Source organism: Methylobacterium sp. CM6246 (genome assembly GCF_054818005.1).
This window is the reverse complement of record NZ_JBTXKY010000001.1, coordinates 6,073,331-6,129,164: the sequence shown is the minus strand read 5'-3', so window position 1 is coordinate 6,129,164 and position 55,834 is coordinate 6,073,331. Positions and strand designations below refer to the sequence as shown.

Annotated in this window: 56 protein-coding genes, 2 tRNA genes and 1 pseudogene (2 of these 59 cut by a window edge); 18 read left to right on the top strand and 41 right to left on the bottom strand. The window is 66.7% G+C overall.

Translation table 11 applies throughout. The features are described 5' to 3' along the window. Positions 1 to 1,081: the 5' portion of a type I glutamate--ammonia ligase gene (gene glnA / locus ACYQPG_RS29605; protein ID WP_419830838.1), read on the bottom strand. 329 nt of this gene lie to the left of the window's left edge; 1,081 of the gene's 1,410 nt are visible here — the first part of the coding sequence; the start codon lies at positions 1,079 to 1,081; the stop codon falls past the left edge of the window. Between the two features lie 341 nt (positions 1,082 to 1,422). On the opposite strand from glnA, the gene ACYQPG_RS29600 reads away from it, so the two are divergent. Next, positions 1,423 to 2,457, top strand: coding sequence for a glutamine synthetase beta-grasp domain-containing protein (locus tag ACYQPG_RS29600; protein ID WP_147910537.1), 1,035 nt, complete (start codon positions 1,423 to 1,425; stop codon positions 2,455 to 2,457). A gap of 75 nt (positions 2,458 to 2,532) precedes the next feature. Here ACYQPG_RS29600 and ACYQPG_RS29595 read toward each other — a convergent pair whose 3' ends face one another. Together ACYQPG_RS29595 and ACYQPG_RS29590 are read right to left on the bottom strand one after the other, a co-directional pair. Then, positions 2,533 to 2,709, bottom strand: a complete 177-nt coding sequence (locus ACYQPG_RS29595; RefSeq protein ID WP_147941474.1) for a DUF2735 domain-containing protein — start codon at positions 2,707 to 2,709, stop codon at positions 2,533 to 2,535. A gap of 237 nt (positions 2,710 to 2,946) precedes the next feature. Then, entirely contained in the window at positions 2,947 to 3,285 is a 339-nt protein-coding gene (locus tag ACYQPG_RS29590; RefSeq protein WP_003600526.1) for a P-II family nitrogen regulator, read from the bottom strand. A gap of 194 nt (positions 3,286 to 3,479) precedes the next feature. On the opposite strand from ACYQPG_RS29590, the gene ACYQPG_RS29585 reads away from it, so the two are divergent. Next, complete coding sequence (locus tag ACYQPG_RS29585; protein WP_461232527.1) at positions 3,480 to 4,982, top strand: NAD(P)H-hydrate dehydratase; 1,503 nt, start codon at positions 3,480 to 3,482, stop codon at positions 4,980 to 4,982. A gap of 15 nt (positions 4,983 to 4,997) precedes the next feature. On the opposite strand, the gene ACYQPG_RS29580 is transcribed toward ACYQPG_RS29585, so the two are convergent. Next, complete coding sequence (locus ACYQPG_RS29580) at positions 4,998 to 6,491, bottom strand: multicopper oxidase family protein (RefSeq protein WP_461232393.1); 1,494 nt, start codon at positions 6,489 to 6,491, stop codon at positions 4,998 to 5,000. A 160-nt stretch (positions 6,492 to 6,651) separates the two neighbouring features. On the opposite strand from ACYQPG_RS29580, the gene ACYQPG_RS29575 reads away from it, so the two are divergent. The 11 genes from ACYQPG_RS29575 (at position 6,652) to ACYQPG_RS29525 (ending at position 15,357) form a co-directional block, all read left to right on the top strand. Beyond that, positions 6,652 to 6,736: transfer RNA gene (locus ACYQPG_RS29575), tRNA-Leu, on the top strand. Between the two features lie 141 nt (positions 6,737 to 6,877). Continuing rightward, positions 6,878 to 8,299, top strand: coding sequence for a trigger factor (gene tig / locus ACYQPG_RS29570; RefSeq protein ID WP_461232392.1), 1,422 nt, complete (start codon positions 6,878 to 6,880; stop codon positions 8,297 to 8,299). A 125-nt stretch (positions 8,300 to 8,424) separates the two neighbouring features. Beyond that, entirely contained in the window at positions 8,425 to 9,051 is a 627-nt protein-coding gene (locus ACYQPG_RS29565) for an ATP-dependent Clp protease proteolytic subunit (protein WP_007567155.1), read from the top strand. A gap of 184 nt (positions 9,052 to 9,235) precedes the next feature. Continuing rightward, entirely contained in the window at positions 9,236 to 10,507 is a 1,272-nt protein-coding gene (gene clpX, locus ACYQPG_RS29560; protein ID WP_007567156.1) for an ATP-dependent Clp protease ATP-binding subunit ClpX, read from the top strand. A gap of 248 nt (positions 10,508 to 10,755) precedes the next feature. Then, positions 10,756 to 13,182, top strand: coding sequence for an endopeptidase La (lon, locus tag ACYQPG_RS29555; protein WP_147908828.1), 2,427 nt, complete (start codon positions 10,756 to 10,758; stop codon positions 13,180 to 13,182). 72 nt (positions 13,183 to 13,254) lie between these two features. Continuing rightward, complete coding sequence (locus tag ACYQPG_RS29550) at positions 13,255 to 13,977, top strand: aspartate/glutamate racemase family protein (RefSeq protein ID WP_461232391.1); 723 nt, start codon at positions 13,255 to 13,257, stop codon at positions 13,975 to 13,977. Between the two features lie 49 nt (positions 13,978 to 14,026). Beyond that, a tRNA-Val gene (locus tag ACYQPG_RS29545) sits at positions 14,027 to 14,102 on the top strand. A 33-nt stretch (positions 14,103 to 14,135) separates the two neighbouring features. After that, positions 14,136 to 14,456 (top strand): hypothetical protein, encoded by a 321-nt coding sequence (locus tag ACYQPG_RS29540; protein WP_461232390.1) that lies wholly within the window; start codon positions 14,136 to 14,138, stop codon positions 14,454 to 14,456. Beyond that, positions 14,453 to 14,755: a hypothetical protein gene (locus ACYQPG_RS29535; RefSeq protein WP_461232389.1), complete on the top strand. Its 303-nt coding sequence runs from the start codon at positions 14,453 to 14,455 to the stop codon at positions 14,753 to 14,755. The genes ACYQPG_RS29540 and ACYQPG_RS29535 overlap by 4 nt, the downstream gene beginning before the upstream one ends. After that, positions 14,752 to 14,955 (top strand): hypothetical protein, encoded by a 204-nt coding sequence (locus ACYQPG_RS29530; protein WP_461232388.1) that lies wholly within the window; start codon positions 14,752 to 14,754, stop codon positions 14,953 to 14,955. The genes ACYQPG_RS29535 and ACYQPG_RS29530 overlap by 4 nt, the downstream gene beginning before the upstream one ends. Positions 14,956 to 15,156: 201 nt before the next feature. Beyond that, positions 15,157 to 15,357 carry a hypothetical protein gene (locus ACYQPG_RS29525; RefSeq protein ID WP_461232387.1) on the top strand — a complete coding sequence of 67 codons (201 nt, stop codon included), beginning with the start codon at positions 15,157 to 15,159 and terminating at the stop codon, positions 15,355 to 15,357. A gap of 702 nt (positions 15,358 to 16,059) precedes the next feature. Here ACYQPG_RS29525 and ACYQPG_RS29520 read toward each other — a convergent pair. Beyond that, positions 16,060 to 16,446, bottom strand: coding sequence for a hypothetical protein (locus ACYQPG_RS29520; protein ID WP_461232386.1), 387 nt, complete (start codon positions 16,444 to 16,446; stop codon positions 16,060 to 16,062). 169 nt (positions 16,447 to 16,615) lie between these two features. On the opposite strand from ACYQPG_RS29520, the gene ACYQPG_RS29515 reads away from it, so the two are divergent. Further along, positions 16,616 to 17,128 carry a hypothetical protein gene (locus ACYQPG_RS29515; RefSeq protein WP_461232385.1) on the top strand — a complete coding sequence of 171 codons (513 nt, stop codon included), beginning with the start codon at positions 16,616 to 16,618 and terminating at the stop codon, positions 17,126 to 17,128. Positions 17,129 to 17,215: 87 nt separating this feature from the next. Here ACYQPG_RS29515 and ACYQPG_RS29510 read toward each other — a convergent pair whose 3' ends face one another. The 28 genes from ACYQPG_RS29510 to ACYQPG_RS29375 all read right to left on the bottom strand — a co-directional run bounded on the left by ACYQPG_RS29510 (position 17,216) and on the right by ACYQPG_RS29375 (position 44,871). Continuing rightward, positions 17,216 to 17,458: a hypothetical protein gene (locus tag ACYQPG_RS29510; protein ID WP_461232384.1), complete on the bottom strand. Its 243-nt coding sequence runs from the start codon at positions 17,456 to 17,458 to the stop codon at positions 17,216 to 17,218. Positions 17,459 to 17,685: 227 nt separating this feature from the next. Next, complete coding sequence (locus ACYQPG_RS29505) at positions 17,686 to 18,060, bottom strand: hypothetical protein (protein WP_461232526.1); 375 nt, start codon at positions 18,058 to 18,060, stop codon at positions 17,686 to 17,688. An 11-nt stretch (positions 18,061 to 18,071) separates the two neighbouring features. After that, complete coding sequence (locus ACYQPG_RS29500; RefSeq protein WP_461232383.1) at positions 18,072 to 18,503, bottom strand: hypothetical protein; 432 nt, start codon at positions 18,501 to 18,503, stop codon at positions 18,072 to 18,074. Positions 18,504 to 18,589: 86 nt separating this feature from the next. Next, a complete protein-coding gene (locus ACYQPG_RS29495) occupies positions 18,590 to 18,826 on the bottom strand; it encodes a hypothetical protein (RefSeq protein ID WP_461232382.1) in 237 nt (78 codons plus the stop codon). After that, a complete protein-coding gene (locus ACYQPG_RS29490; RefSeq protein WP_050734137.1) occupies positions 18,814 to 19,086 on the bottom strand; it encodes a hypothetical protein in 273 nt (90 codons plus the stop codon). The genes ACYQPG_RS29495 and ACYQPG_RS29490 overlap by 13 nt, the downstream gene beginning before the upstream one ends. After that, positions 19,086 to 19,967 carry a glycoside hydrolase family 108 protein gene (locus ACYQPG_RS29485; protein ID WP_461232381.1) on the bottom strand — a complete coding sequence of 294 codons (882 nt, stop codon included), beginning with the start codon at positions 19,965 to 19,967 and terminating at the stop codon, positions 19,086 to 19,088. The genes ACYQPG_RS29490 and ACYQPG_RS29485 overlap by 1 nt, the downstream gene beginning before the upstream one ends. Before the next feature lie 271 nt (positions 19,968 to 20,238). Beyond that, positions 20,239 to 20,907 (bottom strand): hypothetical protein, encoded by a 669-nt coding sequence (locus ACYQPG_RS29480; protein WP_461232380.1) that lies wholly within the window; start codon positions 20,905 to 20,907, stop codon positions 20,239 to 20,241. Positions 20,908 to 20,925: 18 nt separating this feature from the next. After that, the gene (locus ACYQPG_RS29475; RefSeq protein ID WP_461232379.1) at positions 20,926 to 22,593 is read right to left on the bottom strand and encodes a hypothetical protein; all 1,668 of its coding nucleotides are present in this window, start codon (positions 22,591 to 22,593) and stop codon (positions 20,926 to 20,928) included. Next, complete coding sequence (locus ACYQPG_RS29470; protein ID WP_461232378.1) at positions 22,593 to 23,477, bottom strand: hypothetical protein; 885 nt, start codon at positions 23,475 to 23,477, stop codon at positions 22,593 to 22,595. Before ACYQPG_RS29470 ends, ACYQPG_RS29475 begins: the two co-directional genes overlap by 1 nt. A gap of 3 nt (positions 23,478 to 23,480) precedes the next feature. Then, positions 23,481 to 25,061, bottom strand: coding sequence for a hypothetical protein (locus tag ACYQPG_RS29465; RefSeq protein ID WP_461232377.1), 1,581 nt, complete (start codon positions 25,059 to 25,061; stop codon positions 23,481 to 23,483). Beyond that, positions 25,061 to 30,661: a hypothetical protein gene (locus tag ACYQPG_RS29460; protein ID WP_461232376.1), complete on the bottom strand. Its 5,601-nt coding sequence runs from the start codon at positions 30,659 to 30,661 to the stop codon at positions 25,061 to 25,063. Before ACYQPG_RS29460 ends, ACYQPG_RS29465 begins: the two co-directional genes overlap by 1 nt. 151 nt (positions 30,662 to 30,812) lie before the next feature. Beyond that, the gene (locus ACYQPG_RS29455; protein WP_461232525.1) at positions 30,813 to 31,181 is read right to left on the bottom strand and encodes a phage tail assembly chaperone; all 369 of its coding nucleotides are present in this window, start codon (positions 31,179 to 31,181) and stop codon (positions 30,813 to 30,815) included. Between the two features lie 8 nt (positions 31,182 to 31,189). Then, positions 31,190 to 31,678, bottom strand: coding sequence for a hypothetical protein (locus tag ACYQPG_RS29450; protein ID WP_461232374.1), 489 nt, complete (start codon positions 31,676 to 31,678; stop codon positions 31,190 to 31,192). A 41-nt stretch (positions 31,679 to 31,719) separates the two neighbouring features. Beyond that, positions 31,720 to 32,202, bottom strand: a complete 483-nt coding sequence (locus ACYQPG_RS29445) for a phage tail protein (RefSeq protein WP_461232373.1) — start codon at positions 32,200 to 32,202, stop codon at positions 31,720 to 31,722. Positions 32,203 to 32,300: 98 nt separating this feature from the next. Further along, positions 32,301 to 32,717, bottom strand: coding sequence for a hypothetical protein (locus tag ACYQPG_RS29440; RefSeq protein WP_461232372.1), 417 nt, complete (start codon positions 32,715 to 32,717; stop codon positions 32,301 to 32,303). A 6-nt stretch (positions 32,718 to 32,723) separates the two neighbouring features. Continuing rightward, the gene (locus tag ACYQPG_RS29435) at positions 32,724 to 33,380 is read right to left on the bottom strand and encodes a hypothetical protein (protein ID WP_461232371.1); all 657 of its coding nucleotides are present in this window, start codon (positions 33,378 to 33,380) and stop codon (positions 32,724 to 32,726) included. After that, a complete protein-coding gene (locus ACYQPG_RS29430) occupies positions 33,380 to 34,033 on the bottom strand; it encodes a head-tail adaptor protein (RefSeq protein WP_461232370.1) in 654 nt (217 codons plus the stop codon). Before ACYQPG_RS29430 ends, ACYQPG_RS29435 begins: the two co-directional genes overlap by 1 nt. Positions 34,034 to 34,049: 16 nt before the next feature. Next, positions 34,050 to 34,394 carry a hypothetical protein gene (locus tag ACYQPG_RS29425; protein ID WP_461232369.1) on the bottom strand — a complete coding sequence of 115 codons (345 nt, stop codon included), beginning with the start codon at positions 34,392 to 34,394 and terminating at the stop codon, positions 34,050 to 34,052. A 10-nt stretch (positions 34,395 to 34,404) separates the two neighbouring features. Then, positions 34,405 to 34,752 (bottom strand): phage tail fiber protein, encoded by a 348-nt coding sequence (locus tag ACYQPG_RS29420; protein ID WP_461232368.1) that lies wholly within the window; start codon positions 34,750 to 34,752, stop codon positions 34,405 to 34,407. A 24-nt stretch (positions 34,753 to 34,776) separates the two neighbouring features. After that, positions 34,777 to 37,350, bottom strand: a complete 2,574-nt coding sequence (locus ACYQPG_RS29415) for a beta strand repeat-containing protein (protein ID WP_461232367.1) — start codon at positions 37,348 to 37,350, stop codon at positions 34,777 to 34,779. A 4-nt stretch (positions 37,351 to 37,354) separates the two neighbouring features. Then, positions 37,355 to 37,810, bottom strand: coding sequence for a hypothetical protein (locus tag ACYQPG_RS29410; RefSeq protein ID WP_461232366.1), 456 nt, complete (start codon positions 37,808 to 37,810; stop codon positions 37,355 to 37,357). Positions 37,811 to 37,883: 73 nt separating this feature from the next. Continuing rightward, positions 37,884 to 38,468 (bottom strand): head-tail connector protein, encoded by a 585-nt coding sequence (locus tag ACYQPG_RS29405; protein WP_461232365.1) that lies wholly within the window; start codon positions 38,466 to 38,468, stop codon positions 37,884 to 37,886. 36 nt (positions 38,469 to 38,504) lie between these two features. After that, positions 38,505 to 38,672, bottom strand: coding sequence for a hypothetical protein (locus ACYQPG_RS29400; protein ID WP_461232364.1), 168 nt, complete (start codon positions 38,670 to 38,672; stop codon positions 38,505 to 38,507). Next, positions 38,672 to 39,121, bottom strand: coding sequence for a hypothetical protein (locus tag ACYQPG_RS29395; protein ID WP_461232363.1), 450 nt, complete (start codon positions 39,119 to 39,121; stop codon positions 38,672 to 38,674). Before ACYQPG_RS29395 ends, ACYQPG_RS29400 begins: the two co-directional genes overlap by 1 nt. Positions 39,122 to 39,217: 96 nt before the next feature. Next, positions 39,218 to 40,627, bottom strand: a complete 1,410-nt coding sequence (locus tag ACYQPG_RS29390; RefSeq protein ID WP_461232362.1) for a phage major capsid protein — start codon at positions 40,625 to 40,627, stop codon at positions 39,218 to 39,220. 90 nt (positions 40,628 to 40,717) lie between these two features. After that, positions 40,718 to 42,004: an HVA1 family protein gene (locus ACYQPG_RS29385; protein WP_461232361.1), complete on the bottom strand. Its 1,287-nt coding sequence runs from the start codon at positions 42,002 to 42,004 to the stop codon at positions 40,718 to 40,720. Then, positions 42,004 to 43,428 (bottom strand): phage portal protein, encoded by a 1,425-nt coding sequence (locus ACYQPG_RS29380; protein ID WP_461232360.1) that lies wholly within the window; start codon positions 43,426 to 43,428, stop codon positions 42,004 to 42,006. The genes ACYQPG_RS29385 and ACYQPG_RS29380 overlap by 1 nt, the downstream gene beginning before the upstream one ends. Before the next feature lie 198 nt (positions 43,429 to 43,626). Then, positions 43,627 to 44,871, bottom strand: a complete 1,245-nt coding sequence (locus tag ACYQPG_RS29375) for a tyrosine-type recombinase/integrase (RefSeq protein ID WP_461232359.1) — start codon at positions 44,869 to 44,871, stop codon at positions 43,627 to 43,629. A 666-nt stretch (positions 44,872 to 45,537) separates the two neighbouring features. Here ACYQPG_RS29375 and ACYQPG_RS29370 point away from each other — a divergent pair. Together ACYQPG_RS29370 and ACYQPG_RS29365 are read left to right on the top strand one after the other, a co-directional pair. Continuing rightward, complete coding sequence (locus ACYQPG_RS29370; protein ID WP_280137113.1) at positions 45,538 to 45,666, top strand: hypothetical protein; 129 nt, start codon at positions 45,538 to 45,540, stop codon at positions 45,664 to 45,666. A gap of 341 nt (positions 45,667 to 46,007) precedes the next feature. Next, a complete protein-coding gene (locus tag ACYQPG_RS29365) occupies positions 46,008 to 46,703 on the top strand; it encodes a hypothetical protein (RefSeq protein ID WP_461232358.1) in 696 nt (231 codons plus the stop codon). 444 nt (positions 46,704 to 47,147) lie between these two features. On the opposite strand, the gene ACYQPG_RS29360 is transcribed toward ACYQPG_RS29365, so the two are convergent. The 5 genes and pseudogenes from ACYQPG_RS29360 to ACYQPG_RS29340 form a co-directional block, all read right to left on the bottom strand. Continuing rightward, a complete protein-coding gene (locus tag ACYQPG_RS29360; protein ID WP_461232357.1) occupies positions 47,148 to 47,372 on the bottom strand; it encodes a hypothetical protein in 225 nt (74 codons plus the stop codon). 495 nt (positions 47,373 to 47,867) lie between these two features. Further along, positions 47,868 to 48,973, bottom strand: a pseudogene (locus ACYQPG_RS29355) (alkene reductase). 559 nt (positions 48,974 to 49,532) lie between these two features. Next, positions 49,533 to 50,054: a baeRF11 domain-containing protein gene (locus ACYQPG_RS29350; protein ID WP_461232524.1), complete on the bottom strand. Its 522-nt coding sequence runs from the start codon at positions 50,052 to 50,054 to the stop codon at positions 49,533 to 49,535. Then, the gene (locus ACYQPG_RS29345) at positions 50,017 to 50,547 is read right to left on the bottom strand and encodes an IS5 family transposase (protein ID WP_461232356.1); all 531 of its coding nucleotides are present in this window, start codon (positions 50,545 to 50,547) and stop codon (positions 50,017 to 50,019) included. Before ACYQPG_RS29345 ends, ACYQPG_RS29350 begins: the two co-directional genes overlap by 38 nt. Positions 50,548 to 50,580: 33 nt before the next feature. Beyond that, entirely contained in the window at positions 50,581 to 51,315 is a 735-nt protein-coding gene (locus ACYQPG_RS29340; protein WP_461232355.1) for a baeRF11 domain-containing protein, read from the bottom strand. A gap of 290 nt (positions 51,316 to 51,605) precedes the next feature. Between ACYQPG_RS29340 and ACYQPG_RS29335 the strand changes: the two genes are divergently transcribed. Beyond that, entirely contained in the window at positions 51,606 to 52,049 is a 444-nt protein-coding gene (locus tag ACYQPG_RS29335; RefSeq protein ID WP_461232354.1) for an SRPBCC family protein, read from the top strand. A 153-nt stretch (positions 52,050 to 52,202) separates the two neighbouring features. After that, a protein-coding gene (locus ACYQPG_RS29330) for an IS630 family transposase (protein ID WP_461229959.1) occupies positions 52,203 to 53,158 on the top strand; the annotation gives its coding sequence in 2 pieces (ribosomal slippage) (positions 52,203 to 52,554 and positions 52,554 to 53,158; 957 coding nt in all). A gap of 513 nt (positions 53,159 to 53,671) precedes the next feature. On the opposite strand, the gene ACYQPG_RS29325 is transcribed toward ACYQPG_RS29330, so the two are convergent. The 3 genes from ACYQPG_RS29325 to ACYQPG_RS29315 all read right to left on the bottom strand — a co-directional run. Beyond that, entirely contained in the window at positions 53,672 to 54,133 is a 462-nt protein-coding gene (locus tag ACYQPG_RS29325) for a DUF1931 family protein (protein ID WP_461232353.1), read from the bottom strand. A 115-nt stretch (positions 54,134 to 54,248) separates the two neighbouring features. After that, positions 54,249 to 54,692, bottom strand: coding sequence for a thioredoxin TrxC (gene trxC / locus ACYQPG_RS29320; protein ID WP_461232352.1), 444 nt, complete (start codon positions 54,690 to 54,692; stop codon positions 54,249 to 54,251). A gap of 707 nt (positions 54,693 to 55,399) precedes the next feature. Continuing rightward, positions 55,400 to 55,834: the 3' portion of an HdeD family acid-resistance protein gene (locus ACYQPG_RS29315; RefSeq protein WP_461232351.1), read on the bottom strand. The gene runs 144 nt beyond the window's last position; 435 of the gene's 579 nt are visible here — the last part of the coding sequence; its start codon lies beyond the right edge, outside the window; it ends in the stop codon at positions 55,400 to 55,402.

Genomic DNA, 55,834 nt, shown 5'->3' with positions numbered 1-55,834 from the left:
AGCGGACCTCGACGCGCTTGGCGTTCGGGCTCTTGGTCCACGGAATCCGGCAGGAGGCCGAGCGGTTGCGCGCCGAGTAGGCGAGCAGCACCGGCGCCTCGTAGCCTGGCACCAGCCGCTTGTAGGAGTTGGTCGACGGGTTTGTGAAGGCGTTGAGCGCCTTGGCGTGCCGGATGATGCCGCCGATGTACCACAGGCATTCCTGGGAAAGTCCGGCATACTTGTCGCCGGCGAAGACCGGCTTGCCGTCCTTCCAGATCGACTGGTGAACGTGCATCCCCGAACCGTTGTCGCCGTAGACTGGCTTGGGCATGAAGGTCGCCGACTTGCCGTAGCTCTGTGCGACGTTATGGATGCAGTACTTGTAGATCTGCATGTGGTCGGCGAGCTTGGTCAGCACGTCGAACTTCATGCCGAGCTCGTGCTGGGCGCTGGCCACCTCGTGGTGGTGCTTCTCGACCTTCACGCCCATGGACTGCATCGCGGCCAGCATCTCGCCGCGCATGTCCTGGGCCGAATCCTGCGGCGGGACCGGGAAGTAGCCGCCCTTGGTCTGGACCCGGTGTCCGAGGTTGCCGCCCTCGTAATCGGTGAAGCCGTTGGTCGGCAGTTCGGTCGAGTCGAGCTCGAAGCCGGTGCGGTAGGGGTCGGCGGCGAACTTCACGTCGTCGAACACGAAGAACTCGGCCTCGGGGCCGACATTGATCGTGTCGCCGATCCCGGTCTGCTGCAGGTAGGCCTCGGCGCGCTTGGCGGTGCCGCGGGGATCGCGGGAATAGGGCTCGCCTGTGGCGGGCTCGAGCACGTCGCAGATGATCGACAGGGTCGAGGCCGAGAAGAACGGGTCGAGGCAGGCGGTGGACGGGTCCGGCATCAGCAGCATGTCGGACTCGTTGATCGCCTTCCAGCCCGCGATCGACGAGCCGTCGAACATCGTGCCTTCGGCGAAGATCTCATCGTCGATCAAGGAGACGTCGAACGTGACGTGCTGCCACTTGCCGCGCGGGTCGGTGAACCGGAAGTCCACGTAGCGTACGTCGTTGTCCCGGATGGTCTTCAGAACCTCGGCCGCAGTCGTCATCGTGGGCATCCTCCAGGAAAGGCGTCGGGGATTCTCGCTCGGGGCGGCCGTCGTCGGGTCGGGCCGCACCGGCCGAGCCGCTTGATATCCGTCGCGCGCGCGCGTTGCCACCCGCGGACGGGCGAAATCGCCCATGGAACGAGACGTTTGGCTCTTTCTCGGAGCGAGCCTCTCGATTCTGTGATTGCCTATCCGCGCAATCACCACTCATCGAAGGCGGTCGAAGACAGTCCTGGCATGCTCCATGCAAAGGCGGCAGCGGCCGTCGAGATGGCGGCATGCCGTTCGCGTCGCCTGGGGGTTGACCGGGTCGCGCATCGACAACGGACGAGAGAACCGGAATGACGAAATATAAGCTCGAGTATATATGGCTCGACGGGTATACGCCGGTCCCGAACCTGCGCGGTAAGACGCAGATCAAGGAATTCGACAGCTTCCCGACCCTCGATCAACTTCCGATGTGGGGCTTCGACGGCTCGTCCACGAAGCAGGCCGAGGGCGGCAGCTCCGACTGCATGCTCAAGCCCGTGCGCCACTTCCCCGACCCGGCCCGCAAGAACGGTGTCCTGGTCCTGTGCGAAGTGATGATGCCGGACGGCAAGACCCCGCACGAGTCGAACAAGCGCGCGACCATCCTGGACGATGCCGGCGCCTGGTTCGGCTTCGAGCAGGAGTACTTCCTGTACAAGGACGGCCGCCCGCTCGGCTTCCCGGCCAGCGGCTTCCCGGCCCCGCAGGGCCCCTACTACACCGGTGTCGGCTATTCGAACGTCGGCGACGTCGCCCGCAAGATCGTCGAGGAGCACCTCGACCTCTGCCTCGACGCGGGCATCAACCACGAGGGCATCAACGCCGAGGTGGCCAAGGGCCAGTGGGAATTCCAGATCTTCGGCAAGGGCTCCAAGAAGGCCGCCGATGAGATGTGGATGGCCCGCTACCTGCTGCAGCGGCTCTGCGAGTCCTACGGCATCGACGTCGAGTACCATTGCAAGCCGCTCGGCGACACCGACTGGAACGGGTCGGGCATGCACTGCAACTTCTCGACCGCGTTCATGCGCGAGCACGGTGGCAAGGCCTATTTCGAAGCGCTCATGGAGGCGTTCAAGACCAACCGCGAGGATCACATCGCCGTCTATGGCCCGGACAACCACATGCGGCTGACCGGCAAGCACGAGACCGCCTCGATCCACGAGTTCTCGTACGGCGTGGCCGACCGCGGCGCCTCGATCCGCGTGCCCCACTCCTTCGTGAACAGCAGCTACAAGGGCTACTTGGAGGATCGCCGCCCGAACTCGCAGGGCGACCCCTACCAGATCGCCTCGCAGGTGCTGAAGACGATCTCTTCGGTGCCGACCGAGGCCGCCGTCGCAGCCTGAGGCGGACCGAAAGCCAAGAGCTTTCGACGTCGAGCAATCCCCGGAGCCGGGCCCTCGCGCCCGGCTTCGCCGTTTTCAGGTCCGGCGCGGGCGCTCGTCGTCGCGGATCGCGGCCTCGTGGTACCAGGCGCCGCCGAAGCTCGGCATCGGCGCAGGTTTGGCCTTCTCGGCCGCCCGCGGCGCCGGTCGGGCGCGCCGGAACGCCGACAATTCGTAGATCTTGGCGGTCTCGCGCCCGTCGGTTCCGGCCATCACATGGTCCTCCTGAGTGGGATCGAAGCGGCCGATCCGGCCGTGCGATCCCGAGGATGTGGGGTTGCCGGCCCAACACTCCATGCCCCGGCACGTCGATGCCGGACATTCGTGCAGCGTGAATTCTTAGGCAGGATGGTGGCGGGACAGGAAGCACAAGTTCGCGGCGCGGGAATGCTGATCGTTCCTGTGATCAAGGCGTAAGATCCGCGGGCTGGACGCCGCGCGGATCAGCCTTCAGATCGCGTCGGTGCCAGTCTCGCCGGTGCGGATGCGGATCGCTTCTTCGATCGTTGAGACGAAGATCTTGCCGTCGCCGATGCGCCCGGTCTGGGCCGACTTGCGGATCGCTTCCACGGCGCCCTCGACGAGGGCGTCCGACAGCACGATCTCCAGCTTCACCTTGGGCAGGAAGTCGACCACGTATTCGGCGCCGCGGTACAGCTCCGTATGGCCCTTCTGACGGCCAAAACCCTTTGCCTCGATGACGGTGATGCCCTGGAGGCCGACCTCCTGGAGCGCCTCCTTCACCTCGTCGAGCTTGAAAGGCTTGATGATCGCTTCGATCTTCTTCATGCCGCTCGGGCCTGCGCTGCGCTGCCGGATATTTCTAACATCGTCGGGAAGCCTCCGCCACGCCGATTTCGCGACGGGCATCACGTTAATGCCCATTCGGAGCGCAAGCTACGCACATCCTTCGGGCTTTCGATGATTTTCTGGCGCATTTTTAATCAGAGGTGTTCGGTGCACGGGCAGACGTGGGGATGAGCATGCGAGTGCTGACGGTGGCGGCGATGCGCCGGGTCGATGCGGCGGCCATCGACTGCGGTATTCCTGGCTTTCGACTGATGGAGGCCGCTGGTGCCGTGGTGGCCGCCCGCGCCGCGGCCCGGTTGCCCGATGGCGGACGGGCCGTCGTGCTGTGCGGGCCCGGCAACAATGGCGGCGACGGGTTCGTCGCCGCGCGGCTGCTGGCGGAACGCGGCTACCGGATCGAACTGTGCGTCCTCGGCGATCGCTCCGCCCTGACAGGTGATGCAGCCCTCGCGGCCGAGGCCTGGACCGGCCCCGTGCATCCAGCCACGGCCGACGCACTGCCCTCCGGCGACCTCGTGATCGACGCGCTGTTCGGAGCCGGCCTGTCGCGCGACCTCGACGGTGCCGCCCGTGCCCTGGTCGAGGCCGTGAATGCCGGTGGCTGCCCGGTGCTGGCCGTGGACGTCCCGAGCGGCGTGGACGGCGACACCGGCGCCGTACGCGGCGTCGCGATCCGCGCCGTGGAGACCGTGACCTTCGTCGCGTTCAAGCCGGGGCATCTGCTTCAGCCCGGGCGGGGCCTGTGCGGGCACCGGCACCTGGCCGATATCGGGGCGGGTGAAGCAGCCTTGGCGATCGGCCTCGCAGCGGCCGAGCCGGCGCTCTACCGGAACGGGCCGGATCTGTGGGTACGGGTGTTCCCACGCCTAACCGGCGAGAGCCATAAATACACCCGCGGGCACGCGTTGGTTCTGTCCGGGCCCGCCACCAAGACCGGTGCGGCCCGGCTCGCCGCCAGGGGCGCCCTGCGGGTCGGGGCCGGCCTGGTCACGCTCGCCTCCCCCACGGCTGCGCTGGCGGAGAACGCCGCCCAGCTCACCGCCATCATGCTGCGTCCCTGCGAGACCGCCGACGACCTCGACGACCTGCTCACCGATGAGCGCCTCAACGTCGTGCTGGCCGGTCCGGGCCTTGGGATCGGCGAGCCGACCCGCGAGCGGGTTGCGGTGGCGGCGGCCGCCATGCGCAGCCTGGTCCTGGATGCCGACGCGTTGACCAGCTTCTCGGGGCAGGCCCCTTTGATGGCCGCCCATATCGCGGACGGGGAATCGCACGCCGTGCTCACCCCCCATGAGGGCGAGTTCGCGCGGCTGTTCGGCGGCACGGACGCCACCACCGAGGGCGCCGACAAGGTCGCCCGCACCCGCGCCGCCGCCGCACTCACCGGTGCCGTCGTCGTGCTGAAAGGATCCGACACCGTGATCGCGAGCCCGGACGGCCGGGCGACGATCAACGATCACGGCACCCCGTATCTCGGCACGGCCGGATCGGGTGATGTGCTCGGCGGCCTGATCGCCGGGTTGTTGGCGCAGGGCATGCCGCCCTTCGAGGCCGCCGCGGCCGCCGTCTGGCTCCACGGCGATGCCGGCCTGCGCCACGGCCCGGGCCTGATCGCCGAGGACATTCCCGAACTGATGCCCGCTGTCCTCAGTGGTCTCCTCGACGCTGCCCCGTAGGGAACGGGCTGCCGTTCAGGTGACCTCGAACAGGGTCCACAGGCCGGTGTCGAACCGCTCCAGCACCGTGGCGCTGATCAGCCAGCGCCCCGGATTGTCGGCCAGGAAGCCGATGCGGGCGGTCCGGCCTTCCAGAAGCTGGAACGTGTCGAGCCAGTAGGGCTCCCAGCCGTCGTCGAGGGGATGGAGAAGCCGGAAGCAATGGCCGTGCAGGTGCAGGGCCTGCGGGAAGCCGGTCTCGTTGCGCAGGGCCAGAACCACGACCTGCCCGCGCTTCACCGTGAAGATCGGCTGGAGGCCCGTTGTGGCGCTGGCCCCGTTCACCGCCCAGATCTTCTGGGGATCGCCGGTATAGACCGGCTCCGGCGCCGGCTTGTCCTTTCCGGCATCCTTGGCGGCCTTCGGGACGATCGCGCCGCCGGTGATCACCACGTCCCGCCGCAGGGCGTTCTGGAGCTTGATCTCCGCGGGCAGGCGCTTGTTCTCGCCGATCGGGCCGATCGGCGGCCGCTTGTCGGCGATCGGGGTCCCCTTCGTGGTGACGGTGGCCAGGGTCAGGCCCTGTCCGACCAGCGCGATGATCGAGCACACGGCGCCTTCGGTCTCGGGCAGGTCGACCATCAGGTCGTAGCGGGTGCCCGGAGGGAACGGCAGGGTCGCCCGCAGGGGCTCGAACGTGTCGGTCGGCTGCCCGTCCACCGCCGCCACGTAGACCTTCACGCCCTCGAACCGGAGCCGGGTTCCGCGAGCGTTGCAGGCATTGCCGAGCCGCAGGCGGACGCGCGCGCCCGGACGCGCCTCGAACGTGTCCGGAACGGGCTTGCCGTTGACGGTCACGAGATTGCCGAGCCGTCCGTTCGCCGCTGCGAACTGAACCTGACCGAACGGCATCACGCTGGCGTCGTCTTCCAGCCGCCAATCTTGCATCACCAGGCCGACGTCGGCATCGACCAGCGGCGGGGTCGCCTCCTCGACCACCAGCATGCCGGCGAGACCCCGGCCGGATGGCTCGCTCGCCCCGCCGACCACGAGGGGGCGGATCAGGAAGGTGCCGGCGTCGGGAGGCGTGAACTGGTAAAGAAAGCTGCCGCCGGGCGGGATCGGCGCCTGGGTCACGCCGCCGACGCCGTCCATCGCGTTGACGTTGCGCACCCCGTGCCAATGGAGCGAGAGCGGCTTGTCGGTGCGGTTCTCGATCTTGAGCCGGACCGGCTGACCGATCTTGACCCGGACCAGCGGGGGCAGGGCCTTGCCGTCGAAACACCAGACCGGTGTCTCGGCCGCGGGCTCGGGCCGCAGACGGGTCTTGCCCGGGGCGGCCGGCAGGGCGGGGGGCTGGGCCGCGGCATCCGCCGGGGGCGGAACGGGTGTCGCCGAGCCTGTCCCGGGCGCCTGGGCCCGCCCCGTCTCCGGCATCAGCCCGAACGCGGCCGCCGTGGCAAGCAGGGTCCGGCGCGACGGCTGACCGGTGCGCGGATCGGTCGGCGGCACGGGGCGGGATGAGGTCATGGGATCTCGACGGCGGCTCGCGATGGCCCCGGCTAGATAGCGGCGTGCCCGCCCGCGCGCCACCGCCGCCACGGGAGGTCAAGTTTTTTGCTGCGAGCCGTGCGGCCTATGCTATAGGGCGCGCTTCCGGCGGCCGGCGACGCGCCGGGTGTCGGCGCGCGCGGGCGTGGCGGAACTGGTAGACGCGCTGGATTTAGGTTCCAGTGTCGCAAGACGTGGGGGTTCGAGCCCCTCCGCCCGCACCAGGACGCTTTCAGATGGCGCGGTCCCGTTCGGGGCCGCCTCATCCCCGTATCCGACACCGTCGTATCCCGGACCGCGCGACCAAGCCACACGACGCCGGCCCGGCCGGCGGCCACAAGGTCTTTTGAAGAGCGACGACGACGATGCAGGTGACCGAGATCAACGCCCAGGGTCTGAAGCGCGAGTTTCAGGTGCTGCTGGCCGCCCAGGAACTCGAGGAGCGCCTGAATACCGAGCTCTCCGGCATGAAGGACAAGGTCCAGCTGAAGGGCTTCCGCCCCGGCAAGGTCCCGGTGGCGCATTTGCGCAAGGTCTATGGCCGGTCCGTCATGGCCGAGGTGGTGCAGAACGCGGTCAACGAGGCGAACCGCAAGATCGTGGCCGACAACGATCTCAAGCTCGCTCTGGAGCCGCAGGTCGAGTTCCCGACCGACCAGGCCGAGATCGAGAAGGCGCTCGACGCCAAGGCCGACCTGGCCTTCAAAGTCGCCCTCGAGGTGATGCCGAACTTCGAGCTGGCCGACCTGTCCGATGTCAGCCTTAAGAAGCTCGTCGCCAAGCCGGAAGAGTCCGAGGTCGATGAGGCCCTGCAGCGCATGGCCGGCCAGAGCCGCCCGTTCAGCGAGCGGGAAGAGGGCGCCGAGGCTCAGGACGGCGACCGCGTGACGATCGATTTCGTCGGCCGCATCGACGGCGAGGAGTTCCAGGGCGGCAAGGGCGAGGGCATCGACTTGGAGCTCGGCTCCGGTTCGTTCATCCCCGGCTTCGAGGAGCAGCTGGTCGGCGCCGAGGTCGGCGACAAGCGGGTCGTGAAGGCGACCTTCCCGGAGGCCTACGGGGCCGAGCAGCTCGCCGGCAAGGATGCCGAGTTCGACGTGACCGTCACGAAGATTCAGGCGGCCGGCGAAGCCAAGATCGACGACGAGTTCGCCAAGTCGCTCGGCATGGAATCGCTCGAGAAGCTGCGTGAGGCGATCGCCAAGGCGATCGGCGGCGACTTCGAGGCGGCCTCGCGGCGCAAGCTGAAGAAGGAACTCCTGGACGCCCTGGACGGCAAGTACGCCTTCGAGCTGCCGCCCTCCCTGGTCGCGCAGGAATTCGCCAGCGTCTGGGCCCAGGTCGAGCAGGACCTGAAAGCTCGCGGCAAGAGCTTCGAGGACGAGGACACCACCGAGGAGAAGGCCCAGGCCGACTACCGGAAGATCGCCGAGCGTCGCGTCCGGCTCGGACTCGTGCTTGCGCAGGTCGGCGAGAGCGCCGATATCAAGGTTTCCGACGAAGAGGTGAACCAGGCCCTCATCGCTCGGGTCCGGCAGTTCCCGGGCCAGGAGCAGCAGGTGTGGGACTTCTACCGCAAGAACCCGCAGGCGCTCGCCGAGCTTCGGGCGCCGTTGTTCGAGGAGAAGGTGGTTGACCACGTCCTCGGTCAGGTCAAACTCGTCGAGGAGCCGGTCTCGAAAGAGACGCTTTTCGCCGATGAGGATGACGACGACACGACCGGCGAGAAGCCGGCAGATAACGCCGAGGCCAAGGACGAGTCCAACGCCGAGGCAAAGGCCGACTGAGCCCCGCACTGTCCCAGGACGGCGGGCATAGGGTTAGGCGATGGTTAAGCATCGCCAGTGTTCGCTGACATGCCCGGGCTGCCCTGATTCGCGGCAGCCCCGGGCCTCATTCTGGGCAGGACGAGATGAGAGATCCGATCGACGTCTACAACAACGCACTCGTGCCGATGGTCGTCGAGCAGTCGAGTCGCGGTGAGCGCGCCTTCGACATCTACTCCCGTCTCCTGCGCGAGCGCATCATCTTCCTCACCGGTCCCGTGGAGGATTACGGTGCGTCACTCATCGTGGCGCAGCTTCTGTTTCTCGAGGCTGAGAACCCCAAGAAGGAAATTTCCTTCTATATCAATTCCCCAGGCGGCGTCGTGACCTCGGGATTGTCGATCTACGACACGATGCAGTTCATCCGCTGCCCGGTGACGACGCTCTGCGTCGGCCAGGCCGCCTCGATGGGCTCCCTCCTGCTCACCGCCGGCGAGCCGGGTCACCGCTTCGCCCTGCCGAACGCCCGGATCATGGTCCACCAGCCCTCCGGCGGCTTCCAGGGGCAGGCCACCGACATCCTGATCCATGCCCGCGAGATCGAGGCGCTGAAGCGGCGCTTGAACGAAATCTACGTGAAGCATACCGGCCGTGACTATGCGGCCATTGAGAACGCGCTGGAGCGCGACAATTTCATGACCGCGGATGCGGCCAAGGAGTTCGGCCTCATCGACGAGGTCATCCAGAAGCGTCCCGAGCCCGCCGCCGCCTGACGGTTGCGTCGCCTGACCGCCGCGGCGTGGCCTTGATCCCGCCGCGGCAGCGTGTTTGCATCCGATGACAGGGCCCATCGGTCAAAGACGCGCAGCATACTGTTTCTTTAAGCGGGCCCCCTTACGTTGAAGCGATGCGCGTGCGCCCTTAGCCGGCTGCGTACGCGACGAATCGGAGACCGATATGAGCAAGACTGGCGGCAACGACTCCAAGAGCACGCTGTATTGCTCGTTCTGCGGCAAGAGCCAGCACGAGGTCCGCAAGCTGATCGCCGGCCCGACCGTGTTCATCTGCGACGAATGCGTCGAGCTGTGCATGGACATCATCCGCGAGGAGTCGAAATCCTCGTTGGTGAAGAGCCGCGACGGGGTGCCCACCCCGAAGGAGATCCGGCGCGTCCTCGACGATTACGTCATCGGCCAGGACTTCGCCAAGAAGGTCCTCTCGGTCGCGGTGCACAACCACTACAAGCGGCTCGCGCACGCGACGAAGCACAACGACGTCGAGTTGGCCAAGTCCAACATCATGCTGATCGGGCCGACCGGCTCGGGCAAGACGCTGCTCGCTCAGACGCTCGCCCGCATCCTGGACGTGCCGTTCACCATGGCGGACGCCACGACGCTGACAGAGGCGGGCTATGTCGGCGAGGATGTGGAAAACATCATCCTCAAGCTGCTCCAGGCCTCGGACTACAACGTCGAGCGGGCCCAGCGCGGCATCGTCTACATCGACGAGATCGACAAAATCTCGCGCAAGTCGGACAACCCGTCGATCACCCGGGACGTGTCGGGCGAGGGCGTGCAGCAGGCGCTGCTGAAGATCATGGAAGGCACGGTCGCGTCCGTGCCGCCGCAGGGCGGCCGCAAGCACCCGCAGCAGGAGTTCCTGCAGGTCGACACCACCAACATCCTGTTCATCTGCGGCGGCGCCTTCGCGGGGCTGGAGCGGATCATCTCCCAACGCGGCAAGGGCACCTCGATCGGCTTCGGCGCGAGCGTGCAGGCCCCCGACGACCGTCGCACCGGCGAGATCTTCCGTTCGGTGGAGCCTGAGGATCTGTTGAAGTTCGGCCTCATCCCCGAGTTCGTCGGCCGTCTGCCGGTTCTGGCGACCCTCGAGGATCTCGACGAGGCGGCGCTGAAGAAGATCCTTCAGGAGCCGAAGAACGCTCTAGTGAAGCAGTACCAGCGGCTGTTTGAGATGGAGAACGTCGACCTGACGTTCCAGGACGACGCGCTGTCCCTGGTCGCGCGCAAGGCGATCGAGCGCAAGACAGGCGCTCGCGGCCTGCGGTCGATCCTGGAGACCATCCTGCTGGACACGATGTACGACCTGCCCGGTCTCGAATCGGTGGAGCAGGTGGTGATCGGTCCGGAGGTCGTGGAAGGCAAGTCGCGCCCGCTCTACATCCACGGCGACCGCAACAAGGAAGCGCCCGCCAGCGTCAGCGCGTAAGCGCTTGGCGGGGTTGCGTTAAGCACCCGGCTTCGGCCGGGTGCGCCGCGGGGAACATCTTGAAAACGGTGGACCCCGCAGCCACCTCAGGCTCATCGCGGTGGCCGCTCGCTCCTTCGAGGAACGGTCCGCGTCGCCAGCCGCAAAGTCCACGACAATCCCGACCCTCGCGGCCCGGTCGGCCCCTGGCAATGGTTCGCCTCATCAACGAGGGGATCGAAGCCGGGCGTCCCTGAGAGGAAGTCCCCATGACACAGTCGAAATCGCGCCAGCCGGTTGTCCCGGGCTCGACGGGTTCCTACGCCGTCCTCCCCTTGCGCGACATCGTCGTCTTCCCGCACATGATCGTGCCTCTTTTCGTCGGCCGCGAAAAATCCATCCGCGCCCTCGAAGAGGCCGTGCGCACTGATCGCCATATCCTGCTCGCCACCCAGATCAACGCGGGTGACGACGATCCGGCAACCGACGCGATCTACAAGATCGGCACGCTCGCCTCCGTACTGCAGCTCCTGAAGCTCCCAGATGGGACCGTGAAGGTGCTGGTCGAGGGCATCGGCCGTGCCAAGGTCACGGGCTTCACCCGCTCGGACGAGTATTACGAGGCCACCGCCGAGGCCCTGCACGACGAGCTCGGCGACCGCGTCGAGGCCGAGGCGCTCGCGCGCTCGGTGCTCTCGGAGTTCGAGAACTACGTCAAGCTCAACAAGAAGATCTCTCCGGAGGTCGTCTCGGCCGTGACCCAGATCGACGAGCCCTCCAAGCTCGCCGATACGATCGGCTCGCATCTGCTCGTTAAGATTTCCGACAAGCAGGGCATCCTTGAGACGCCGACTGTGGCGCAGCGCCTCGAGCGCGTGTTGTCGCTGATGGAGAGCGAGATCTCCGTGCTCCAGGTAGAGAAGCGCATCCGGACCCGCGTCAAGCGGCAGATGGAGAAGACCCAGCGCGAGTACTACCTGAACGAGCAGATGAAGGCGATCCAGAAGGAGTTGGGCGACTCTGAGGACGGCCGTGACGAGCTGGCCGAGCTGGAAGAGAAGATCGAGAAGACCAAGTTCACCAAGGAGGCGCGCGACAAGGCGACGGCCGAGCTGAAGAAGCTCCGGCAGATGTCGCCGATGTCGGCCGAGGCCACCGTGGTGCGCAACTATCTCGACTGGATGCTGGGCATCCCGTGGGGCAAGCGCTCGAAGATCAAGAAGGATCTGCTTGGCGCCCAAACCCTGCTGGATGAGGATCATTTCGGCCTCGACAAGGTCAAGGAGCGGATCGTCGAGTACCTCGCCGTGCAGCAGCGGGCGAACAAGCTCACCGGCCCGATCCTGTGCCTTGTCGGTCCCCCCGGCGTCGGCAAGACCTCGCTGGGCAAGTCCATCGCGAAGGCGACGGGTCGCGAGTTCGTGCGCATGTCGCTCGGCGGCGTGCGGGACGAGGCCGAGATCCGGGGCCACCGCCGGACCTATATCGGTTCGATGCCCGGCAAGATCGTGCAGTCGATGCGCAAGGCCAAGACCTCGAACCCGCTCATTCTGCTCGATGAGATCGACAAGATGGGCATGGATTTCCGCGGCGATCCGTCGGCGGCGCTCCTCGAGGTTCTGGACCCAGAGCAGAACAGCACCTTCAACGACCACTATCTGGAGGTGGACTACGATCTCTCGAACGTGATGTTCGTGACCACGGCCAACACCCTCAACATCCCCGGTCCGCTCATGGACCGCATGGAGGTGATCCGCATCGCCGGGTACACCGAGGAGGAGAAGGTCGAGATCGCGCGCAAGCATCTGATCCCGAATGCTTTGAAGAAGCACGGCCTCGGGACGCACGAGTGGTCGATCGACGACGACAGCCTGATGATGCTGGTTCGCCGCTATACGCGGGAAGCCGGCGTCCGTAACCTGGAGCGCGAGCTGTCCAACCTGATCCGCAAGGCGGTGAAGGAGATCCTGATCACCAAGACCAAGTCGGTCGTGGTCAACGCGGATACCCTTCCGGTCTTCCTCGGTCCGCCGAAATTCCGCTACGGCGAGATCGATGCGGACGATCAGGTCGGCGTGGTGACGGGTCTGGCCTGGACCGAGGTTGGCGGCGAGTTGCTGACGATCGAGGGCGTCATGATGCCCGGTAAGGGCAAGATGACCGTCACGGGCAACCTGAAGGACGTGATGAAGGAGTCGATCTCGGCGGCCGCATCCTACGTGCGCTCGCGGGCGATCGACTTCGGGATCGAGCCGCCGCTGTTCGAGCGTCGCGACATCCACGTCCACGTGCCGGAGGGGGCGACCCCGAAGGACGGCCCGTCCGCCGGCATCGCGATGGCCACTGCCATCGTCTCGACGCTGACCGGAATCGCGGTTCGTCGCGATATCGCGATGACCGGCGAGGTGACGCTCCGCGGTCGGGTCCTGCCGATCGGCGGCTTGAAGGAGAAGCTGCTCGCGGCGCTGCGCGGCGGCATCAAGACGGTGCTGATTCCCGAAGAGAACGCCAAGGACATCGCTGAGGTGCCCGACAGCGTGAAGAACGGGTTGGAGATCATCCCGGTCTCCCGGATGGATCAGGTGCTGGAGCGGGCGCTGGTCCGGGTCCCCGTCGCCATCGAGTGGGAGGAGCCGCTGCCCGTGGCCAAGCCCGCCCGGACGGAAGAGGACGGTGCGGCGTTCATCGCCCACTGAGGATCGATTACTCAACCGATGCGATAGCCCCCGGAGCCTGCTCCGGGGGCTTTTTCGTGGGACCGGCCCGGCATGCGCATTCTGCTGATCAACCCCAATACCAGTCAGGCCGTCACCGACCTCGTGGCGGATCACGTGCGCCGCCAGATCGGCGACCGCGCGGACCTGCGGGCCGTCACGGGTCGGTTCGGGGCCCGTTACATCGCGAGCCGCGCAGCCGCGGCCATCGCGGGCCACGCCGCCCTCGATGCCCTGGCCGAGCACGGGGATTCCTGTGACGCGGTCTATTCCGCCTGCTTCGGCGTTCCGGGCTTGTCCGCCCTGCGCGAATTATCACCCGTGCCGGTCGTCGGCATGGCGGAGGCGGCCTGTCGCGAGGCCGCCGCCACGGGGGCGTTCGGCATCGTCACCGGCGGGACGGCTTGGGACCCGATGCTTCGGGAGTTCGTCGGCACCCTCGGCCTGTCGGACCGGCTCGCGGCCATCACCACGGTGGCGCCGACCGGAGGCGACATCGCCCAGGATCCAAACCGCGCCCTCGGCATCCTGTCGCAGGCCTGCGCCAAATGCCAAGCGGCCGGAGCGAACACGGTGATCCTCGGGGGCGCCGGCCTCGCGGGGCTGGCGCGGCGCCTCGCGTGGCAGGTCCCGTGCCCGCTGATCTGCTCCGTCGAAGCCGGCACCCGGGCAGTCCTGGCCGCCGCGACGGCGCCCGCCGTTCCGGCGATGCGCCACGTGCCGATGGACAGCATAGGCCTGACGACCGCCCTGGCACGCCGGCTGGCGGCACTGTGACGCCAGCCCCTTGCGCCGCACCGACCCCATGCCGTAACGGTCGGCCGCCGGGCGGTTAGCTCAGTTGGTAGAGCGTCTCCTTTACACGGAGAGGGTCGGCGGTTCGAGCCCGTCACCGCCCACCATATATTTCAATAAGTTAGTGGGATTTTCGAAGGGTGTCAGTCGCCTATTCTCCGGAAATCCTCCAAAAGCCCGCGTTTTCGCGCCGCATCATGTTATCCAACCCCACTGTCTCCGACCTCATCAAATCGAGAGAGGTCACCAACGCGCAGGTGAACGCTGCGTTGGACGCGGTGTTCGCCGATCCCAAGATCGGAACGTTCGAGCTGGCTTCCGGCTGGGTCCTAGACATCACCGCGGCCGTTAAGGCAGACCGACATGCGACGGCCACTCTGAAGGAACCGACAGCAAGACCGAGCAGCAGACGAGCTGCGGTCAGATCTGCGATCCTGCTCGCACAACCGGTGAAGTCGTGAGCGACGATACGCTGGAAGACCGGACCGAATGGAAGGTCCGCCTCCGGGCGTTCCTGTTACCGCACCTGCGGGGCGACGATGCCGAACGTGATATTGCCCTCAACGCGATACTGACGGCGCTCGACACAGCGCATGCCGAGGGGCTGAGGCATGCTGCTCGCTTCTGCCGAACCGTGGCGGCGGGCGCACAGCAGCACGGTGAGGCCGCCAACGCCTTGGCGAGCAGCCTTGAGATGATGGCCACGCGCGAGGATGCGGAAACGCTTGAACGAGCCCGACAATGGCAGGACGAGCCATGAGCAGCGCCACGGATACCGATCCTGGCCGCACACAGATCCAGCATATGATGCGCCGGCTTGATGGGTTCGCCCGCGGGCTCGGCTTGGACGAGGCGACCACGCGGCAGATCGTGGGGAAGGTCGTAGCTGCCATGCCGGAAGATGCGGACGAGGAGCGCATGATTGAGGCTCGGACTCGAATGATCGTGGCATCCGCATAGCCCCGTGACTGAGGATTACGACCCAACCCTCGAAGCCGTGGCGGTGCTGCGAGCTCGGGGCCATACCATTCTGCCAGACGAGGAATTCGAGCGCTGGCAGATTGACGGCGGCGAATGGGTGTCGCTTGGCGAGCTCCTGGCGCTTGCAACGCGCCTTGGGCTCGTAGAGAGGGCCCGGGACTGGTGCAGTAGCCCGTCGCCATGCCTCAGACCCTCACCGGCTGGATCCTGATCGCAGCCATCCTCCTGTCGGGCATGGGCACCGGCTCGACCGCCGCTGGGCTGCTCGATCGCGTGCTGGTTGCCAGCCCTATAGCTCGCCGTGACGCCCTGGCTTGCCTGACGCTGTTCGCGCTGATGGTGATCACAGGGCTGCTGCTCTGGCTCGTCGAAGGTCGCTGACGCTGTGTCGACCGTCACCCCCGCGGTCGCCAAGCGGCGCCTCGATGCTCTCCGAGCCTGCGCCGCGAACCCACAAGGGCTAAGGGGCGGCGCCTATCCAAGCGTGATGCCGGTGCTGGAGGGGCAGGGATTGGTGACTAGACGGAACAGCGGGCGGGCCGGGCGGGCGGTGTATTGGTTCCTGACCGAGGCAGGACGCGAGATCGTCAGAGAAGTCGAGATTGACGAGGCGCGGCAGTCTTAGTGGTCGACATCCGACGCTTGGAATCCATACTTGAGGTCCGCAATGGGTGGCTGAACGAACCCGCTCGCGCGGGATGGGTGGCAGCGTCGACGTCGGTGGATTGACTCGAACGCCGAGCGCCGATTGAGGGCCGCCCGGTCCGGGCGGACGATCCCGGCTCCGTTCCTTCGAGCGGAGCCGTCCCATGACCGTCCTCGCCGTTCCCGCCGCTGCCGGCGGCTCGTTGCGCCTGCGCCGTCTCTCTGCTGATGGACTGGTCAAGGTAGAGTTCGAGGTCAGGCCTTAGGTGCGCGGAATGCTTGCTTCCCACCCCGGGCCGAAGTCACCGGACGGCCAACGAATGACCGCTTATGGGAAGCGCCCATACCGGTCCCGCCGACCGGGTTGGGTCGCAACCGGAATGACTGCTCAGGGCTGAAAGCAGCCCTTGGGATGGTCAAGCTGACCGAGTTCAAACCCTAACCGCCCTTCGCCGCGAACTCCCAGATCGGCGGGCCCCACTGCTTGCCTGGGGTGTCCCGGTAACCCGCGGTCCGCTCGAACACGACCCGCTTCGCATCGATCGAGTGCACCTTCTTTCCGGCGACCATCAGCGCCCCGTAGTAGTCGACCCGGAGCGTGCCGTGCTGCGGATGAACGCCGAACAGCTGCGGCGCCGTCCAGCTGAGCGCGAGTGCGTCAGCGCCGAACCGATCACAGAAGTCGAGGGCCGATTCCCGCATCGTCGCCCATGGCGTCGGCGTGAGGTAGCGGCAGGGCGACGCGCGCTCGAAGATGCGTTCGAGCGGGTCGCGCCAGTTGACGACGGCGGATGGGAGGTCCGTGGGTGCGGTGCTGGCTGACATGCCGGCGGTACCGCGGAGCCCATAACGAAGTGGGCCGGGCGCTTGTGGAAGCAGCCCGGTACGGTCATCCTCGGAGCTAAGGCCGGAACCGTAGGCAGGCTCAATGCAAAACCCGTGGGATGTATATCCGAGACCGACAGTACCCGAACAATGTTCAGGCTTGTTGGAGTTGGTTCAAGCTGTCGGCCTTGCTCTATCGTTCTGGGAACATCTTGAGAGTGTTCAGGCGTATTTATTTCACGCTATAGTTAGGGGCAAAAATCATTCTTCTTATATGGCATATTGCTCAGTCGATGGCTCTGCCGCACGCCTGAATATGCTGAAGTCCGCTGTTGAGTGCGGCCTAAATGAATACCCGGAAACCCAAACCAGGATCAACGGGCACGCTCGCCTGATAGGTAATTTTAGTTCGCGCAGGAATGAGATCGCGCATGGTCTTATCGTCAAGCTCGGCGATGCCGATTACCAACTAGGGCCAAATCCGATCAAGCTCAACAAATGGTCTGGCAGCAGCGCAAAGTTTCAATACTCAGCGCAGGCCGTATTGCATTACGCTTGGCAGTTCGTAAAAATACATGATTCTACTTTCGAGCTGATAGTCGAGCTACATAAATATTTTGGTTTCGAGGTTCATATACCCCAAAGATTATTACATATTCCTGGAAATGTGAGTATCCAGTAATTGTGGCGCGGGAAATAAAGGAAGCCAGAGAAACGAAAAAGCCCCGCACGGCGGCTGCCGGCGGGGCCTTTAGGGTGGATGTGGGCGCTACTTCCGGGCGGCGACCTTCGACCAGGTGATGTCGTACTCCTCGCCGATCTTGAACTGGCCCTTCTCGTCCTCGACCGTGACCATGATGTTCAGCTCGGCGTCGGTCTGCCGGTTCTCGACGGACCAGGTCTCGTTCAGCTTCTGGTTCTCGGGCTTGTCGGCCGGGCGCATACGCACCTCCTCCTCGCCGAGCCCGAGCTTGTTCACGGCCACGACGGTCATGCGCATCTTGATCGACATGGGGTTTTCCTCTTCAGGCATGGCCAGCGTGTGGGCGAGATGGACCCGCCGGGGCGACGAAACAGCGAACGCCGGCGCTGGCTCCGGCGTGCTGGATGGCGATGGTTGTGGACGGGATCAGTCTCGGGGCGGCTCCTTCGCCACCGTCCGGTTGCCGACGATGAGGCCGACCATCAGGGCGATCAGGCAGTAGACCCCGCTGAGATCCTGCTCGAGCGCGCCGCAGGTCACGTGTGCCTGTGCTGGCGATCGGCGTTGAGCCGGTGCTCGAGGCGCTGGTCGTCCCGGATCTGGTCCAGGATCTCGGTGTGCTTCTTCACCTCCTCGCGGATGATGCGCACGCACTCCCGGATGTGCGAGCTGTCCTCGGTTCGCCGGCGGTCCATGTCCCGCTGCTCCCGGATGATGTCGATAAGCTCCCGAGGGCCTTGCGAGAACGGCATCATCGGTATGTCGGACACCGAGCCGGGAGCCGGGGCCGGCAGGACGTCCTTGTCGTTCTTGCCCCGGGTGACCATCCAGGCGATCAGCAGAAACGTGCTGCCGCCGACGAAGACCTGGAACAGTGGTTGGTTTTCGAGCAGCCCCTTCACGAAGGCCATCAGCGCTTCCATCAGCCAACCACCCTCTCAAGCTGGTCCAGAGCCCTTCCCATGCGGCTCTTGCGGGACACGCCGTCTAGGACCGCGATGTAGACGGAGAGCGCCTCGAACATCGCCATCGTGCCGAACACCGGGATGACGAAGCTGGGGGCGGATGCCTTGAACGCATCGAAGATTAGCGCGGCTGTGAACTGGCCCATGACGAAGCACCCACCTGCGGCGCACGCCGCGCGGATGTAGGCGCCTTTCGGGCCGACCACGATGTTGTTGATGTGGCCGTTGAGGTAGAGGGCCATCGCCCGCAGGATCCCGACCGACCCGAAGAACCAGGCCATGTTCTCCTCGCTGAAGCCCATGTCGGCGATCGGCTTCAGCGCAGCCCGCTCCATCGTGTCACCAGGCAGGATCAGGGTGATGGCGATCAGGAGCATCATGATGGCCATCGACCACTCGAACAGCCGATAGGTGCTGTACGGACCAGCCGGATGGGGCTGTATCAGCGGGTGCGGCGCCCTGGTGCCGAACAGCTTCACGAGGTCACCTGCCTGGCGATCTCGCGCGCCTTCGGCCGGCTCCAGCCGCAGACCCGGACGCCGGCCTCCACCTGGGCGGCGATCCAGCGCCGATCCTCCTTGTCGAGCCCGCGCACGGCCTGCTTCGGGGCCTCGAACGCATCACACGCGCCCTGGATCGTGGCCGGCGTCGAATCCGTGACGCAGCCACCGAGCGCGGCGCCGAGGAGCGCCAACATAATCACCTGTCGCATTTGCCAGCCTCCTGGAGCCATTCGCCGTCGATGTTGAAGCAGCGGTCGATGTCGTCGCGCGCGCCGCGAGCGACCTTCGCCGCCTCAGCGTTGCGCTTGTTCACGGTCTCGACGATCGCGGCCTTCCCGGCGGCATTGCCGGCGTGCCAGCCCACGAACTTGCCGACGAAGTACCCACCGGTCGAGAGCGGCAGGGCGGCCACCATGGCGCCGAGCAGCGCCAGGGTGATGGGTGAGAGTGTCCCGATCAGCCGGAGCATCACGCGGCCTCCAGCGCATCATCGAGGCCCTCGGGCGGGATGTTGTCGTTGGTCGGGTGGGCCGGCCGCAGGTCGAGCGCTTCGTTGATCCGGGCGGAGCGCTTGCGAGCCCACAGCGAGTAGAGGCCGCCGCAGACGCCCAGCAGGATGCCGACCACCGTGACGATGGTCAGGAGGTGCGCGATGCGCTCGATGTTCTGAAGCGGCTCCAGGGTCGATGTGACCTGGGCGAGGACGCCCGACGACGTGCCGGCGCTCCAGAGCGCGTCTAGCTTCGGCGGCGGAGCCTTGGCGCTCTCCAGCACGGCCTTGGCACTCATGCCCGACATGAAGGCCACCGCCGGCGCCGGACCAATCGACCCGCGAGCGTAGTGCTGCCCGAGATCCTTCAGCTGCTGGGTCCGCCGCAGCCAGCCCTTGCCGAAGCGCTTGAAGGTCCGGAGCACCTTTAGGAAGGCGTTGCGCAGGGCGATGATCTTGGCGATCAGCGCATCGACGTCGTTCACGGCCTCGGCCGCCATCAGCGTGGCATCGCCCATGACGCCGTCGACCCGGACGCCGAGAGCGCGCTGTAGCCACTTCACGGACTGCGAAACGCCCGAGTTGATCGCGCCGTCGCCCACGACGATGTCGAGGCCCTCGGGCAGGCGATCGCCCCAGACCTTATCCCAGTAGCCGGTCTTGTAGATATCGACGAGCTCGCCGACCTCGACCAGCCACACGTCGCGGATCGGCAGCTTCCGGGCCCGGCGCCAGCCGTTGTAGACCCGCTGCGTCACGCCGTAGGCGGTCCGGCCTCCGGGGTCCGCCTTGTCGTCGACTCGGCCGCCCTCGAAGGTCATCTCGAGCTTGAACCATGGCTTCAGATTGGCCTCGGCCATATCGGGATCCTCTTGCTGTCGGGATGAGACGGCGTCAGCGGCGAGCGCTGATCGGGATGCCGCAGATGCGGACGAGGCCGACGCGCTCGGCGATCACCGGCGCGCAGAACGTCCCGGGGCGGTGCGGCCGGAGACGGGCCACTGCCGGCTCGCATGCGGCAATGACCAGGACTCCCCGCAGCAGCCAGAAAGCGCGCAGCCGTCTGCGCCGCGGCGAATGCCCCGGGCATGGTAGGCTCCAATTGTCAGGGGTGATGGTGGTCTGGCCGGCTCAGCGTTGGCTGGCGGCGCGGAAGAAGGCCTTCAGCTTCTCAGGGGTGTCCTTGCCGAACGACGCGGCCAGCAGCGGCGTCAGCTCGTGCCCGATCGGGAACGACGTGGTCCCGGCCAGGAACAGCAGCACGCGCTTCTGCCGATCCGGATCGGTGACCTTCGCCTTCACCGCGGCGATCAGGGTGTCGGGCGTCTTGCCGGTCGCCACCCAGGCCATCGCGGCGTCGTCCGTGATGATCTCCTCGGCCGCGGCCTGCCCAGCGAACTGGTAATCGCGGACTGCCAGCACGACCGGCTCCGGCAGGTCGCCGATCGTTTGGGTCGCCGGGTCGTAGATCCGCTGCTCGTAGGCCTTCCACGGAGCGGCGTTGTCCGGGTCGACGTCCTCGATCTCGAGCACGCGCATGCCGGTAGGCACCGGCGCGTTACCGCGGTCCCGAACCGTCGCCTGGACGGTCTCGCCCTGAGATCCCGGATACGCCATCGCCAAGAGGCAGCCCTCGGTGAATGAGCCCTCGGCCGCGCGGAATGCATACCAGTCGAGGCCATCGCTATCACGCCGAGCGAAATAGACGGCGTAACCGGGCGGGACGTGACCGACCCATCCCGGCATGCTTTCTGGTACGTACCGGCTCCACGTGCCAAGGTCTTTGATCTTCGCAATCATGCCAGGATCCTTTCGATACTAGGCGAAGCCGACCTGAACCCAGCCGCCGGAATTCGGGATGTAGATCTGATGCTGGCGGAACCGCATGGCGCGCAGGATGATGTCGTTACCATCGCCCGAGGTGATGCTGGACCGACCAGTGCAGACAGCCCCGCCGTACGGCTCGACCATGCCGCCGTTGTAGTTGCCGGTGATGTCGTAATCGCCGACGTGGACGTACCGGGCGGAGATCACGACGGCGTTGTAAGCCGCGACGCGGGCATTTTCGGCGAAAGCTGAAGCGCGGTTCTCGATCCGGTTGTTGAGATCACCGATCTGGGCAGTGACAATGTCGCCTCCGCTCCCGATCCATATGATGCCAGCGCCGGAACTCATGTTCATGAGGTAGCTGTAGCCGTTCTCTCTGACCTGCCAGCCAGAATAGAACACGTTCGGGTAGTTCATCCCGAGCGTCGGATAGCTCTTGCTGACCAGCAGATCGCCGGACATGTCCTGTCGCGCCGCGGAGGTTTTACTCACCGAGGCCGCAATAGCCACGTTCTGATACGCGAGGCCTCGAGCCTCGATCCGGGCATTCAGGTCGCCGAACTGCTTGGTCCAGAGTGCACCGTCGGTGCCGAAGCCGAAGTTGTCTCCGCCAGTGTCGCCGTTGCGCAAGAGCAGCGCGCCATCGGGCGAGCGTATGACAAAGCGATGGCGATAGACATTGCCGACGACGAGATCGAGCCAGGACGCCGCGCCGTTGAGAACGATCGGGGCCGTATTGGTCAGTGTGCCGGACATCGTGTCGCCGGCGAGCGAGACGGATTCGCCTGCCGCCGCCGCCTGCGCGATGTCAGCGAACGCCTTGGCGCGCGCCTCAATACGAGCGTTCAGATCGCCGAGCTGTGCCGTGCTGACTGCACCAGCATTGTCAATGACGAGGTAGGCTGTACCAGTGGCGTAATCTACCCACTGAAGGGCCTTGCTACCATCAACGAACTGCCAGCCGCGCGTAGTGCCATCAGGCAGCTTTAGCTGGATGCTGGGGTAGCTCTTTTCGGACCGGAGGTCGCCCTGGACGATGAGCGAGCCCGTCATCGTGTCGCCAGTCTTGGCCACGCGCTGAGTAGCAAAGGCAGCCGCACGCGCCTCGATGCGGGCGTTTAGGTCGCCCATCTGAACGGAATAGATGGAGCCATCTTCGCCAAAATAGAAAGGGTTGGCAAAGTAGGCACCGGCCTTTAGCTTCTGGAAATAAAGCTTGCCATCAGCTCCGTTGATCAGAACAGCCCACGCATGCTTGTCGTAGGTGCCACCAATCTGGGTGAAGTTGATCTGCGCGTAGTTCATCGCGATGTTGAGTGCGCCCGTCATCGTTCCGCCGGCCTTCGCCACGAACGACGTCAGCACGGCGGCGAGACCGAGGTTGGCCTGCCCCTTGGCCTTCTCCGCGTCCGTGTAGGCCTGATCGGTATCGACCCGCACGGCCTTGGGCGACTGCGCCGAGTTGGTGGCCACCTCCACGGCGAGCGCGGCGACGCCGGTAATGACCGTCGCAATGTCCTTCAGGGTCGGGACGAAGTTGTAGAGGTGGCCGTTCTGCCGGAACCCGCCCGGGTTGGTGACCGAGTTGTACGGGTTATCGCCCTCGTAGAAGGACTGCAGCCGGTTGAGGGCCGCCTTCTGGACATCGGACAGGGGCATCAGAGCGATTCCTTCGCGACGAACTCGGTGGCGATGTTGGGCGTGCTCATCCGGCGGAGGCTGGGCATCTGCCCGAGCGTCCCGATGAAGGCCTCACGGAGGTAGGTGCTGGGGTCGCCGGGATTCGGCACGACCACGATCTGGTTGTGGATCCCGGACCGCACGGCGATCTGGTAGATCTCCCGGAACTCGGTGTCCGGCAGGTACGAGAAGGCGAACTTGAAGATCCGCCGGATGGCGCGGGCGTTGTGGAAGAGGGTGCCGCTGCGGCCCATCTCCTCATCCGTGACCGCCTCGAAGTCGAGGGCGTTGCTGCCCTCTTCGTAGTTCTTTGGCGGGCGCCATGTGCGACTGGCGAAGAACCGGCCGATGTCGAAGTAGCCGTCGGGATTACCTTTATCGAAGATCTCAACTTCGATGTAACCGGCGACAAATCGGAACTTCGGGATGTAGATGAAGGTCGCGCCCTTGCCGATGCCGCGGCCGATGTCGTCGAACTCCTGCGTCACGCCTTCCCAGAAGCCGGCGTCCTCCCAGGCCAGGGTCAGGCTGTCGACCGCGTTGCTCGGCAGCGTCAGCAGGCCACTGTCGTCGACCAGGTTGGCCTTGCCCTGGTCGGTGTAGGCGCGGATCCGGATCTGCGCGGTCGCCCGGAGGTTGGTCGGCCCGAGCGCAATCCCGCCGATGCTGAAGGTCTTCGGCAGGGTGCAGTTGAACTTGGTGTCGGCCGGGTCTGTGCTCGTGGTCCGAGCGACCTCGGGCAGGTACGGGGTCCGGAGGTTGTTCAGCCCCAGTGATCCCGTCTGCCAGGAGCCTCCGCCGAGCACTACGCCGTCGAGGTCGACGCGGTTCTCGTACATGAGGGCGAGGTTCTGTTGCGGCATCCGTCAGCCCCAGGCGCTGAATTCGATGGCGTCCGCCACCGCGTCGTCGACGCGACCGATCAGGACGAGCGGCTTTGCGGTCTTCAGGAACCGGGTCATCTGCAGGGAAACGATGCTCCCCACCCGTAGGGTCGGAGCGAACGGATCCACGCCTCCCTGGCTGGGCATGTACCCGGGGCCGAGCACGCTGACCCGGAACTGCCAGATGTCCCGGCGGGCCCGGTAGATCGCCAGCCGGCGTGCGGCCTCGGCTGCGGCGTCCGCGGGCTCGGTCAGGCACGTGTCGAAGGTCAGCTCCTTCGCCTGAAGGTGCATGACCTTCACCGACGCATCCTCGGCCACCGATTCCTGCCACTCGAGCTGCAGGGCCGCGCGAGGCGCTCCGGTCACGGCGCCGGCGAGCTGATCCTCCGTCATTGCGGTCGCCAGCTGTGCGTACCGGACCGTGCAGCGGTAGGCCGGGATGCCGCCGTTCTCATCGTTCGGCGCCATGCGCTTGATCTCGCTGCGCAGCTGCCACTCCTTGAAGGCTGCGACAGGAGCCTTGTCCGCGGGCAGGTCCAGGCGGCCGACCACGAACACGCCCTGAGCGTTCGGGACCAGCCAGGCGCCCACCGACTGCAACATGCGCAGGATCGCCGTGAGCGCCGTGCGATCGTCATTCACCCACAGCCCGCAGCTGGCACCGTTGAGCGCCGTCAGGGCGACCACGGACGCGCTGTCGAGATCCGCGGCGACCATGCCGAGGTCGAACAGCATCTGCCGAACCAGGGAGGCGCAGTCCCGGGGGCCGGACGCGATCGCGTCCGCGGTGATGCCGAGCGCCGGGGTGCCGCCCAGGCGGATCAGCCCGAGCACGAGGCAGGTCGCATACTGGCCGGGCGCGACGCTCGCCGACGTCAGCGCCGCCAAGCTCGCGTAGTCGCCGTTCAGCGTCAGGGGCAGGCCGCCGTCGTAGACCTGGATCGAGGAGCACGGCCGGTCCGAGATCTGACGGATCAGGTTGAACGGGTTCACGTCGACCGGCGTCAGGTTCCGGACCAGACCGTAGAGCCGGGGCTTCACAGTGTCCTTCAGCGTCAACGGGCCCTCGGCCGTCGCGCCGGCGGAGGTGGTCTTGCCGGCGTACCGGGTGGTGAGCAGCGGCTTGTCGAGGTCGGCCAGGCGGTCGTGGATCCGGAGCCGGATCGTCTTGAACACATCGGTGATGTCGAGGCTCTCGATCGTGCCCCGAAGCATGATCGGCGCGTCCTTGTAGAGCCCCTTCGCCGCTCCAAAGATGTCCTGCCGTAGCACCCGGACGATCACCGGCCGGCCGTTGAAGCTGTAATCCGCCCAGTCGTCGTACCGCCCGTGCGCGTTCGCCAGGACGATCTCACCGAACGCGATGGTCGAGGCGCCGCCGGTGCTGCCCTCTGCGAAGAGGTGACGCTCGAAGTTGGCCGGGGTCTCGAGCGACGGATGGAAGTGCTGGTGCGCCGGGGTATCGGCGGCACCGGTGTTGTAGGCGGCGCTGGCGGCATAGAACGTCTTGACGCCGCCAGCACCGGTGTGGGCCTGCAGTTCGAGCGCGTAGATGGTCACTAGGCCACCTCACGGCGCGAGCTTTCGCGCTTTCCCTTGGCCAGGGTCGTTCCGACGTCTTTGAGCGCCTGGATCGTCTGGAGGTGGCCCTCCTCGTCCACGCCGGTGTTCTCCTTGACGTCGTCGCGCAGGGCATCGAGCCGGGCACCGATCGCCTTCAGCTCGGCGAGCAGAGCCGCGTCTTGGTTGACCGGAACCGCCATCTGCGGCGTCGCCGAGCCCACGTCGTTCGCAGCACCGACAGACGAGGCGTACTGAGCCGCGATCATCGACGTCACGCTATCCGAGAGCGCACTACCGCCGGTCGTCGATCCGGTGTCGCCGAAGGCCTTCTGGCCGACCTGGTCCGGCAGCTTCCCGAGCTGATCGTAGATCTGCTGGAAGATGTCCTGAAACGCCTGGCTCGAGGCATAGTAGACCTTGCCCGCGTCCAGCAGCGACTGGGCGTAGCCCGTGATGCCGCCGAGTGCGGTCTTGTCCCCGCCCTGGGCCAGCTTCAGCTGCTCGTCGTACTGGGTCTGGGCGACCTTGAAGCGATCCTCGGGTGACAGCGGCGAGCTGCTGCCGGCCAGCATCTGATCGAGGAACTTCTTGATGGTGTTGGCGAAGTCGTCGAAGGCGGCCTTCGCCTGCTTGTTGAAGTCCTCGATTACCTTCAGCCGCTCGGCCGCCTGTGCAGCCTCCAGCGACGTCATCGCCTCGCCGCCCGCCTTCGCCTCCTCGATGCGCTCCCGGGCCGACTTCCGGTCGAAGGCAGCGAGTTGCCCGGCGAGCGTGTCGGCGTCGGTGTTCGCCGCGAAGAGCCGGTCCTCATTGCTGGAGATCCGCACCTTCACCGCGTCGCCGTAGTCCTTCACGATCTTGGCGCGCTCGGCCTCCTGGGCGGCCGTCAGGTCGAGGATCGCCTCGCCGCCGGCCTTGATCTCATCGGCGCGCTCCTTCTGGGCCTGCCGCTCGAACGCGGCGAGCTGCCCCGACAGGCTATTGTCGTTGGCAGCCGCGAACGTGCGATCCTGGTAGCCGGCGCGCCGCTCGGTGATCGCCTCGTTGTATTCGTCGACGAGCTTCTGCCGCTCGGCGTTCTGCGCGGCCATCAACGCGGTCAGGGCCTCGCCGCCCGACTTGATCTCGGCGAGCCGCTCCGCTGCGGCGCTCCGATCGAAGGCCGCCAGCTGGCCGGCCAGGTCCGTCGTGTTCGTGGCGGCGAACGTGCGATCCTGGAACGACAAGATCCGCTGGTTCACGGCCTCGTAGTAGTCGCGGATGATCTTGGCCCGCTCCGCCTCCTGGGCCCGGGTGAGGTCCAGCATGGCCTCGCCACCGACCTGCAGTTCGGCGAGCCGATCCTTCTCCGCCTGGCGCTCGAAAGCCGCCAGCTGGCCGGCGAGCGTGGTCCCGTCGTTGCCCGCCGCGAACGCCCGGTCCTGGTATCCGGTCTGCCGGTCCCGGACGGCCTTGTAGTAGTCGTTGATGATCTTCTGCTGCTCGGCGCCCTGGGCCTGGAGCAGAGCCGCCATGGCCTCGCCGCCGACCTTGGCCTCCTCGACCTGCTGCTGGGCAGCCGTGCGCTGGAACGCCGCCAGCTTGCCGCCGAGGGTGCTCTCGTCGTTCGTGGCGGCGAAGGTGCGATCGCTGAACGTCCGGATCCGGTCGTTCACCGCATCATAGTAGGCCTTGACGATCTTCCAGCGCTCGGCCGCCTGCGCCGCCTCGAGCTGCACGAGCGCTTCGCCGCCGGCCTTCACTTCGTCCTGACGCTCTTTCACGGCGTTGCGGTCGAAGATTCCCAGCTGCGCGTTGAGGCCGCCGTCGCTCTGGGCCGTGAGCTGCCGGGTGCCAGCAGCCTGGCGCCGATCGTTCACAGCCTGGTTGTAGTCGTAGATCAGCTTCTGCCGCTCGAGGTCTTGCGTCGCGACAAGGTCATCGATCGCCTGGTTGCCCTTGGCGCCCTCGGTCCAGCGCTCCCATTCCGCCGAGCGCTCGAACGCGGTCAGCTTGGTGGCCAGGCTGTTGTCGGAGAAGTTGACCGCGAAGGCCCGATCCTCGTAGCCGCGCTTGCGGTCCTGGATCTCGGAGAGCTTCTGCGCGGCCTCCTGTGCGGCCTGCACCGCCTCCTGCTGCGCCTGGATCGCGGTCTTGCTGGTCTCGGCGCTGTATTCATGGACCACGCCGGCCAGCTGCGGGAACGAGCTGATCAGCTCGTTGAAGGCGTCCCCGACCAGCTGCGAGTTGTCGACGATCTTCTGGGCCGCGGCCGAGAAATAATCGCCGACCTTGCTGCCGTCCTGGCCGAGCCGTGCGGCATCGTCGTTGAGGCTGCCGACCTCCTTCAGCAGGTCGGAGGCGTCGTTGAGATAGTCCTTGCCCTTGGCCGCGTAGATCTTCCGGTCGAGGTCCGTGTCGAACTTCTCCGCGAGCGCGGCGAGCGCTTTGTTGGTGCCGTCGTTGATCGCCTGCGCGGCCTGATCGGCGGAGAGGCCGAGATCCTTCAGCACCTGGCTCAGGCCGGCGGCCGTACCCTGGATGCGGTCGAACTCGGTCTGCGTCTCGGATAGCTGCGGCGTCGGGTTCAGCGCCGACAGCGCGCCCTGCACCGCGGCGCCGCGGGCCGCCTGCGTGGCGGCGGGCGAGATCCGGCCGGCATCGGCGACGAAGCCCTTCAGCGCTTCGCCCAGGGACTGGACCGAGGACAGCGCCTGCGAGAACGGGCCGCTGGTCCCGAAGCCGGCCTCGACCTCCGCCAGGATGCCGTTAAACCCGTCGGCGAACTGCGCCGTCATCCGGGCCACATAGGTCTGGTAGTCCTTCACCAGCTTGTCTGCGAGCGCGCGGTCCCCGCCGTCGCTGGCGGTCTTGGCCGCCTGGCGCATCTGGGCCTCGGCATCGACGATCTGCTTGCCGACGTTGCCGATCGAGCCGCCCTCGAACTGGATGGCCAGCGCCTCGATCTGCGGGCGCGCCTGGTCGAGGGCCTCCTTCCGGGCCTGCAACTCCTGCTGGAGCTTCTTCTTGGCCTCCTTCTTGGCCTGGCTCTCGCCGAACAGGCCGCCCAGCAGGCCTGCGCCGGCGCCTGCTATGGCCATGATCGGGTTGCCGCTGGCGAGGCCCGCCAGGCCACCGCCCAGGGCGCCCATGAGCGGCGACTGCGACGAGTAACCGATCGAGGCACCGGCACCGGCGGACACGAGGCCCTGCCCGAGCTGCGACGACAGGATGCCGCCGCCGGCCTTCTGGGGCTTTAGGGCGTCGCCCAGCGCCTTGCCGATCCCGGTCTCAGCTCCAAGCCCGAGCGCGTTGGAGATCTTGTCGCCGTCGAACAAGCCGCCGAACAGGCTGCTGCTGGGCAGCGATGGGCCCTGCGCGCCGGGCAGCGGTGAGCCCGCTGCGTTCGACCCGCCACCGAGCAGGCTGCTGAAGTTGAAGCCGCCACCAAGCAGACCGCCGATCTGGCCCTTCTCCGTGGAGGCGGTGCCGAGCAGACCAGCCAACGGCCCCTCGCCGGAGATGACCGCCTTCAGGGCGTTGCTGCTCAGCGTTTTGGCCAGGCCCGTGAAGGCCTCGCTCATCTTCTTGCCGCCGAGGATCAGATCGTCGGCGAACTCCCCGAACTCGCTGGCTAGCTCGCGCTGTCCCTCCTTCATCTGCTCGTAGGCGCGCTTCGTTTCCTCCAGGCGCTTGGTGCTGGCGGCCAGGGTGTCGCCGAGCCGGTCCCACTCGGCGCGCATCTCGGCCGTGACCTCGGTGCCGTCCTTCTGGGCGGCACGGGCCAGCTGGTTGGCCAGCTTCAGCTTGATCACCGCGTCGGCATCCTTGCCGACGTACTGCGCCTCGAGGTCGAGCTCGGTGATGTGATCCTTCGTCTTCTGAATCAGGTTGTCGTAGGAGGACGCCGCCTCGGTGGCGGCCTGCTTCGCCTGCTTGGCGCCAGCGGCTGCCTTGTCGAGCTTTCGGCCATCCACGACCGTGGAAACGTAACCCAGATCGCGTCCGGTGATCTTCTGCGGGGCGGGGCCGGCGGCTTCGGGCGGCCCCTGCACCTCAACGGCGGCCTGCTGCTTGGCGATGATGCCGAGCGTCGACAGCAACGCCGTCGCCTTGCTGTAGGCAACATCGAAGGCGCCGCCGATCGAGGACAGGACCGCGGCTCCGAAGGCGGTGACCGAGGAGATGGCCTCATTCAGCGTCTGGACGAGGTACAGCACCGTCTGAAGGATCTTCAGCCAGATCTCGTTCAGCAGGGTGGCGGCCGCGCTGAAATCGACGTTCACCGCCCAGGCGTCGCTGATCGCTTGCTTCGTATCCGAGATGGCCCGGTTCAGGGCCACGGCACGGTCGACCTGGTCCTGGTTCAGCACCTCCTTCTGGCTGGCCGCCTCGAGGTCGGCGCTGAGCTGCGCGATGGTGGTCTGCCCGGTACGGAGCCGCTCCATGAAGTCGGCGCCGAACACCGCGTCGCCGACCTTCAGGCTGGCGAGGTGGAGGCCGAGCTCGTCGAGCTCCTTCATGCCAGCGACAGCGGCCTTGATGCGCTCCTCTGTCGTCGTGGCGGTGTCGGCGAGCGCGGTGGATTTCAGACCGCCCGCACCGGCCGCTCCCGTCGCGGTGATGTCGTTCAACATCTTGGACAGGTTGTTGTTGTCCTGCCCCCAGTTCATCTTCAGAAAGCTTGCCGCTTTCGACAGCGCGGCATCCATCTGATCGCCGGTCGCCTGGATCTTCGGCCCCAGCGACTCGAAGCTCTTCAGGAACGCCGCGCCGACATCGAGCCTCCGCGCCTTCTCGCCGAGGTCGATCAGCCGCTGGAGATCCGCGTACGCCTTGCTGAAGACGGCCGAGCCGACCTCGAACGCAACGAAGGCGGCGGCGATCGGCAGGAACAGGGGCGGGATCAGGCTCAGACCGCGCGACAGCAGGCTCGTGGCGGTGGTGAAGCCGGCGACCTTCTCGGCGTAAAGGCCAAGCCCGCCGGCAGCAGCAGTGGCGCCGATCGACAAGCCTGCCAGCCCACGCGCAGCCAGCGTGGCTCCGGCGCCGACGGCCGGTCCCATGCCCGCGGCGCCCTCAGCGAACGCCGCCGTCGAGGCGGACGCGGCACCGAGGGACCCGGCTGCCGAGGTCGCAAGCCCAGACAGGGCACGAGCTGCCGCGACGCTCGCAGCCAGCACGAGCACCGGATGCTCGGCGATGGTCTTGCCAGCCGCCTTGAACACCTCGCCCTGGCGGCCCACCGCCGCGGCGTTGTCGTTGCCGGCCCGGGTTGCCGCCGCATAGGCGTCGATCGCCCGCAGCTGCGAGGCGGTGAGCCCACCCGTGGCGGCCGCAGCAGCATTCTGAGCAGCCTCAGACGCCGCTAGCGCGCGGTTCTCCGCCTCGATTTGGCGCTGGAGCTTCGCGGCCGCAGCCTCCTGGCTCGCCTTCGCCCGGGCTGCCCGGTCCGAGGCAGCGATGCCCTTGTCGTTGCTGGCCGCCGACCGATCCTGCGCACCCGAGAGCTTGTCGAGAGAGCCGGTGAGCTGATCCGCGCTGGCGCGAGCCTTGGCGTCGCCCTCCGAGGTGTATCGGAAGACCCACTCTTCGACGTGCTGTTCTGCGGCAGCCATGGAGATCTCCAGGTGCGGCTACCCGCTCGTCGCGCTCAGGCGCGCCGGACACGGGAGGCTGGAATGGTGCGATGGGTTATCGGGACTGGCGAAGGCTCTACCGACGCGCGTCGTCGGTAGAGCCTTCGCCGAAGCGGCGTGGGCGCCGCGGCTAGCCCTTCCCGAACTTCGCCTTCGCCCGGGCCTTGAGATCGGACAGCACTGCCCGGACTCCGGCGATATCGTCCGCCGCGGCCTCGAACTCCGGCTCACCGTCACGATCGGCGGTGTTGCTGCGATGGTTGGCCAGCGTCACCATGTCGAGCCGCTTGAGCAGGCCGACCTCCCAGGGCGTGGGCTCGACGCCGCTGAGCCGGGCCCAGGCCTCGATCTCGCAAAACGATAGCGGATTGAGGCCGAAGCCGTTGCTGGTCCGGGCACTGCTCAACTCGCAGTACCAGCGCCAGACGTAGTCGAGGACGAACGGAGGCGTGCCCTGGTAGCCCTGGGACGCCGCGCTCCATTCGCCGTGCTGGACCAGCTGCTCGGCTACGCCTTCAAGAAATTTGCCCGGTCCACGATGAAGGCATCGGCCTGCTCGCGCAGCCAGGGCAGTTTCTTGTAGGCCTCACGCGCGCTCTCGGGCGTGCACTCCTTCTCGCCGCCGTCGAAGCCGATGCCCTCCCAGGAGATCGTGCAGGCGACGAGCACCTCCAAGCGATCGGCCTCGATGCCCTCGGCGGTGGCGCGCACGCGGCGCCCGGTGGACGCAGTCGCGAGGCGGCGGTTCGAGATGCGGCGGTCGGCCTTGCGATAGCGATCGCTGTCCTCACCGGCCAGCATCACCGAGATGGGCTTGCCGTCGCTTTGCAGCAGGACGGCGCCGGTGGTCGGGTGCACGACCTCCATCTTCGCGCCGGCCTCGGCGCTCGCGGTGGTGTCGAGGGTCGAAAGATCCATGTCGAGATTCCTGTTCGTCGGGGATGCCGGGGTGCGGGTGGTGGACGTGGCGGCCCCGACAGCCGCCACGTCCGTCACTCACGCGCCGCCGAGGAGGGGGCGGCGGTCAGTGATCTGGATCAGGCGATGTTGCCGAGCTCGTCGAAGATCTCGGAGTTGATGCCGATGTTGAACGTGCGCTTGAGGACGTTGTCCGTCGTGCCCACGCTCTTCCGCTTGCTCATCACGAGTCCGGCGAAGTATTCGATGGTGTTCGGGTCGCCCTCGATCGGCGCGTCGGGCGTCTCGATGCGGAAAGCGAAGTTCGACTTCGACGCCTGCGCATCGACCATCGCCGCCTGACCGGCATCGCCCTGCACGACGCCGACGGTGACGGCCATGGTGCCGGCGTCGGCCTGGCCCTTGGCCTTCTCGACGCGGCCGCGGCCGACCTCGGAGAAGCTGACCGAGGAATTCTCGTCGCCGTAGTCTCCGAAGCTCTCGACCTTCTTGATCTCGACCCAGCCGGTAGTGATCGCCTTCAAGCTGATCAGCGTAACGTGGTCGGGATCGATGGCGGGGCCGATCCACATGCGAGTGCCGGAGGCGGTTTTGATCGCCATGACAGGTGTCCTTTGTAATTGTCACGGCTGCCCATGCCGCAGAGTTGTTCGGATCGACACGCGCTGGGCGGCGCGGCCATCACAATCCTTCGGCCGATCTATTCGGGATCGTCGAAGTGATAGGTGTACGGAACGATCACCGACGTCCGGAAATAGTTGCCGTCGTCATTGTCGTCGTTCATGAGCGGGGAAGTCGGCGTCAGGAACTCGACGCCGTTGACCTTCCGCGATCGAAACAGCTTCGCGATCTCTTCGCCTCGCGCGAGCGGCCAGTCCGTGCCGTTCCCCCGCGCCGCGAGGATCACGACTCGCACCGCGCCCTCCTCGACGTAGGACCGGCTGTGCGTGGTGCGGCTCTCGTTCGAGATAGGGAACTGCACCATGCAGTACGGCGCCGGCGCCGGCGGGGGCTTCTCCGGCCCGTTCGGGAAGACGATGACCGGTTTGCCACCGGCCACAGGGGACCAGTCGGTGAGCACCTGCTTCACCGTTGCGACGACATGCTGCTTGGCCACGGGACCTCAGCGTAAGGTGACGGTGATGATCGGGACGCGCGTCGAGCGCTCCAGCTTCATGCCGGCGACGCGCACGGGCTGCTGGCGGAGCAGGGCACGAGCCCCTCGGCCGTGCGCGCCGGCGATGTAGTCGACGAGCGGCGACTCGTAGCCGAACCCGATGCTCACGCTGTTGCCGAACCGGCGCTCCCCCAGCACGGCCACCGCCTGGTAGACGCCGGTCGGCGCGCTCGAGGACTGCCCCTCCTCGATCTTCTTGGCGTAGGGCGCGAGGCTCATGAACACATAGCGCGCGGCCGCGGGCGGGTTCTTCGGGTCCACCCGCTGCCCGTCGGCGAGCAGGATGTGCGAGGCCGCGTACTGGCCGGTCAGCCGAGGCGAGTGGGTGACGATCTGGTCGTAGATCCAGGCGAGCGCCTCGGTGACGCGCGCGAACCGGAAGACGACCTCACCCCGGTTCGGATTGAGTCGATCGAGCGAGGCGTGGGCGCGCCCGTCCACCACCGTATCGTGCTCGGGCGGAAGGCCGGTCTCGGCGCTATAGGCCGCCTCCGCCCGCTGTGCAGCCTCGCGGGCCGCCGCGGTGACGATGAGGCGGTGCTTCTCGGGCGAGAGCGCCTGCGCCACGGCGGCACGGACCGACGCGCTGGATCCGGACGGCATCAGCCCCTCACCGTGCAGTCGTACGCGAGCAGCACGCCCGCAATCCGGTGCGTGTTGTCGTCCACGCTCTTGAAGGTGCGCTGCAGGCCGTTGATCCAGACGGTGTCCAACCCCGCCGTCTCGATCGGCACCGGGAAGCCACCGGCGGCCACGTCGGCAGCCAGCAGGATCACGCGGCTGTCGCCCTGGTTGATGCCGCCCACGAGCTCGCTGGGCGCGTACCCGGTGACGATCGCCCGCACGTCGATCTGAGCATCGTAGGCGGTGGGCGTGCTGTTGGGCGAACTCCGCCGGAGCGACACGACCTCGCCGCGGCGCTCCATCTCGGACGCATACAGGGCGGGCGTCGGGGCGGACTCGATCTCCAGGTGGACGTCGTCGACCGCGACCTCGTCAGCCTTGCGGATGGTGATCGCGAACTCCTCGCCATCCATGCGCAGCCGATCGCCGATGGTGAGCCCCCGGGTGACGTCGCACGAGCGCACGGTCAGCTTGCCGCCGCGCCCCTGGAACGGCACGCCGACGACGCTGACGGTGACCGCGCGCTCGAACTGAAGGCGGGCCCACTGCACCGAGCCGAGCGGCTGATACGAGCCCTTGATGCGGCGCAGGAACTGCACCCGCTGATTCATGCTGCCGGCAGCGATGGGCATCGGTCAGCCTGCCGCGCTACTGCGTCTGCTCGACGACGAACGATCCGGTCGTGACCGTCTCGCGGAACCCGTCCGTGGTCCCATCCGGGAACGTGACGCGGCATTGGATCCAGTAGGTCGCCAGGGCCTCGAGGGCCTCAGTCTCGGCCGGCTTCATCCGATAGACGAGCTTCTTGCCGACCACCGTGAGATCGCTCTCGGTGATCGTCTTGATCGCGCGGCCGCCAGCGCTCTTCCCGTAAGTCAGGCGGACCTTGAGGCCGGTCGGATCGATCGCGACGCCATCCGCATCGTCGATGTCGATCTCGATCAGGCGATCGTCACCGCGACGGACCGAGAAGGGTGCGTTGACGAACGCCATCGATCTGACCTTACGAGTCGGCGAGGGCGAGGTTGAGGGTCGCCGTGTAGTCGCCGGCGCTCGTGTAGGCCTCATCCGGGCAGTCGAGGCCGCCGAGGAAGGTGCCGCCGGTGGCCGCCGTCCACATGCCGAGAAAGGCGACCGTCTTGCCGGCCGGGACGGTCTGCTTGGCGCCGACGCCCTGCTTGGCTCCGGCCGCCGAGGCGCCCCAGGTGACGGCAGTCCGGGCATAGCCGGTGCCGGTCATTTCGCTGGCGCCGGTCGAACCCGGGTCGGCGGTGTGCAGCGAGACGAATCCCGCCTGCGCCGCCAAGGCGTCCAGCATGACTGCCTTCGCGGCATTCAGGAATACGGACATGGTGCTCTCCTTCTACGTCTGCGCCTACAGCTTGCCCTTGAGCACAGCTGATCCCTGCCGCACCCCGTGAAGAGAGGCCGGCTGCTGCCGAATGCCGAGCAGGGCGGCCGGCGCGGCTCTGGTCCCCCGCAACCGGATCGGCACCGCGGTGAGGACGGTGTTGCCGTTGAGGCCGACGCCGCGGATCACCGCGGTGGCCGTGCCGAATCCGATGCCTGCCTTTCGGCCGCGCCCAGTTTCCGAGGCTACAGCGGCCGCGCGGCCAACCCCGGGAATCGAGCGGCGCCCGGTGGCGGTGGTGGTACCTGCGGCGCTCGCCGTGCCCACCCCGCGGACAGACTTGCGGCCGGTACCAGTGCTGGACCCGATACCCGATGCCGATCCGGCGCCGGCGGCCGAGTGCGCGCTGGTCGCCGATCCGGACCCGACACCAGAGATCTGGCCCGAGCCCGAGACAGACTTGCGGCCGCGCCCTTCAGCAGCAGCGATCCCGGCGGCCCTGCCTGAGCCGGATGATGCCTTGCGCCCGGACCCCGTGAGAGATCCCGTCGCCTGGCCGAGGCCGGATCCCGCGCCAGCCTGCTGCGCGATCCCGGTCCCGGTGGTGGAGCCAGTCGCGGTCGCACTGCCAGTGCCGCGGCGAGACGAACTGCCGATACCGACGGCGCCGGCAAAGGCGTTGGCCAATCCGGACGCGCGTCGAGCGGTCGAGCCGGTGCCGGTGATCGCCCCGCGGACCGTGACCGGGCCGGAGCCGGAGCGCTGCGCGGCGCCGGACCCGGTCGAGATCCCGATCGCGGAACTCGATCCCGCGCCGGTCGCCCCGCGCCGCCCGGATCCCTGCGCTGCCGAGACCGCGGAGGCCGTGCCCGCACCGGCGACGCTCTTCCGTCCCGTACCGTCTGCCGACGCGACCGCGCTGGCAGAGCCGGTGCCGGTCCCAGGCTTCGATCCCTGGCCGGTGACGGAGGCGACGGCCGCGGCCAGGCCAAAGCCGCGCGCCGACTTCGCGCCGGTACCGGTGGCCGCTGCGACTGCCGATGCGAGCCCGGTACCGCGTGCCGACTTGACGCCGGAGCCTGTAGCGGTGGCCACGGCCGAGGCCGAGCCGGTACCTGCGCCAGGCTTTTTGCCGGTCCCTGTGGCGGATCCGATCGCCGCCGCGGAGCCTGAGCCCCGCGCCGACTTCAGACCTGTGCCGGTTTCAGACGCAACCGCAGTCGCCAGGCTGGCGCCAGATGCAGCCTTGCGCCCGGTCGCGGTCGAGGTGCCGACCGCGGTGGCCAGCCCGGCACCAAGCGCACCCTTCCGGCCGGAGCCGGTCGAGGTGGCGACGGCCGAGGCGGAGCCGCTGCCCTGGACGGACCTGGCGGCGCTCGTCCCGACGGCGGAGCCAATGCTCGAGGCGGTGCCGGCGCCGGCGGCGCCCTTGCGGCCCGCACCCGTCTCTACAGCAGTAGCCGAGGCCAGGCCGCTGCCAAGCGCGCCCTTGCGGCCCGAGGCCGTCGCCGCGGCGACGGATGATACGGCGGCCGATCCCTTCCCGCCCTTCAGGCCGGTCCCGGTGCCGGACGCGATAGCGCTCGCCAGCCCGGACCCGGCCGCACCCCTGCGCCCCGTAGCGGTCGCTCTGGCAACGGCCGTATCGGTGCCAGCGCCTTGAGCTGCCTTCCGGCCTGTGCCGGTTGCTCTCGCGACAGCCGAATTGGTGACCGTCGCGCGCGCGGCCTTGCGGCCGGTGCTGGTCGTGACGCCCCGGGCGGTCGCGGTGCCAGCGCCAATGCGCGAATCCACTGGCGTAGGCGTACCGCCGCCGGAATCCGCAACCGTCGGCGGGGCGGCGGCATAAGGATGGCTCGCCGGCAGGAGCGCCTGTAGCCCGTTGTTCCAGGCGCGGTAGCCCTGCCACTGCGCTAGTTCGGCGGCCGAGATCACGCCTGACCAGAGGATCGCTTCGGCGAAGGCGCCCTTCGGCGAGTTGCCGCCCTGGCCGGTGCGCATAACGCCCAGCCGGTCCATCTGGTAGACGCTCAGATTGGCGTGCGAGGCGGTACCGCCATCGACGCCGTTCAGAGAGGTCTTGTAATCCGTCAACGACGTCGGGACGCCGTCGATCATGACCGGCGCCCCAACCGGGATCGTGGTCGAGGCCTGGTTGAACCCGTACCAGTAACTGAGCTTGCCGGGGCCTGAGATGAAACAGAGCGGGATGACGCCGGCGCTGTCGAAGGGATCAGACCCGTTCGGCGTTATCAGCGAGATGAGGCGGCTGTCGGAATCGTCCGCGTTCTGCCGGAAGACGGCGCCGGTGCCCAGCGGCAGGTTCGGCGGATAAGCCTGCCCTGCCGCGGTGCGCCAGCCGCCGTTGCCGTTGCTCTCGATCCCGGGCTTGCCGGTCCCGAACGCATCCGGGTTCCACGTGAGGCCTGATCCCTCCAGGAAGAGGGTGCGCCCCTTGCCGGAGCGGTCGACCCAGTTGCCCGGGGCTCCGCCCGACAGTACGTCAGCACCGGGCGCAACAGCGCCGAACGGGTCCTTGGTCCGATACCACCCCTCGAGCGTGACGCTCTTGAGGTTGAGGGGAGTCCAGAGGGCCATCAGGCTACGCGAACGTCGCCAGGGCGGTGTCGATCAACGCAGCGAGCGGCGCGAGGGTGTCGGCCGCGACGGTCAGTGGCACGATCTGGCCGTCGCCCTCATGGGTCCAGCCCACATAGCCGCCGGCGCCGTCGTTCGGCAGGTTTGCCAGGAGCCAGTCGGTGACGGCCTTGCACGCGATGATCGAGCGCATGAATTCCGCGTCGATGTCGTAATCCGGGGCCTGCAGCGCCTCCTTGGCGTACTCCGCCAGCCCCTCGACGCCCTGGATCGAACGGCCGACGCCCTGAGAGCCGTTGAGCGCCTGGTACAAGCCGACCAGCGCGACGAGCGGGACGCGCGCCCCCGCATCGATCAGCCCCTTCAGTCCCCGCAGATTGACGGAGCAGGTCTGGGCCGTGGCGATGACCAGCCGATAGGCGGTCTCTGCGGTCTGGGGCGCGCTGGTCGGCAGCGGCATGGCGAGGCGTCCTCGATCCAGATGAAGCAAGCGGGCCGGCCCAAGGCCGACCGAGACGGTCAGGCTGCCAGCCTCACGAATGGTTCGGGCTCACGCGATAGCGGCCAGCGAGACTTCGCAGGCCGTATTCGATCTCGCGTGGGACGGTCCCCGCGGTGACCTCGCGGTTCGTGTAGAAGTGCGCGGCCAGCAATAGGATCGACTGCTTCAGGCTCGCGGGGACCAGGTCGGGCTCGGGCCAGCCAGCCTTGAACGTCACCCGGTATCGCCGAGGATCGGCCATGTCCCCTTGGGAGCGGAACGCAGGGGCTGACAATCGCGCGATCACCCCGTTGCCGTTCATGAGCGCCAGCATGAAATCGCCAGGCTCGAAGGCAGTGTAGGCGCCACGATCGAGCCGCCGCTCCAGGGTCGGTGCCATGTCGTCGGGGATGGGCCGCAGCGGCAGTTCGGTGGCGTCGCCGACCTGGTCGAGGAAGAGCTCGAACTCCTCCTCCAGCAGGCAGTAACCGTTCAGCCAGCCGTCCGGGCCATGGAGGAAGTCGAAGGCGGCCGCGATGTAGCCGAGGAGCAGGCGATCCTCGTCGTCATGCCGAATGCGCGCATGCGCCTTCAGCGTATCGAGCGACACGACGTCGAGCTTCTGCTCTGGCGTCAACGGGGCTGAGATCCGACGCAGGTCCACCCGACCGCCTCACTTCGTCTCGTAGCCGCGGAGCGTGCCAGGCCGGGCCATCTTGTCGGCGCCTGGCCGCGTGACCGCCTTCGGCTGCTGGCGCTCGGCCCGGTAGGGGTCGACCTCCGCATCGGACGAGCGGATCGGGCGCGGGGTCTCCGCGCCGTCCTTGTGATCGTCGGCCATCAGAGGGTGACGGTCTGCTGCGTGGTCAGGGCGTTCCCGCCCGCACCGGTGGCGGCCGAGGTGGCGGCACGCCGGGCGAGCTCGTCCTGGATCACCCTGTCCGCCTGCTCGGTGCTCAGACCCGCATCGCTGCCGGTGATCTTCTTGGCCAGGGCGATGCGCTGGAGACGGTGGCTCTCTCCCCATGCAGTCGGGATCTCGATGGCGGACTTGCGCTCGGCCTCGGTGTCCAGCTGCGCCTGCCGCTGCTGCGCCGGCGCGGCGTTCAGCTGCACGATCGGCTCGGCCAGCCCGTCGTTGTACCAGCGCAGCGCCGTATAGGGCTCGGCTCCGCGGATATCCCCGACGCGCTCGGTGATCGTCGGGACGAGGAACGACATCGGCACGAGGCCGGTGTCCCCGTTCTTGATCCTCTGGAAATCCTCGACCGTGGCCACGTTCTTCGCCATGTCCGTCGTCCTCGTGATGCTGAAAGGGGCGGCGAAGACGTCGCCGCGGCGTGCCGCGCGCCAGCCGAGGCCAGCGCGCGGCTATGCGGACGGCGATCAGCCGGCGGTGGTGGAGGGCGAGCCCGCGCGGACGTGGGTCAGCCGGACCGCGGCCTTGGGCTGATCCAGGAAGACGTCGTGCTGCATCTCGCAGAGGATCGCGCTCATGTTCTGCTGCCAGAGCAGGACGAGCGTGCCGCCGTCGTCGATGGTCGCCTCGGTGGAGGTCTTCATGGTCATGCCCTCCTCCTCGGCGAAGAGCACATGGCCGAAGTCGACGAGGCCCAGGTCGCCCTCGTCGGTGCTGGTGCCACCGTTCTCGGCGAACTGGTTGGACACCAGGATGCGGATGCCCTTCCAGCGCGGGTTCACCGGATCGTCCACGCCCGGGTAGATCAGGTTGTTGTTGCCATCACGCAGATCCGCGAGGAACTGCATGAACCGGTAGCCCATGGTCCACTTCCATGTGTCGGAGCGGACGATATTGGCGCCGGTCATCGCCAGCATCATGCGGGACGCGACCCGGTCGAGCTCGCCCACGGTCGGCGCTCGGTTGTTGGCGAACAGTCCGGTGCCCGAGCCATCGAGGACGGTGATGCCCGGCTGGTTGAAGATGCCGGTCGGCGTGGCTCCGACGCCCGTACCGAAGTACATGGCCGAATCCATCTTCAGGCCCATCACCCGCTGAAGGTCGCTGCGGACGTATTCCTCGAGGCGGCCGATGGTCCACTTGGCCGCTTCGTTGGTCATGTAGACGATGCCGGCCAGCTTGTGGCTGCGCATGTCGATGTCGTCGAAGGTGGGCGCGCCGACCGGCTTCTTCGCGCCCTCGCCGACGTAGGCGGCGGTCGCCGAGCCGACGCCGCGGGCCTGCCGGTACGTGCCGCCGATGAGCTGCACGCGGCGCGGGTTGCCCTGGAGGAAGGTCGCGGCCGGATAGAGGATCGGGATGATCTCCTCCGCGACCGGCTGCGGCAGAAGCACGTTGTTGGAGACGCTCGAGGCGAGGCCGGCCTTGAAGCGCTGCTCACGCGCCTTGGCGTCGAACTCCTTCAGCGTCTCGCCGTAACCTTCCTGCTTGAGCAGGTCGACCGGGCTGATGCGCTCGCCGGAGCCGCTCTCCTGCGACTGCTTGTTGAGGATGGCGGCCTTCACCTGGGCGGCGATCGGCAGCAGCGCCTTCTGGACGTCCTTCACCTGCTTGGCGGGGGCCGCATAGGGCCGGTGCTCGCCGCCCGTGCCACCGCCGACTGGGCCATCGGCAGCTTTCGAGGTGGAGCCTTCGATGGCCTCGTCCGCCTCCGCGATGGTGATCAGCCGGTCCAGCGCCTTCAGGCCGTTCACGCCGGCCTCGTAGGCGGTGACCGCTTCGTCCGTCGGGTCGGTGGCGAAGGCGGCCGTCTTCAGCGCCTGAAGAGCGATGCGCTTGGCCTTCCGCTCCTCACGCAATTCTTGCAGAGTCTTCATCACTTTGCTCCGTAAGACAAGCCTGGAGAGCAGCCCCGCAGCTGCGGGCCTCCAGGTTTCAGATGCTGGCTGCGGGGATTCGGTGAGCGCTTAGGCGCTCAGGCGCGCCTCGATGTCGGCGTGCCGCTCGGCAGCCGCGTTGCGACGCTCAATGCGATCATGCAGGGCGCCGAGCGCCGGCAGATCCTTGGTGAAGACGTCCTTGAGCTTCTGCTCGGGCGTCGGCTCGGGCGCGGGCTTGGGCCCGTCCTCCTCGGGCTTCGGGTCCGCCGCCTCGGTCTTGCCCTTCAGGCCCAGCGCGATGAGCAGCTTCGACACCACCGACTCCGCCAGGCCTGCCGGCTCGGCCGACACCGACTTCAGCGGGTCGATCTGGGTCAGGGCCGAGCACTTGTGCGCCACCTCGGTATCGGTGGCCGTCCAGCTGTCGCCGTCCTGCTTGTAGATCGTGATCTTGGCGGCCGGATCGTCCGAGGAGCCCGAGACAGTCGCCCCGGGGACCTCGATCGAGCCGTCGCTGACCACCTTCGTCACCTTGCCCCGCGCCGTCTCGCCGTTCGCCGACCAGGAGACGAAGTCGCCGATGGCGATGCTGCTCGCCTTCTCCAGGTGCGGCTCGCCGGAGGCGTCCTTCCAGGCCACGAAGCGCTCCCCGCCGAGGACGAGCGACTTGCGCTCGGTCCCAGCCCGCCGGTGGGCGTCCTCGAACACCTTGCGCGGCATGATCACGCCGTTCTCGATCCGCCAGGTATCGAGCACCTCCTCGATCATCTCCCGGGCCATCGCGTCGCCCCTGGCCGCGGCCTTGGCCAGCGCCGCCGGGTTGGCCGGGACGGTGCACGGCGAGCACTCGAACAGCTCGGCCGAGTGGATCATGTAGCCCGGACAGAAGTAGCCACCCTGCTCGTCCTCCGGCACTTCGCGGCGCTCGATGGCGGTGGGCATGAACCCGATCGAGCAGGCGCGCACGCTGCCGGCGGCGAAGTGGATCGCGAGGCGGTCGGCCATGGGCTCGCCCTGCACCAGGGTCAGCGTGCCCTCGGTGCGCTTCGGCCGGCCGGTGAGGGTCTTCTCGATGTCGGACCAGGTGCCGACGGGCGGATCCCCGGCGCGGTGGGACCACGGCGCCACCGGGTTCTTCTCGAACTCGGTGGTGTCCAGGCCGACCTGCACGACGATGTCGCGATCGCGGTCCTCGATCTCCGCCGACATGACGAAGCGGATGGTCCCCGCCTCCTTGTCGAACTTCGGGGCCTTCTCGACGAGGCGAGCCGCCTTCAGGATCACGCCGTTGTCGCGCGCGAACTGCTTGCGCTCCACGCCGCCGTAGCCGCGCGAGCCGAGGTATTCATCGATCGAGACGCGCTTCGAGGGCATCAGGCTACTCCTGAGGAATGGACGAGCCGCGGGCCCGCCTTGCCAGCGTTGTTGTCGGGGCTTTCATCCTCACCCGCGCCGGGCTGCGTCGCGTTCTGGCCGGTGGCTGCCTGGATGACGTTCCCGGCCCGGTCGACGAGGGCCATGGTGACGGGGACGGTGCGGACCTGGCCGCCCTGTCCAAGCGGGTTCAGACGGAACGGCATGATCTCGCGCGCCTCGTCGATCTCCATGATGCCGGTGCTCATGCCGGTCTTCACGAGCTTCTCGATCGTGTCCGGATCGTTCGACATCAGCGCCGAGCGGTCGAACTGGAGGCTGTATCGAGGCCAGTCGTCCTGCGGCAGCGAGTGGTTCCGGAACTTGGTCTCGATGTTGAACGCCAACGGCATCAAGCAGTCGTTCACATACTGCCGGTTCATCGACGCCATGTTGTTGTAGGCGACCGATTCCAGCGCGTAGATCCGGTGCGGCGGCACATCCATCAGGCCGCAGATCCGCATCACGGCCTGCGTGAAGCTGTCCTTGCTCTGGGCGTCCACCGCGTTGATCGCGATCGGCTTCGCGGTGAGGCCCGCCTCCAGCAGGATCGCTTCGCCGGTGCCGCTTGCCCGCCGGGCAGCCTCGCGCAGCTGATCCTTCAGCCGGCGGAAGGCCGCCTCGCCCATGTCCGAGTTGGGGAAGCCCTCCTTGGTCTCGAACACGAGCGGCTGCTTGCCGTCGTTGCCGAACAGCTTGGTCTGATAGCGCCCGATCGCGGACAGCAGATCGAGGTTCGGGGATCCCAGAACGACGTTCGACAGACCGTTGACGCCGTCGAGGAGCCGTCCGCGCAGATGGATCATCTCGTGCTCGGGCACGATCAGGTACGTGTCGCCGAGAACCGCGCGGTCGTATTCGGTGGCGGCCACGATCTCGTAGAAGATGTTGCCGCGATCGCTGACCCGCATCCGGGCCCGGCCCGGCATGATCGGGATGTACTCCTCGATCGTGTCCTCGCGGTCCCGCGGGGTGTAGATGTAGGCGTTCTGCGCCACCTCATGGTGGAGCACGATCATCCGCCAGAACTCCGGCCAGGTCATCGCCGTGTGGTTCGGCTTGGTCATCAGGTGGTAGGCGAGCTCGCCCTTCACCGGCTCGACCATCTGCCAGCCGCGGCCGTTGCGGCGCCACTGCAGCATCTCGGCCTTCGAGATGTCCCGCGCCTTCACGTCGGCGCACTGGATCAGCAGGGCGAGGCCGGTGGCGCTGCCCTGGTAGAAGCCGGACCCGACGCCGAGGAAGCCGAGATCGTCCCAGCCGCGGTCGTACATCTCGCGGGCGATCGTCTCGCGCTGGTCCTGGGCCGGCCCGGAGTAGACGCGCTGCCCCGCCTGGTCCGACTTGGCGAGCCCCGCCCACATCTCGGCTTCGGTCTGCGGCATGTTCAGAATCCGATCAGCCCACGTTCCATGTAGATCGACGGCTTCTCGACCTTCACGCCGGCCGGGATGCTGCCGCTCTCGTGCGCCAGCCGGGCCGCGTTCGCGTTGATCGCCGCGTCGAAGCCGTCGATCGAAGCCTTCGATCCGGGCTTTGCCTTCTTGGGCAGGACGTTGTCGTTGGGATTTCGCCTAACGTTTTCAGAGGTTTATCTCCGGCGTCGCAACGGTTGCGCAAATGGCGGACCCAAGCGCGACGGCGGCAGCGGTCTCGGACAGGGCTGGAACGTCGAGCAGACGGTCGGCCAGGCGGCCCATAACCTCGGCGTGCCGGACCACCGGCAGCACCGGGTGCGCGTACACCTGGAGCGTCATGTCGAACTTACTGTGGCCCATCAGGCTCGCCACCGTGGGCAGGTCCATGCCGTTCGCGATCCACCAGGAGGACGCGAAATGCCGGAGCGCGTGGAAGTGGAACGAGCCTTTCCCATCGTCCAGGCCAGCACGACGTAGGAGTGGCCGCCAGTGCGCGCCGTGGAAGTTGCTCGGGCGGATCTGCAAGCCGGTGTCCGTGCGGAAGACGAGATTTCGCTCGTTCTCGACGAAGTAGTGGCTCATCCACCGCGACAGCAGCGCCGAGAGGTGGGCCGGCATAGGAACGTCACGCACACCGGACTCGGTCTTCGGTCCCTTCACCTCGTCGAACCGGCTCAGGGCCGTCCGGACGCGGATCATGCCCTCGTCGAAGTCCAAAGAATTCAGTGTGAGGCCGACGATCTCGCCGTAGCGGAGGCCGCAGAACGCTGCGAGATGCACGAAGCATTTCAGACGGAGGAAGGTGATCGGGTGCTGCCAGAACGCTCGATCCTCGACCGCCTTCAGAAGGTCGCGGACCTGTTCCGTTGTGAACGTGCGAACCTTCGGCATCTTCAGGCCGCGCATGAGCTTCAGGGCCGGTGTGATCGGATCGGATCGCAAATAGCCCCGGCGCCGCCCGAACTCACACGCTTGCCTCAAATAGAAAACGTGGGATCGCGCGGTGCGCGGTGAAAGCTTGTGAGATTTCATCAATGTCCGAAACAAGTCTTCAACGTGGGCCGCTCGCAGATCGGAAACTTTTAGCTTGCCGAGGTTCGGGATTAGGTGCAGATCAACCGACCGGCGCAAATTTCCCATCGAGCTAAGGCCGATTTGCTTCGCCTCAACTCTGTCCTCATTTTCCTTGATCCACTCGTCGCACATCCGCTTGACGGTCACGGTGCCATTGAGCGTATGGAGGTTGCCGCTGGCTATGTCGTCTTCAATCTTACGCTTGAAAGTATCGGCATCCTTCTTCCTCGCAAAACTCTTAGATTTGTGCTTTCCTGCAAGGAGATACCGAACTTCCCACGCTGACCGTTGCTCACCCTTCGGTGTGGTCCACTCGCGCTTGTTAACACTCGCCATCTCGGTTCTCCTGAATTGCCGCCGCCGGCGTGAGATTCCCCGGGGCGGGGATCGTGGGCTCGAAGAGGGGTATCAGCGCACCCACCGTGCTCTGCGGGCCAGCCTCCCGGCCGCCACGAGTCATTCACCCGTCCAGGTCATCGGGGCGTCGATTTCGGCGCGAAGGAAGTCGATTTGGGCAATGTGAGTGCCGGCCCACCGGATGTCGATATGAGCGAGGAAGGCGAGGATACGGCCTATCAAGCCGAACCTCCATTGTGACCCACGCCTCTTGCTACGCAGACAGTTGCGCCGAGATCGACCTCGATGCCGGCCTCGGCGTAGTAGCGATCTTGGCCGCCTCCGATCGTCCGAAGGCGCCGACGGGATCCGGCTGCTCCATTGCGTGGATGGCCTGGGTGACGGGGCCGAAATAATGCCTCGGCCCCTGACGTATTAACCGGTCCTGTCGTTTCCAAAGGTGTAGTAAGCGCGTGATGCTATAGGCGCGCGAAGCCGTCGCCGCTCTCTATGACAGAGTGGTGGGGTTAGGGCCGGGATGGAAGTTGTACCTTACGCTCGGCCTGCTTTTCTGATACGCAAGAATGTATGTGGATGTCAATTCCTGATGCGCAGAAAAGGCGTGGCCGGCCCGCGACGGGTGTCACACCGCAACATGGGGTCCGCATGTCCGATGACTTGCTGGCCGGCGTCGAGGCCTGGCGCGAGGCGCAGGCGGATCCAAAGCCTTCGCGTGCGGAAGCCATCCGCCGCATCCTCACGGATCACCTCCGCGCGAAAGGCTTCCTGAAGTAGGATCTCGCCGCGACGCTTCGACCGGGACTTGACATACGAGTTCCGCATCAGGCGCCTTCGTCCCCTAAGAATCTCGTGGCAGACAATCAAGGTATAGAGCTCGATGTAGTCGAGTTCGTGCTTCAGCGTCGTGGAGGCGCACCGTGCCGGGTCTAGACGCTGAGGGTCCCCGCGTTGCGCGACTGCGCCGCGAACTTGTAGCCGAACTCGGTGGCGACCTCGACCCGCAGCGCCAAAGTCTCGGCGCCCTGATCCATCGTTACCTCGTACGCGCCCGCCGGCTGATCCCGACCGCCAAGCGTCGCGTCTTCTTCGTCCGCCGGTTCTGGGATGGCGACGTCGTGACACGCCACGTCGACACGGTATTCGCAATGGCGCGGCTAATCGAGGAAGGTGCTGACCTGACGCCGTACCTGTCGAGCCGAGCGCATCGGCCAGGCAAGCATCCGCGCGACGCGCAGCACGATGGGGATTTCGGCCTCGCCGCCTACGATGTGCATCACCTTCATTTCGATCCCGTCGATTCGGTCGGCCCGCGCAAGACCCGGCAGATGGACAAGGAGGACGCAATGCTGTTCGCGACCTTCGGCCGAGAAGATGCGGCGTTTATCATGGTCGGCACGCACAAAAGCTTCCACGACGGGACGCTAGAGAACGCCGTCGTCCAGGCCCGCGCCGATGCCGGCCACATGATGCTGAAGGGGATTAAGGGGGAGTCGGGCTTCACCGCGCTCCAGCGGACGAAGATGGGCTTGCGGGGATTGAACGCTGCGGTCGCGATCGGCGGCGAAGCCGCCATCAGCTCATTGGTAATGAGCAATGGCAGCTCGATGCGGACGCTCCGCATGGCCGATTTTGCCGCGTGGCGGATTCAGGATGTCGACCCGATCCTCGACGATATCGAGCGGGCCAGGGCGCTCCTCGGGCCGCGTGTGCCGGACGATCCCGACTTCTCTTGGGGCTTCGATCGGACCCGCCTGGTGCTGGTCGAGGCCAAGAGCCGCACGGGGTTTAACTTCGCTGATCAGCCGAGTTGAACGTGGCGTGGTGCTCGGCTGCATCTATATGCTGACCGAGAGAGCCGAGTTGCTCGCCGCACCGATCCATCAGATTCATTGGCTCCCGCGCAAGTGCTCGCTAAGCGTGCTGAAGTCACTAGGCTCGTCCTCGTGCCCGGCTAGCGGTGTGTTCTCGGCCGCCACCCGCGGTAGGAGCGCCGTGTCGACCAATTGGCTCATTCAGGCCGTGCCTCACTGCCGCTGGTGGACGAGACGACGCGTCGTCGCTCGACCCCCGCCCGGGATCTTGGTCGGCCTCGGACCGCGTCCGCGCAGGGGTTGGGGCATTCAACGACCGCTCAGCGACTTTTTTTTCCGATCGGGTCTCGGAAAATGGCTTCTCATTCGGTTGCCGCTCCCTTGCTCGCGATCCTTAATCCGCCCCCCCTATCCCTTTTGGCATTCGTCCGTCTGGCGGTGGCTTCACGCGGCTCGGGCGCGGCCTCCCAGGTCTGAGGCGACCGCCGGCATGCTGATGCGCTGAACCAATGCGTCGAGGTCGGTTCTGAAATCGGGATGGCGACGGGCGATGGCTGCGAGACCGGTCGCCACCTCGCGCCACCGCGCATCGTCCAAATTGGACACCGTGGTAGCGGGCGCCATTCGGTATTCAGAGGTGAGGCCGTTCCAATGGCGATGGAAGGCCATGATGCCGACGTTGAACTAAAAGACTACGCTGCGAAGGCTGATGCCGGCAGCATAGGCGGCTTCGATCGCCCCACGCTGTGGGTTCGTGCCTGCGATGCTCCTGCGGCCGGAAATCGTCCTGACTGAGGTATCGCACGACATGCAGGCGGGCTCCTCCGGCTAACCCGGATTGAGGGACTCGCGGCCGACCCTATACCGGCTGTCCTTATGGAATGTTGCGGCGCCGGTTAGGCGGATGGCGACGTGAGAACGTTTCGTAGAACTGTGTCTCAGATAAAGGTGCACTGACGTTTGGCGCAGCGCCGACATCAAATGGGTTGGATCTGACGCCCGGTACACGCTGCAGAGGTGGAAGAGCGCCGTAAGCCGTCATTAAGTTGCATCCAGAAAGCCGCCGTTCCGCTTTGCGCCCAAGTCGGCTATTCCGCCGAAAATGGGACGGCCCCGGAAGCGGACATCTGTCAAGCAGGCCACGACATGGCCGCACATGAGGAATCATCTCCAACTCCGGTCGACACAGCTCCCAGGCTGTTCGCCACGCTCCTGCGCCAGAGCGAGATAGTCTGTGTAGCCCTTCTCGCCGCCGCCATAATAGGTGGTCGGATCGTCGGCGTTGAGCGGGGCGCCTGCGCGCAACCTCTCCGGCAGATCGGGATTCGCGATGAACTTGCGGCCGAACGCGACGAGGTCGGCCATCCCCTCGTGAATCCAGCGCGCAGCGGTCCCGGTGTCGAAGCCTCCCGCGGCAATGAGCGTCCCTTTGAATCGCTCGCGGATAAGTTGGACGAGCGCCAGAGACCGCTGGTCGGGGGGCTCCCTCTTCTGCATCTGCTCCGAGGCCGGATTGACGACATGGAGATAGGCGAAGTCAAATTCGGCGAGCCGTTCGCTGATGTAGCCGAACGTGGCTTCCGGGTCATCGTCGCGGATCTCGTTCATCCTGCCAAGTGGCGAGATCCGGACACCGATGCGGTCTGGTCCCCAGATCCGAGAGAGCGCCTCGGCAACCTCCAGCAGCAGTCGCGTCCTGTTCCCCACCGTACCGCCATACGTGTCGGAGCGGCGGTTTGTGCTGCTTTCGATGAACTGGTCGAGCAGGTAGCCGTTTGCGGCGTGGATCTCGACCCCATCGAAGTCCGCGGACTGGGCGTTCCTCGCTGCGCGCTCGTACTGCCCCACGATATAGGGCATCTCCTCGAGGGCCAATGCGCGCGGACGAATGAAGGGGACGAGTGCCCCTTCTCCCCGTTCGTTCTCGATGAACGCCTTCCCCTGCGGAGTGATCGCAGATGGGGCAACGGGAAGCATGTTGTCGGGCTGCAGGGCCGGATGCGAGATCCGGCCGACATGCCACAACTGGCAGAAGATGCGTCCGCCGGACTCGTGCACGGCTTTGGTGACGTGCCGCCAGCCCTCGACTTGCGCGCTGCTGTGGATGCCCGGCGTCCAGGCATAGCCCTGCCCCTGCATCGAGACCTGTGCCGCCTCGCTGACAATGAGCGCTGCGGAAGCGCGTTGCGCGTAGTAGCAGGCGGCGAGAGGGCTCGGTACGTTGCCCGGTGACCGCGCGCGTGAGCGCGTGAGCGCGTGAGGGGCGCCATGATGATGCGATGCGGAAGCTCAAGAGGTCCCAGGCGATAGGGCTGGAACAGCACAGCCGGATCCGAAGCTGCCGCCGGGTCGCGCGTTCGCGAGAGGGTCGCTGCATCCGCCATGGAGTGACTCCTTCGGACGCACGGCCGGCAACAGGCCCCAGGGCGCCTCGATCGCGTGACGCGGAAGCCCACCAAGGCGGCGGCCCGTCCGCTGAAAGTCTAATCATAGGAACGGCGCGATCGCGTTCCCTGACGTCCGTCAGCGTCGGACGAACTCGATGCCGCCGATCCGATCGGCTGCGCATGGCGATCATTGGCCCTCGAGACGCTTCTGCAATCCGGAACAACGGCCGTGACGGAGTTCTCGCCACGACGAGACGGCTCCGGAGGCCATTCGCGAGCGCCACGGCGACGCTGCCGGGCCACCTGACGTCGCGATCGGTGGCCCGACATGGGCGGCGGCCCGCCGGCCGGCCCTGGGCCCGGGAGGACGGGGTCCCCGCAGCCACCGGAGTGAGGGGGGCGCAGGTGCCAAGCGCGCCGGGCACCTGCGCGCGGCGGCGCCTCAGAACGGGTACCGCAGGATCGCCGCCAGGGCGCACCCCGCGGGCAGCTCCGCGCGGCTCGCGCACAGAACCCGGGCGTCCGTGCAGAGGGCACGCCGGGCGACTTCATCGAGAATAGAATACGTTTCGGCGTCGTCGGAGACGGAGTACGTCACGCTGCCGTCAATATCGCTGACCAGGCCGGGGATCACGCGATCGAGGTCGACGACGAGCCGGTCGACAGCGGCCGCTGTCGCGGCATGGGCCGTCCGGGAGACGTCGCTGGTGGCCCGGTAGGGCTTCAAATCGTCATAGAGCGCGAGGACGCCTTTCACTTCGTTGCGGTAGAGCCGGTCGAGTATGGGGAGTGCGGCGTCGCCGAGCTGCGCGTCGCTGCGGTGGTCCGGGCTGCCCTCGATGGCCTCCGCGATGAGATGCGGATAGGTGTTCACCGCGCGGAAGATGCCGAGCATGGGCTCGGCCGCGGCTAGGGTCTGGACTCGATCAGCACCAGAACGCGATGACGGCGGCGAGAGCGACAGCTGAGGCGTAGTTACGGGCGAGCTTGTCGTATCGTGTGGCGATGCGGCGGAAATCCTTGAGGCGGTTGAAGGTCGCCTCGATCCGCCAGCGTTCGCGGTAGCGGCGCTTGTCGTGGCGGATCCTCTTCTTCCGACCGCGCTTGCCCGGGATGATCGGCGTGATGCCCTTCGCGCGCAGGTCAGCGCGCAGCCAATCGGCGTCGTAACCCTTGTCGGCGCTCAGGCGGCGGATCCGGCCGGGGGCCTCAGCCAGCACGGCTGGAGCTGTGGTGACATCGCTGGCGTTGCCGGGCGTCTTGAAGCGGTTGTAGACGGTGGTACGTGGGCCATACGCGGCCGGGCAGTCGCGCCAGCGGCAGCCAGAGGTGAGTACGTGCAGGATGCCGGAGATGATCTGCCGGTCGTCCTTGCGCGCCGGTCCGGGTTGATCCTTCGGCATGAACGGTTCGATCACCGCCCACTGCGCATCCGAGAGCCAGAACAGCTCCGCCATCGTCGCCTCCGTGCTGCACGCGGCGGCCCTGAATCACGAAAGCGCAAAGCTCGCAAGAGCTTGGTGCGGTTCACACCCTAGCACCATCGGCGTCGAGCGACCGGCGAGGGCTTCGCGGACCGCACGGTCCACCGTTCGCGCGTATTGCGCTTCCAGGACCTTCTCGCCCTCGCGGTTCTGAAGACGGCGGCGCGGGGCCCCCACGTGGATCGATGGCCGGTCGAGGGTCTCCGCGGGATCGTCCGAGTGGTGGGGAACGGGGACCCGCGCTGGCGGCATGTTGACGACCACGTGGAGAAGTCGGGCTCCCCCTGCCGAAATTGCGACAACGAAAATCTCCAGGGGAGACGTGATCGTGCGGATCAGCGGGGCGAGGTGGAACCGGTCGGCGACCTCGGCAAGGGGGGCCGGTCGGATTGGCAGGCGGTAGGTCTGCATGGACTTCGTCTCTGACCGAACGAGCACGCCGAGGCCATGCGCCTGCAATTTCCAGAACTCTTCGACCGGTGCGAGCGGATCCGCGCCGTTGAGGCGGTGCTTGTTGTCATCCAGGCTCTCCTGGATCCGTCCCGAAAGGACTCCGAACTGTCGTTCGAAGGATTCGATCACGCGTTCCGAGACGGCGGCTTCGCGCAACTGCGCGATGGCGTCCTTGGCGAGATCCTTGAACGCGATGCGGTTGGCCTCGGGGTGCAGGGGCGAAGTCGGCAGATAGAGCGACACGAATACGCCGCCCCGCGCCGTCGCGAGCGCCTTGAACTCCTGCAATCCGGGGATGTCCGCGCGTATCATTGCAATAACCGTGGCGGGTCGCGCCTCTGCGGGTCAGGGCTCACCCACCTGAGCGGGCTTTTGTCGGTTTCGCCCTGACGGGCGTCAGTCGCCACGCGACGGGCCGGGATCACCCGGGCGGAGGGTGCAAGGGCGGGCATGGCAGCGCTCGCATCGCACATTGGCTGACGATCGTCATGGACGCGATGAGAATGTCAGTCTCAGCTTTCGCGGCATCGTGGATAGCCGGGACGGTCACGCGTAAGAGAGTTCTTGCGGAGTAAACCATGCAGATCAATGCGAGCCGAACGGTGGCGGCGTCCCCGGCGAAGGTGTTCGGCCTGGTTTCGAACGCCCTGGAGTGGCCACTCATCTTGCGGACAGTCGAGAGCGTGGAGCTATTAACGGAGGGCGCGCTGGGCATGGGGTCACGCCTGCGTGAGCGCCGGCTCCTGCTCGGGGCTGAAGTCACCCTCGAATCCGAGGTGATCGAATTCGCCCACCCGCATCGCTTCCGGTTGGTCGTCGAGAGTTCCGACCGCTCTTTCGACCGGGATTTCATCATCGACGCACTGAACGTCGGATCGCGCCTGACGCTCGCGATCCGCCCGGGTTCAAGGGCCTCCACGGGCCGTGTGCTCCTCGACATCGTCTCGCCCGTTCTGCAGATCCGGCTGAGCGACGAGCTCGAGATGGACATAGCCGACTTCGCGGCGGCCCTGCGGGCCTGACCGAGCGTCACAACGCGCCGATGGCCGTCACGCGAGGCTGGCCGGGCGGGCACATTCTCCGTCTAGAGCCGTGCCCTGGCGGGTTGAATCGCGCGGGGTAGGCGATCTGGCTGGCGTGTGATTCACTGGATGGGCTTGTGATGGAGGATCGCCATGCCTTCAGCCCTGTCGGTGGATCTGCGCGAGCGTGTGGTCGCTGCGATTGAAGCGGGTGCATCGCGGCGTCAGGCGGCCAAACGCTTCGGGGTCGGGGCGGCCAGCGCGGTCCGTTGGTACGAGCGCTTCCGTCAGAACGGGCAGATCGCGCCCAAGCCCATGGGCGGCGACCGCAACTCGCAGCGTCTGGAAGCGCAGGCGGCCCTGATCCTTCGGCTCAACGAAGAACACCCGCTCTCCTTCTTGCGGGAACTGCGCGACAGGCTCTCGGACCGCGGCGTCCGGGCGAGCACGAGCAGTTTGTCGCGCTTCTTCGCCCGGCATGGGATCACCCGTAAAAAGGGGCTGTCCACGCGGCCGAGCAGGAGCGGCCGGATGTGAAGGCTGCACGCGAGGACTGGTTCGAGCGACAACCCGATCTGGATCCAGATCGCCTGGTTTTCCTCGACGAGACGGCCGCCACGACGAAGATGGTCCGCCGCTATGGTCGTGCTCCGTGCGGTCAGCGCTGCCGGATCGCCGTGCCTCACGGGCACTACAAGACCACCACCATCACCGCCGCCCTGCGCGCCACGGGACTGATCGCCAGGACCGTCTTCGATGGGGCCACGAATGGTATGCGTTTCCGGGCCTACGTCACCGACACCCTGGCTCCGGTGCTGAGGCCCGGTGACACCGTCATCCTCGACAATTTGAACGCCCACAAGGTCGCCGGGGTGCGCGAGGCCATCGAGGCGGTCGGCGCACGGGTTCTCTACCTCCCGCCCTACAGTCCCGACTTCAATCCGATCGAGCAGGTCTTTGCCAAGGTCAAAGCCCTCCTCCGGACGGCTGCAGCACGGACCGCCGCCGGCCTGACCATCGCCATCGAGGACGCGTTCGCCGCCGTCCGACCGGATGAGTGCCGAAACTACCTTACCGCTGCTGGATACGATGCCTATGAGCCAACCTGAAAGGGCACGGCTCTAGTCGCCCTCCCTGTGGGCCGACCCCGCATCACCGGAGTGCCGTGGGGGAGCGCGGCCCGGCATGACCCGCAGATTGCCGGACGTAACCGGCACGACACGCCGGACGCATAGGAAACACCGCCCGATCGCATCAAGGGATACTTGCCATTACGTCAGAAACACCGCGCGTCATCCGAGCGGGGGCTGATATGGCCGTCGCACATCACCTCCACGGTCGAGAAGGCCGCAGCCTCCGTCCACCGCGGATAGTTGACCACGCTGCGTCCCTCCTTCGAACTGGTCACGCCCGTCACTGGGTGTGCAAAGCTGGCGCCCTGCCGACGTATCGCTGAACCATGAAATGGGGCCGTACTGAGTTGGGCCATAGATGACGCGGCCAGGAGCAGTCCGAGAAGCGGGGTCACTGTTGCGCGCCGGCCCCGGTCACTTCCATCGCGTGGTAGGGATCCTGCTGGCTTTGGTCACTCTGGCGGGGCAAATCCGGACTGTGATGACGCCTCACAACAGGAGATCGTGCAGCCGTTCCGCTCGATCCCAGTGCTCCGTCTGAGGATTTTTCAGGCGAGGGTCGACGATGATTTTGAAGGTCCGCGAGAGCGTGAGGCAGAGGCCGCCAGCGACCTCGGGAAGCCACGCTTCGGTATCATCGCTGCAGGCCGCCATCGAGGCCGGCCCTGTGGTGAGCGAGGCGAGGCTCTCCTTGACGGCTCCGGCATTGCTGACGGCGCGGAACTCGTGGATCCGCTCCTGGAACCCCTTGGTGATCGGGAGATCGTGTGGCTCCACGATCTCGCGCCCGTTCGCCTTGGCAATGGCTCCCGCACGCAGAACGAGATTCCGGAGCTTACGGTCAATGAAGCTGCCGAGACGCTTCAGATCGCTCTTATCAATGACGAGCGAATCTGTTTCCCGAAAGAAGTGCTCGAACCGAGCGATACCTGCGACGGGAAGCGCGGTCATGGAATCACCATCGAACGATGTGGAATCATGCTCAGCTCGCTTAGGCGCGCCGACGCCGGGTCGCACTGATGCCTGTCAGTTCGCCTGGTCTCCCTTTCGTGCCCCGTGCAGGCTCTCACCGGATCTCGTGCTGCCGGAGCCAGGCTCGGAGGGCCTCGGCGTTGACCGCGCCGGCATGTCGGGCAACCGCTTCGCCTTTCGAGAATAGTATCATCGTGGGTATGCTGCGGATACCGTATCGCGCTGCCAACCCCTGCTCCGCTTCGGTGTCGACCTTGAGGAACCGGAAGTCGGGCTCAAGCTCGGCGGAGACTTTCTCAAACACGGGCGCCATCACCTTGCAGGGACCGCACCACGCAGCCCAGAAATCCACCACGACCGGAATGTCGTTCTTCTGGATATGCCGGTCGAACTGTGCGGCGTTGACCGAAACAGGCTGTCCGGTGAACAGCCCCTGCTTGCACCGCCCGCAACGCGCCGCCTTGGCCGGCCTGGACAAGGGAACGCGATTGATGCTCGCGCAGTGCGGGCAGACGATGTGCCGTCCCTCCTCGCTCATCGGTGGCTCTCCCTGACTAAACCATCTTCCCATCGGCCGGTCGGGCGTCACGTCCAACGGCCTATCGAGACATCAGCTCGCGCCTTGTCCGCGAAGGCGCGCCGCTCTTTTATGAGCGCGACCGTCCACGTGTTGAGCCCGCGACGCTGGCGACCTTGTGGTTCGAAGTGTTCAGGATCGGACGGCGCTCGCCACATAACGCTGACACCGATCCGTTTCGGTCCGGCCGGGTAGGCACCGGCGCGGCACCCCGGTCTTGGCGTCGACTTCGAAGGCTAGGGCTTGTCGAAACTCGGGGGCCGTCCGCTGCTGCGGCATCGTTCGAACTGCGCGAGGACCTTGGCAGGGTGGGCGCCGCCGCTGGCCTACCGCTTGTGCTTGCGGACGCCCTTATTCTGCTCGCCGGACTTGGTCACCTTCTTCCAGCGCTTCCAAGAAGGCCGGACACGGGCTTTGCGTGACATCGACGTTCTCCTACGCGGCGGAGCGGAACGCCGCGTAAGCATCTTCAACTGACATTCTGAGCGCCAGGGCCCGGGCTTCGTGCGGAGACGGTGACCGGCCCGCACGCGTCCAGCCCCCCGGGCTTCATCGGCGACCGTCCACGATGGGCTGCATCCCTCAGGGATCGGAGGGTCGGCAACGGAGACGATTCTGTCCAAGCCCGAGCGGGGCCTGATGAAATCCGGCCCTGATCCGCCAGGTCCTCAGATCGCGCTTTGCGCCGGCTGCACCATTCCGGGGATCGGCCGATCGTTGCGGTGTTCGCGAAGCCTGAAGGCGAGCAACAGCATGGCGATGCCGAAGACCAAGGCGTAGATTCCGATCCACCATGTCAGCACCACGGCACCCGCGAGCGGGGCAAGAACGAGAATGATCCCGAAGGCGATCGATGACACTCCGCCAAGTGCGAGCCACCACCGTCCGTGGTTGCGCTTGAGACGGATCGCCGCGACCACCATGGTACTCCCTGAGATGATGGACCATACCGCCGTCAGCACCACGAACACGAGGGCGGTGATGCCGGGCCACGCGGCGGCAAGAACCCCTGTGATGATGTTGACGAGGCCGCCGAAGAAGAGGGCTCCCCAGCGCTTGCTGTGCTGCGCCGCCCGCAGAGACGCGACGATGGCGAAGATGCC

Coding starts and splice junctions, on each gene's coding strand:
- ACYQPG_RS29600 (WP_147910537.1), top strand. CDS start 1,423: ATGACGAAATATAAGCTCGAGTATATATGGCTCGACGGGTATACGCCG.
- ACYQPG_RS29595 (WP_147941474.1), bottom strand. CDS start 2,709: ATGGCCGGAACCGACGGGCGCGAGACCGCCAAGATCTACGAATTGTCG.
- ACYQPG_RS29590 (WP_003600526.1), bottom strand. CDS start 3,285: ATGAAGAAGATCGAAGCGATCATCAAGCCTTTCAAGCTCGACGAGGTG.
- ACYQPG_RS29585 (WP_461232527.1), top strand. CDS start 3,480: ATGCGAGTGCTGACGGTGGCGGCGATGCGCCGGGTCGATGCGGCGGCC.
- ACYQPG_RS29580 (WP_461232393.1), bottom strand. CDS start 6,491: ATGACCTCATCCCGCCCCGTGCCGCCGACCGATCCGCGCACCGGTCAG.
- tig (WP_461232392.1), top strand. CDS start 6,878: ATGCAGGTGACCGAGATCAACGCCCAGGGTCTGAAGCGCGAGTTTCAG.
- ACYQPG_RS29565 (WP_007567155.1), top strand. CDS start 8,425: ATGAGAGATCCGATCGACGTCTACAACAACGCACTCGTGCCGATGGTC.
- clpX (WP_007567156.1), top strand. CDS start 9,236: ATGAGCAAGACTGGCGGCAACGACTCCAAGAGCACGCTGTATTGCTCG.
- lon (WP_147908828.1), top strand. CDS start 10,756: ATGACACAGTCGAAATCGCGCCAGCCGGTTGTCCCGGGCTCGACGGGT.
- ACYQPG_RS29550 (WP_461232391.1), top strand. CDS start 13,255: ATGCGCATTCTGCTGATCAACCCCAATACCAGTCAGGCCGTCACCGAC.
- ACYQPG_RS29530 (WP_461232388.1), top strand. CDS start 14,752: ATGAGCAGCGCCACGGATACCGATCCTGGCCGCACACAGATCCAGCAT.
- ACYQPG_RS29525 (WP_461232387.1), top strand. CDS start 15,157: ATGCCTCAGACCCTCACCGGCTGGATCCTGATCGCAGCCATCCTCCTG.
- ACYQPG_RS29520 (WP_461232386.1), bottom strand. CDS start 16,446: ATGTCAGCCAGCACCGCACCCACGGACCTCCCATCCGCCGTCGTCAAC.
- ACYQPG_RS29510 (WP_461232384.1), bottom strand. CDS start 17,458: ATGTCGATCAAGATGCGCATGACCGTCGTGGCCGTGAACAAGCTCGGG.
- ACYQPG_RS29505 (WP_461232526.1), bottom strand. CDS start 18,060: ATGGCCTTCGTGAAGGGGCTGCTCGAAAACCAACCACTGTTCCAGGTC.
- ACYQPG_RS29500 (WP_461232383.1), bottom strand. CDS start 18,503: ATGGCCATCATGATGCTCCTGATCGCCATCACCCTGATCCTGCCTGGT.
- ACYQPG_RS29495 (WP_461232382.1), bottom strand. CDS start 18,826: ATGCGACAGGTGATTATGTTGGCGCTCCTCGGCGCCGCGCTCGGTGGC.
- ACYQPG_RS29490 (WP_050734137.1), bottom strand. CDS start 19,086: ATGCTCCGGCTGATCGGGACACTCTCACCCATCACCCTGGCGCTGCTC.
- ACYQPG_RS29485 (WP_461232381.1), bottom strand. CDS start 19,967: ATGGCCGAGGCCAATCTGAAGCCATGGTTCAAGCTCGAGATGACCTTC.
- ACYQPG_RS29480 (WP_461232380.1), bottom strand. CDS start 20,907: ATGATTGCGAAGATCAAAGACCTTGGCACGTGGAGCCGGTACGTACCA.
- ACYQPG_RS29475 (WP_461232379.1), bottom strand. CDS start 22,593: ATGCCCCTGTCCGATGTCCAGAAGGCGGCCCTCAACCGGCTGCAGTCC.
- ACYQPG_RS29470 (WP_461232378.1), bottom strand. CDS start 23,477: ATGCCGCAACAGAACCTCGCCCTCATGTACGAGAACCGCGTCGACCTC.
- ACYQPG_RS29460 (WP_461232376.1), bottom strand. CDS start 30,661: ATGGCTGCCGCAGAACAGCACGTCGAAGAGTGGGTCTTCCGATACACC.
- ACYQPG_RS29445 (WP_461232373.1), bottom strand. CDS start 32,202: ATGGCGATCAAAACCGCCTCCGGCACTCGCATGTGGATCGGCCCCGCC.
- ACYQPG_RS29435 (WP_461232371.1), bottom strand. CDS start 33,380: ATGCCGTCCGGATCCAGCGCGTCGGTCCGTGCCGCCGTGGCGCAGGCG.
- ACYQPG_RS29430 (WP_461232370.1), bottom strand. CDS start 34,033: ATGCCCATCGCTGCCGGCAGCATGAATCAGCGGGTGCAGTTCCTGCGC.
- ACYQPG_RS29425 (WP_461232369.1), bottom strand. CDS start 34,394: ATGGCGTTCGTCAACGCACCCTTCTCGGTCCGTCGCGGTGACGATCGC.
- ACYQPG_RS29420 (WP_461232368.1), bottom strand. CDS start 34,752: ATGTCCGTATTCCTGAATGCCGCGAAGGCAGTCATGCTGGACGCCTTG.
- ACYQPG_RS29415 (WP_461232367.1), bottom strand. CDS start 37,350: ATGGCCCTCTGGACTCCCCTCAACCTCAAGAGCGTCACGCTCGAGGGG.
- ACYQPG_RS29410 (WP_461232366.1), bottom strand. CDS start 37,810: ATGCCGCTGCCGACCAGCGCGCCCCAGACCGCAGAGACCGCCTATCGG.
- ACYQPG_RS29400 (WP_461232364.1), bottom strand. CDS start 38,672: ATGGCCGACGATCACAAGGACGGCGCGGAGACCCCGCGCCCGATCCGC.
- ACYQPG_RS29395 (WP_461232363.1), bottom strand. CDS start 39,121: ATGGCGAAGAACGTGGCCACGGTCGAGGATTTCCAGAGGATCAAGAAC.
- ACYQPG_RS29390 (WP_461232362.1), bottom strand. CDS start 40,627: ATGAAGACTCTGCAAGAATTGCGTGAGGAGCGGAAGGCCAAGCGCATC.
- ACYQPG_RS29385 (WP_461232361.1), bottom strand. CDS start 42,004: ATGCCCTCGAAGCGCGTCTCGATCGATGAATACCTCGGCTCGCGCGGC.
- ACYQPG_RS29380 (WP_461232360.1), bottom strand. CDS start 43,428: ATGCCGCAGACCGAAGCCGAGATGTGGGCGGGGCTCGCCAAGTCGGAC.
- ACYQPG_RS29375 (WP_461232359.1), bottom strand. CDS start 44,871: ATGGCGAGTGTTAACAAGCGCGAGTGGACCACACCGAAGGGTGAGCAA.
- ACYQPG_RS29370 (WP_280137113.1), top strand. CDS start 45,538: ATGTCCGATGACTTGCTGGCCGGCGTCGAGGCCTGGCGCGAGGCGCAG.
- ACYQPG_RS29360 (WP_461232357.1), bottom strand. CDS start 47,372: ATGGCCTTCCATCGCCATTGGAACGGCCTCACCTCTGAATACCGAATG.
- ACYQPG_RS29345 (WP_461232356.1), bottom strand. CDS start 50,547: ATGGCGGAGCTGTTCTGGCTCTCGGATGCGCAGTGGGCGGTGATCGAA.
- ACYQPG_RS29335 (WP_461232354.1), top strand. CDS start 51,606: ATGCAGATCAATGCGAGCCGAACGGTGGCGGCGTCCCCGGCGAAGGTG.
- ACYQPG_RS29325 (WP_461232353.1), bottom strand. CDS start 54,133: ATGACCGCGCTTCCCGTCGCAGGTATCGCTCGGTTCGAGCACTTCTTT.
- trxC (WP_461232352.1), bottom strand. CDS start 54,692: ATGAGCGAGGAGGGACGGCACATCGTCTGCCCGCACTGCGCGAGCATC.